Source organism: Fibrella aquatica (assembly GCF_041321135.1).
In the GTDB taxonomy this organism is placed as follows: Bacteria; Bacteroidota; Bacteroidia; order Cytophagales; family Spirosomataceae; genus Fibrella; species Fibrella aquatica.
The window spans coordinates 634,386-692,056 of record NZ_JBGGWF010000002.1 but is presented as its reverse complement, the minus strand read 5'-3'; the positions used below and the strand labels follow the sequence as shown (position 1 = coordinate 692,056).

At 51.7% G+C, this 57,671-nt stretch carries 45 protein-coding genes (1 of these 45 only partly in view); 26 read left to right on the top strand and 19 right to left on the bottom strand.

Features of this window, described 5'->3' with window-relative positions:
• Positions 1 to 1,073, top strand: partial view of an ABC transporter ATP-binding protein gene (locus ACAW87_RS06710; RefSeq protein ID WP_370722443.1) — the 3' portion only. The gene continues 781 nt to the left of window position 1, outside the view; only the last 1,073 of its 1,854 coding nucleotides appear in the window; the start codon falls outside the window, past its left edge; it ends in the stop codon at positions 1,071 to 1,073.
• Positions 1,074 to 1,164: 91 nt separating this feature from the next.
• On the opposite strand, the gene ACAW87_RS06705 is transcribed toward ACAW87_RS06710, so the two are convergent.
• Together ACAW87_RS06705 and ACAW87_RS06700 are read right to left on the bottom strand one after the other, a co-directional pair.
• Entirely contained in the window at positions 1,165 to 1,809 is a 645-nt protein-coding gene (locus tag ACAW87_RS06705) for a hypothetical protein (RefSeq protein ID WP_370722442.1), read from the bottom strand.
• A 167-nt stretch (positions 1,810 to 1,976) separates the two neighbouring features.
• Positions 1,977 to 4,682: a sodium-translocating pyrophosphatase gene (locus tag ACAW87_RS06700; RefSeq protein WP_370722440.1), complete on the bottom strand. Its 2,706-nt coding sequence runs from the start codon at positions 4,680 to 4,682 to the stop codon at positions 1,977 to 1,979.
• A gap of 192 nt (positions 4,683 to 4,874) precedes the next feature.
• On the opposite strand from ACAW87_RS06700, the gene ACAW87_RS06695 reads away from it, so the two are divergent.
• The gene (locus ACAW87_RS06695) at positions 4,875 to 6,149 is read left to right on the top strand and encodes an N-acetylmuramoyl-L-alanine amidase (protein ID WP_370722438.1); all 1,275 of its coding nucleotides are present in this window, start codon (positions 4,875 to 4,877) and stop codon (positions 6,147 to 6,149) included.
• Between the two features lie 117 nt (positions 6,150 to 6,266).
• Entirely contained in the window at positions 6,267 to 8,807 is a 2,541-nt protein-coding gene (locus ACAW87_RS06690; protein WP_370722436.1) for a PIG-L family deacetylase, read from the top strand.
• Positions 8,808 to 8,929: 122 nt separating this feature from the next.
• Here ACAW87_RS06690 and ACAW87_RS06685 read toward each other — a convergent pair whose 3' ends face one another.
• Together ACAW87_RS06685 and ACAW87_RS06680 are read right to left on the bottom strand one after the other, a co-directional pair.
• Entirely contained in the window at positions 8,930 to 9,382 is a 453-nt protein-coding gene (locus tag ACAW87_RS06685; RefSeq protein ID WP_370722435.1) for a RidA family protein, read from the bottom strand.
• Positions 9,379 to 10,092, bottom strand: coding sequence for a DUF2461 domain-containing protein (locus tag ACAW87_RS06680; RefSeq protein ID WP_370722433.1), 714 nt, complete (start codon positions 10,090 to 10,092; stop codon positions 9,379 to 9,381). The genes ACAW87_RS06685 and ACAW87_RS06680 overlap by 4 nt, the downstream gene beginning before the upstream one ends.
• A 169-nt stretch (positions 10,093 to 10,261) precedes the next feature.
• Between ACAW87_RS06680 and ACAW87_RS06675 the strand changes: the two genes are divergently transcribed.
• Entirely contained in the window at positions 10,262 to 12,445 is a 2,184-nt protein-coding gene (locus tag ACAW87_RS06675) for a TonB-dependent receptor plug domain-containing protein (protein ID WP_370722431.1), read from the top strand.
• Positions 12,446 to 12,522: 77 nt separating this feature from the next.
• Positions 12,523 to 12,729, top strand: coding sequence for a hypothetical protein (locus tag ACAW87_RS06670; RefSeq protein ID WP_370722430.1), 207 nt, complete (start codon positions 12,523 to 12,525; stop codon positions 12,727 to 12,729).
• A gap of 59 nt (positions 12,730 to 12,788) precedes the next feature.
• On the opposite strand, the gene recR is transcribed toward ACAW87_RS06670, so the two are convergent.
• Positions 12,789 to 13,406: a recombination mediator RecR gene (recR, locus tag ACAW87_RS06665; protein ID WP_370722429.1), complete on the bottom strand. Its 618-nt coding sequence runs from the start codon at positions 13,404 to 13,406 to the stop codon at positions 12,789 to 12,791.
• 110 nt (positions 13,407 to 13,516) lie between these two features.
• The gene (locus ACAW87_RS06660) at positions 13,517 to 13,795 is read right to left on the bottom strand and encodes an ATP-dependent Clp protease adaptor ClpS (protein WP_370722427.1); all 279 of its coding nucleotides are present in this window, start codon (positions 13,793 to 13,795) and stop codon (positions 13,517 to 13,519) included.
• Positions 13,796 to 13,899: 104 nt separating this feature from the next.
• Here ACAW87_RS06660 and ACAW87_RS06655 point away from each other — a divergent pair, with 104 nt between their 5' ends.
• The 5 genes from ACAW87_RS06655 to ACAW87_RS06635 all read left to right on the top strand — a co-directional run bounded on the left by ACAW87_RS06655 (position 13,900) and on the right by ACAW87_RS06635 (position 19,321).
• The gene (locus ACAW87_RS06655; RefSeq protein ID WP_370722425.1) at positions 13,900 to 15,402 is read left to right on the top strand and encodes a sodium:solute symporter; all 1,503 of its coding nucleotides are present in this window, start codon (positions 13,900 to 13,902) and stop codon (positions 15,400 to 15,402) included.
• Between the two features lie 72 nt (positions 15,403 to 15,474).
• Positions 15,475 to 16,275 (top strand): hypothetical protein, encoded by an 801-nt coding sequence (locus ACAW87_RS06650; RefSeq protein WP_370722424.1) that lies wholly within the window; start codon positions 15,475 to 15,477, stop codon positions 16,273 to 16,275.
• Positions 16,276 to 16,305: 30 nt separating this feature from the next.
• Complete coding sequence (locus tag ACAW87_RS06645; RefSeq protein WP_370722422.1) at positions 16,306 to 17,604, top strand: glycerophosphodiester phosphodiesterase; 1,299 nt, start codon at positions 16,306 to 16,308, stop codon at positions 17,602 to 17,604.
• Positions 17,605 to 17,824: 220 nt separating this feature from the next.
• Positions 17,825 to 18,367, top strand: coding sequence for a hypothetical protein (locus ACAW87_RS06640; protein WP_370722421.1), 543 nt, complete (start codon positions 17,825 to 17,827; stop codon positions 18,365 to 18,367).
• Positions 18,368 to 18,478: 111 nt separating this feature from the next.
• Positions 18,479 to 19,321 carry a metallophosphoesterase family protein gene (locus tag ACAW87_RS06635; protein ID WP_370722419.1) on the top strand — a complete coding sequence of 281 codons (843 nt, stop codon included), beginning with the start codon at positions 18,479 to 18,481 and terminating at the stop codon, positions 19,319 to 19,321.
• Between the two features lie 12 nt (positions 19,322 to 19,333).
• Here the strand turns inward: ACAW87_RS06635 and ACAW87_RS06630 are convergent, their stop codons facing one another.
• From ACAW87_RS06630 to ACAW87_RS06620, 3 genes are read right to left on the bottom strand one after another with little or no spacing between them, the layout of a single operon-like run.
• A complete protein-coding gene (locus tag ACAW87_RS06630) occupies positions 19,334 to 21,019 on the bottom strand; it encodes a glycoside hydrolase family 43 protein (RefSeq protein WP_370722417.1) in 1,686 nt (561 codons plus the stop codon).
• Between the two features lie 44 nt (positions 21,020 to 21,063).
• Entirely contained in the window at positions 21,064 to 22,062 is a 999-nt protein-coding gene (locus ACAW87_RS06625) for a pectinesterase family protein (protein ID WP_370722415.1), read from the bottom strand.
• A 17-nt stretch (positions 22,063 to 22,079) separates the two neighbouring features.
• Positions 22,080 to 23,729, bottom strand: coding sequence for a glycoside hydrolase family 28 protein (locus ACAW87_RS06620; protein WP_370722414.1), 1,650 nt, complete (start codon positions 23,727 to 23,729; stop codon positions 22,080 to 22,082).
• A gap of 200 nt (positions 23,730 to 23,929) precedes the next feature.
• Here ACAW87_RS06620 and ACAW87_RS06615 point away from each other — a divergent pair, with 200 nt between their 5' ends.
• Positions 23,930 to 25,405, top strand: coding sequence for an META domain-containing protein (locus ACAW87_RS06615; RefSeq protein ID WP_370722412.1), 1,476 nt, complete (start codon positions 23,930 to 23,932; stop codon positions 25,403 to 25,405).
• Positions 25,406 to 25,521: 116 nt separating this feature from the next.
• Here ACAW87_RS06615 and ACAW87_RS06610 read toward each other — a convergent pair whose 3' ends face one another.
• On the bottom strand, positions 25,522 to 28,206 hold the full coding sequence (locus tag ACAW87_RS06610; RefSeq protein WP_370722410.1) for an MGH1-like glycoside hydrolase domain-containing protein: 2,685 nt from the start codon (positions 28,204 to 28,206) through the stop codon (positions 25,522 to 25,524).
• 228 nt (positions 28,207 to 28,434) lie between these two features.
• Between ACAW87_RS06610 and ACAW87_RS06605 the strand changes: the two genes are divergently transcribed.
• Complete coding sequence (locus ACAW87_RS06605) at positions 28,435 to 29,886, top strand: sulfatase family protein (protein ID WP_502918388.1); 1,452 nt, start codon at positions 28,435 to 28,437, stop codon at positions 29,884 to 29,886.
• 60 nt (positions 29,887 to 29,946) lie between these two features.
• Here ACAW87_RS06605 and polA read toward each other — a convergent pair whose 3' ends face one another.
• From polA to ACAW87_RS06580, 5 genes are all read right to left on the bottom strand, one after another.
• A complete protein-coding gene (polA, locus tag ACAW87_RS06600; protein ID WP_370722409.1) occupies positions 29,947 to 32,982 on the bottom strand; it encodes a DNA polymerase I in 3,036 nt (1,011 codons plus the stop codon).
• Between the two features lie 236 nt (positions 32,983 to 33,218).
• Positions 33,219 to 34,175 (bottom strand): fasciclin domain-containing protein, encoded by a 957-nt coding sequence (locus ACAW87_RS06595; protein ID WP_370722407.1) that lies wholly within the window; start codon positions 34,173 to 34,175, stop codon positions 33,219 to 33,221.
• A gap of 290 nt (positions 34,176 to 34,465) precedes the next feature.
• A complete protein-coding gene (locus ACAW87_RS06590; RefSeq protein ID WP_370722405.1) occupies positions 34,466 to 34,984 on the bottom strand; it encodes a Rad52/Rad22 family DNA repair protein in 519 nt (172 codons plus the stop codon).
• Between the two features lie 153 nt (positions 34,985 to 35,137).
• On the bottom strand, positions 35,138 to 37,477 hold the full coding sequence (locus tag ACAW87_RS06585) for a glycoside hydrolase family 20 protein (protein ID WP_370722404.1): 2,340 nt from the start codon (positions 37,475 to 37,477) through the stop codon (positions 35,138 to 35,140).
• 54 nt (positions 37,478 to 37,531) lie between these two features.
• Entirely contained in the window at positions 37,532 to 38,779 is a 1,248-nt protein-coding gene (locus ACAW87_RS06580; protein ID WP_370722402.1) for an NAD(P)/FAD-dependent oxidoreductase, read from the bottom strand.
• A 282-nt stretch (positions 38,780 to 39,061) separates the two neighbouring features.
• On the opposite strand from ACAW87_RS06580, the gene ACAW87_RS06575 reads away from it, so the two are divergent.
• The 7 genes from ACAW87_RS06575 (at position 39,062) to ACAW87_RS06545 (ending at position 44,850) form a co-directional block, all read left to right on the top strand.
• On the top strand, positions 39,062 to 39,652 hold the full coding sequence (locus ACAW87_RS06575; RefSeq protein WP_370722400.1) for an anthranilate synthase component II: 591 nt from the start codon (positions 39,062 to 39,064) through the stop codon (positions 39,650 to 39,652).
• Positions 39,649 to 40,431, top strand: a complete 783-nt coding sequence (locus tag ACAW87_RS06570) for an alpha/beta fold hydrolase (RefSeq protein WP_370722398.1) — start codon at positions 39,649 to 39,651, stop codon at positions 40,429 to 40,431. The genes ACAW87_RS06575 and ACAW87_RS06570 overlap by 4 nt, the downstream gene beginning before the upstream one ends.
• Before the next feature lie 148 nt (positions 40,432 to 40,579).
• Entirely contained in the window at positions 40,580 to 41,221 is a 642-nt protein-coding gene (locus ACAW87_RS06565; RefSeq protein ID WP_370722396.1) for a CBS domain-containing protein, read from the top strand.
• A 51-nt stretch (positions 41,222 to 41,272) separates the two neighbouring features.
• Positions 41,273 to 42,148, top strand: coding sequence for an NAD kinase (locus tag ACAW87_RS06560; RefSeq protein WP_370722395.1), 876 nt, complete (start codon positions 41,273 to 41,275; stop codon positions 42,146 to 42,148).
• Positions 42,149 to 42,294: 146 nt separating this feature from the next.
• Positions 42,295 to 43,281, top strand: a complete 987-nt coding sequence (locus ACAW87_RS06555) for a DUF6089 family protein (RefSeq protein ID WP_370722393.1) — start codon at positions 42,295 to 42,297, stop codon at positions 43,279 to 43,281.
• A gap of 3 nt (positions 43,282 to 43,284) precedes the next feature.
• Positions 43,285 to 43,971, top strand: a complete 687-nt coding sequence (gene porG / locus ACAW87_RS06550; protein ID WP_370722391.1) for a type IX secretion system protein PorG — start codon at positions 43,285 to 43,287, stop codon at positions 43,969 to 43,971.
• Positions 43,972 to 44,037: 66 nt separating this feature from the next.
• Positions 44,038 to 44,850 carry a M23 family metallopeptidase gene (locus ACAW87_RS06545; RefSeq protein ID WP_370722825.1) on the top strand — a complete coding sequence of 271 codons (813 nt, stop codon included), beginning with the start codon at positions 44,038 to 44,040 and terminating at the stop codon, positions 44,848 to 44,850.
• A 250-nt stretch (positions 44,851 to 45,100) separates the two neighbouring features.
• Here the strand turns inward: ACAW87_RS06545 and ACAW87_RS06540 are convergent, their stop codons facing one another.
• From ACAW87_RS06540 to ACAW87_RS06525, 4 genes are all read right to left on the bottom strand, one after another.
• A complete protein-coding gene (locus tag ACAW87_RS06540; protein ID WP_370722389.1) occupies positions 45,101 to 45,304 on the bottom strand; it encodes a hypothetical protein in 204 nt (67 codons plus the stop codon).
• Positions 45,305 to 45,330: 26 nt separating this feature from the next.
• Positions 45,331 to 46,836: a CCA tRNA nucleotidyltransferase gene (locus ACAW87_RS06535; RefSeq protein WP_370722388.1), complete on the bottom strand. Its 1,506-nt coding sequence runs from the start codon at positions 46,834 to 46,836 to the stop codon at positions 45,331 to 45,333.
• Positions 46,837 to 46,919: 83 nt separating this feature from the next.
• Positions 46,920 to 47,444 (bottom strand): L-threonylcarbamoyladenylate synthase, encoded by a 525-nt coding sequence (locus ACAW87_RS06530; RefSeq protein WP_370722386.1) that lies wholly within the window; start codon positions 47,442 to 47,444, stop codon positions 46,920 to 46,922.
• A 61-nt stretch (positions 47,445 to 47,505) separates the two neighbouring features.
• Positions 47,506 to 49,152, bottom strand: coding sequence for a hypothetical protein (locus tag ACAW87_RS06525; RefSeq protein ID WP_370722384.1), 1,647 nt, complete (start codon positions 49,150 to 49,152; stop codon positions 47,506 to 47,508).
• A 141-nt stretch (positions 49,153 to 49,293) separates the two neighbouring features.
• On the opposite strand from ACAW87_RS06525, the gene argS reads away from it, so the two are divergent.
• The 7 genes from argS (at position 49,294) to ACAW87_RS06490 (ending at position 57,630) form a co-directional block, all read left to right on the top strand.
• Positions 49,294 to 51,096 carry an arginine--tRNA ligase gene (argS, locus tag ACAW87_RS06520; RefSeq protein WP_370722383.1) on the top strand — a complete coding sequence of 601 codons (1,803 nt, stop codon included), beginning with the start codon at positions 49,294 to 49,296 and terminating at the stop codon, positions 51,094 to 51,096.
• A 13-nt stretch (positions 51,097 to 51,109) separates the two neighbouring features.
• Complete coding sequence (locus ACAW87_RS06515) at positions 51,110 to 51,730, top strand: glutathione peroxidase (protein WP_370722382.1); 621 nt, start codon at positions 51,110 to 51,112, stop codon at positions 51,728 to 51,730.
• A gap of 108 nt (positions 51,731 to 51,838) precedes the next feature.
• Positions 51,839 to 52,732, top strand: coding sequence for a 1,4-dihydroxy-2-naphthoate polyprenyltransferase (locus ACAW87_RS06510; RefSeq protein ID WP_370722380.1), 894 nt, complete (start codon positions 51,839 to 51,841; stop codon positions 52,730 to 52,732).
• Between the two features lie 31 nt (positions 52,733 to 52,763).
• A complete protein-coding gene (locus ACAW87_RS06505; RefSeq protein ID WP_370722379.1) occupies positions 52,764 to 53,864 on the top strand; it encodes an efflux RND transporter periplasmic adaptor subunit in 1,101 nt (366 codons plus the stop codon).
• A gap of 39 nt (positions 53,865 to 53,903) precedes the next feature.
• Positions 53,904 to 57,026, top strand: a complete 3,123-nt coding sequence (locus tag ACAW87_RS06500) for an efflux RND transporter permease subunit (RefSeq protein WP_370722377.1) — start codon at positions 53,904 to 53,906, stop codon at positions 57,024 to 57,026.
• A gap of 75 nt (positions 57,027 to 57,101) precedes the next feature.
• Complete coding sequence (locus ACAW87_RS06495; protein ID WP_370722376.1) at positions 57,102 to 57,326, top strand: helix-turn-helix transcriptional regulator; 225 nt, start codon at positions 57,102 to 57,104, stop codon at positions 57,324 to 57,326.
• Positions 57,310 to 57,630, top strand: a complete 321-nt coding sequence (locus tag ACAW87_RS06490; protein WP_370722374.1) for a HipA N-terminal domain-containing protein — start codon at positions 57,310 to 57,312, stop codon at positions 57,628 to 57,630. Before ACAW87_RS06495 ends, ACAW87_RS06490 begins: the two co-directional genes overlap by 17 nt.
• The last annotated feature ends 41 nt before the right edge of the window (positions 57,631 to 57,671 follow it).

The window sequence follows — 57,671 nt, the reverse complement described above, 5'->3', positions numbered from 1 at the left end:
TGGTGATTACGGTTGGGTATGTACACCAGCAACATGTGTCGGGGACAGTCTTTCTGGTTGGTGGCCTGGTGACTCTGCTTGGGTACGTAAACCAGTTTACCAGCGTGTTTAGCGATGTAGCCTGGCAGTACACCCAAATTGTGCAGTATAATACCGATGTGCAAACGGCCCGAAGCATCGGCAACATGCACCGGCAACATGGAAGGCAGGTAGTCACCGAAGAAGCAACGCTACCAGCTGGCTGGCAACAACTTCAAATTAACCAATTGTCTTTTGTTCACGCTACAAGCCACATACCTGTCATCGAAAGCGTTACAGCGCCACAACCTGTACCTGCCTCCCTGAAAAATTTGTCGATCCTGATTCAACGGGGCAAACGCATTGCCCTGATTGGTGAAAGCGGATCGGGGAAAAGCACGTTGCTGACTTTACTCCGAGGTCTTTACGCGCCTGACGAAGAGGTGCAGTGGCGTGTTGATGGGCAGCAACAACGTACATGGTCGGCAATTGGTAACACCGTGACGCTGTTGCCGCAGGAGCCGGAAATTTTTGAAAATACGGTGGGCTACAACATCACGCTTGGGTTACCATTTCCCACTCAGGAGATCGATGAGGTCTGCCGGTTAGCGGTTTTCAAGGAAGTACTCGATCAGCTTCCCCGTGGCCTGGATACGACTATTCAGGAGAAAGGACTGAATTTGTCGGGCGGACAGAAACAACGGCTAGCGCTGGCCCGTGGCATTCTGGCTGCCCGTGACAGTGATATCGTGTTGATGGATGAGCCAACGAGTAGTGTAGACCCTAAAACGGAATACCAGGTTTACCATAACCTGTTGGGTGCTTTTGCCGGTAAAGCAGTGATCTCGTCACTACATCGGTTACACTTGCTACCGATGTTCGATTACGTCTACATCCTGCGCAACGGTGGCATTGTTGACGAAGGCACGTTCGTTGAGCTACGGCAACGGTCGGCTTTTTTTCTGGAGATGTGGAGTCATCAGGCCGATGTGATGAATCGGGTGCGGGATGAGTCGCCTGTAGTGAACCCGGATACGGTTGCAACAACCCTGTAACTTAATCCTAGTCGTATAACTGATCATGAGGGTACTCCGTAAAGAAAACCATCATGATCAGGCATAAAAAATTTTGTAGTGTTGTGTAGCGTTAGACCATGCTATAACCCATAGCTTTAAAAATATTGAGCTTGATAGAACTCAATTTTTTGTCGTCGGGGTTTAAAGCCGTCATCACATCAAGCAGGCGTTCGATACTGATTTGATTCAGGTAGTTATAGCCCATTTTGCCTGGCTTTTTATCTTTCGGCAGCGACTTCGTTATGTCTGAAGGAACGCTGAGATTGACCCGGTTTTCCAGAAAATGAATATGCTTTACCAGTGACTTGATATTCGTTTCTATATCTTCCGTAATAGACTCGATGGGCGATGGAATGCGCTCTTTTTTGAACGTAGGAAACGCATAAAAGCCTACGATATACGTATTGCCATCATGCCAGTCTTTTGCCTTTAGAATGACTATTTTGATCGTCCTGGATTTCTCAATATCCGGAGTTTTGGCGAACAGATGTGGTAAAAACCCCCGATAGTAGCCATTATCGTCTGCCGGAAATACGGTATGCCCAAAGTTCAGAGAAGCATTGATAATATCATTTTCTTTGACGAAAGTGAAATTAGCTTTTTCTAAATCTTCGGGAGTCGAGGGTCCCTGCCATTCGTTTGAATTCCAATCGATAGCTGCCAGGATACCGTAAGACGTTTCTTTAGTCATAATAAGTTCTTTTAAAAAAGACATATCTGAGCCGTTTTGAGTTCAAAACGCCGATTACGATATGGAGAGAGGAGTTACAAAGGTTAACCTCTTTGTTCGATGAAGCAATTATCAAGTCAACTTTACCGTAAAAAAACAGGCCTGTCTCTTTACAAAAAGACAGGCCTGTGGCAATTAGTCTATCTGTTTACTTACTTCTTCGTGACCCGAATGGAGATGCGGCGGTTTTGGGCGCGGCCTGCTTCTGTGTCATTTGAGGCAACAGGGTGCTCAATACCGTAACCTTCTGATTCAAGCCGATTAGCATCAACTCCCATCGCCATGAGTTCGTTTTTTACAGACAAAGCACGGTCGCCCGAGAGCTTCAGGTTAGCGTTCGCATTACCCGTATTATCTGTGTAACCGCCCAATTTGATCGATACGGAAGGGTACGCTTTCAAAATCTCGGCAATGTTTTTCAATTGCTCCTGCGATTCCGGTTTTAGGGTCGACTTGCCCGTTTCAAACGTCAGGCGGTCAAAATCGAACCAGGTAGTCTTATCAACAGGTACTTCCGATTTAATGAATGTAACCAGGTTCGCTTCAACCCCGTCTACGTCAACCCCAGTCAGCGATACATCGCCCAGGTTAATGTCGATTGGCGTAAAGGTGGTCGGTCCGCCGTCGCGGTTAGGTGTGCTCACCTGCCCATTATCGGCAGCCGTCGACTTTTCGAGGGGAATCTCTGTACCAGCGGCTGTTTTCCCTTCCCGGTTGAAGCCTTCTACTTCCGATGATTTGATGGCAATGTAAGGCGCAATAACCAACGACACAATCGACATCAGTTTAATCAAAATGTTCATCGAGGGGCCTGAGGTATCTTTGAATGGGTCGCCAACGGTATCGCCCGTTACTGAGGCTTTATGTGGCTCCGATTTCTTGTAGTACATCTCCCCATTGATCAATACACCTTTTTCAAACGATTTCTTGGCGTTATCCCAGGCACCACCGGCGTTGTTCATGAAAATTCCCATCAACACACCCGAAACGGTTACACCTGCCAACAGACCGCCCAATACTTCGGGACCGAAAATAAAGCCAACGATCAGTGGTGACGATAAGGCAATAACGCCTGGCAAAATCATTTCGCGAATAGAGGCCTGCGTTGAAATGGCTACACACTTCTCATACTCGGGTTTGCCCGTACCTTCCATAATGCCGGGAATATCACGAAACTGACGACGTACCTCTTCCACCATGGCCATGGCAGCCCGACCTACGGCGGCAATGGTAAGCGACGAAAAAATGTACGGAATCATGGCCCCGACAAACAGGCCCGATAAGACGTCGGCTTTGTAAATATCGATGGCCGAAATACCCGACAAGCCCACAAACGCGGCAAAAAGGGCTAAGGCTGTCAGCGCAGCTGACGCAATGGCGAAGCCTTTTCCGCTGGCAGCGGTTGTGTTACCTACCGCATCCAGAATATCGGTCCGGCCGCGTACTTCTTCGGGCAGGTAGCTCATTTCGGCAATACCACCGGCATTATCGGCAATGGGGCCAAAGGCATCAATGGCTAGCTGCATCGCCGTGGTTGCCATCATACCCGCCGCTGAAATAGCCACGCCATACAAACCGGCAAAGTGATACGAGGTGTAGATACCGGCGGCCAGCACCAGAATAGGCAACACCGTTGATTCCATACCCACGGCTAAACCACCAATAATGTTCGTGGCCGCTCCCGTGGCCGACTGCCGAATGATTGACATTACCGGACGGCGGCCCATAGCGGTGTAATATTCCGTAATGATCGACATCAGGGCACCTACGATCAGACCCGTCAGGATGGCAAAAAACACATCGATGCGGGTGAACTCTACACCACGAATTTTCATAATGCCTTCGGGCAGAACGGCGTTTACGAGGAAATAAGAGGCTACAACGGTCATAATGATCGAGCCCCAGTTGCCCAGGTTCAGTGCTGCCTGCACGTTGCCATTATCGTCTTTTACGCGAACCAGATAGCAGGCCAGAATAGAAAAGATCAGACCCATACCGGCAATCAGCACGGGAAGAACAATAGGCGCGTGACCAACAATGTTGCTGGCTTCGGGAATAATGATTTCGCGACCTAACACCATCGTTGCCAGAATAGTAGCCACATAAGAGCCAAATAAATCGGCGCCCATACCGGCTACGTCGCCCACGTTATCGCCCACGTTGTCGGCGATGGTGGCGGGGTTACGCGGGTCATCTTCGGGAATACCGGCTTCTACTTTACCAACCAGGTCAGCGCCCACGTCGGCCGCTTTGGTATAGATACCGCCACCTACCCGGGCAAACAGGGCAATAGATTCAGCTCCCAGCGAGAAACCAGCCAGTACTTCCAGCGCCCGCTCCATCGGTACACCGTTGACATCACCAAACGCACCGCCCGAGCTGGCCACGAAATAATTGTAGAGCAAAATGAAGAGTACGCTGAGGCCAAGTACAGCCAGACCAGCCACGCCGATACCCATAACCGAGCCCCCCGTAAATGATACGTCGAGGGCGCGGGTGAGACTGGTGCGGGCAGCGTGGGCCGTGCGCACGTTGGCTTTGGTCGCTACTTTCATGCCGATGTAGCCGGCAAAAGCGGAGGTGAATGCACCAATAGCGAAGGCGACGCCGATAAACCAATGTGAGTTTTCGACCTGTGAACCTGCAAACGCAAGTACAACGGCTACCACGGCACCGAAAATAATGAGCACCCGCCACTCGGCGCGCAGGAAGGCAATGGCCCCGTCGGCAATGTAACCGGCAATTTCCTGCATGCGGGCGTCACCGGCATCCTGCCGGTTCACCCAACTAAATTTGGCGATCATCACCACCAATCCCACTAAACCAAGCAGCGGTACGATGTAAAGACTATTATTCATATTTGATTAAGAAAAGGTTGTTAGAATGGTCGCAAAGATAGAATTTGCCGTAGCATAACCATGCCCGTCGATCGTCATTTTTGACTTTTTACAGGTTTATTTTGGTTATTTTTGATACAAAACGACTTGTTTTGGTGCCTTACAGGGCCTGTTTTTCGCTTCTTTGGCCATCTATTAGTCTAGTAATCAAGTATGAAAACAGGTTTAGTATACATTCTTTTGCTAATGGCTAGTTGGGCCTCGGCGCAGTCGCTCCGTCAGAGCGAGCGCCGCGAGCTGTTTGCCCACCCTGATCAGCGACTTTTGATCACGTATGATCAGCCCTATTCCAGCGCTTTGGTGTATGCCGCAGTTGGCCAGTCGTTGCACGGAACGTACCTGATTGCGGCGGGCGATACGGTGCGGCTTCAGACTGACCTACACGCCCCGGCTGGTCAGCTTATGTCGGCGTTGTGTGTGTTTCGCCATCCCGTATCGCAATTGGCGCTGATGACGGGTACGTTGGCAGGTGAGGTCACGATCCAAACACTGTATGCACCCCCGCTTCCCAACGGTTATATTCAGGATCAGATGCACTCGTCGGCCCGTTTGCGCGACGATTGTGGCAAGCCCGACGTGGTGCCGGCTGCTGTCTGGCGGCAGGGGCTGACTGCTCCCAAAAGCTTGCCTACTCAAACAAAAGTGCAGTTTGTCATTGTGCACCACTCGGCGGGGAGCAACGCCACCACAAACTTTACCGAAGAGGTGCGCAACATTTACCTTCAACACACGCAGCTGAACGGATGGAACGATGTGGGCTATAATTTCCTGATCGGGCGCGATGGGGTAATTTACGAAGGGCGGGACGGTCAGGGCGTTATGGACGGTGATAATGTGCTTGGCGCTCATTTTTGCGCACAGAACTCAGGGACAGTGGGTATTTGCCTGATGGGCAACTTCAACGACAGTCAACCAAGTGCAATTTCACTGGCTTCGCTGAATCAACTGATCGGCTGGAAACTGAAAAAGGAAAATCTGCAACCCATTGGGGTGGCATTCCATCCGGGGTCGGCCAAACAACTGAATCTGATTTCGGGACACCGCGACGGCGTTTGTGCTACCGAATGCCCCGGTAGTAACCTGTACGCCTCCTTACCAACAATCAGAGATGCCGTCAGCAAAACCTGCTCGTTTACCTCAACAGGAGCGCCGGTCATACTGGCCACCGAACCGACCGAAACAGACTGGATTGTGTACCCCAATCCAACGCGTGGGGCTTTTTTTGTGCAACACAAAACCCTGAATCCATCTCAGGTACGTTTCGAGCTGATTGATGTACAAGGTAAGATGTGGCCGGTTTCGGCTGCAATAGTGGGAGCCGATCGCTGGCGATTGACTACTGAAACGCCAATAACAGGTATGTTCTGGTTGCGATGCGCTGACGAATCAACTACAACCGTGAAGCCAATCTGGCGTAGTTTGGAATGAATCGGAGCAGGAATGCGGTCTAACGAACCGATAGTGAACGCCATTATTGTCAATTGGGTTGACGCTTTATCGAACAAACTGCTTTATTTGTTCCGAAACCGCATTGACATCCATCCTGTGAGACTTCTCCGTTTACTTTTTCTAACTGTACTGACCAGTTTGTTTTCGTTCAGTACCCACGCACAAGTTCCGTTCGGCAAACCCAAAACCGCTACGCCCGGCGATATTCAGCAGGGTATTCGTCGCCTTAATGTGTTGGGCAGCGTGCTCTACATTGCGGCCCACCCCGACGATGAAAACACCCTTTTTCTGACGTACCTGCACAACGAACGAAATCTGCGCACGGCCTACCTCTCACTCACCCGCGGCGATGGCGGACAAAACCTGATAGGGGCTGAACAGGGCGAATACGTGGGTGTGATACGTACCCAGGAATTGCTCGCAGCCCGTCGGGTCGATGGGCCTGAGCAACTGTTTAGCCGGGCCTACGACTTCGGTTTCTCAAAATCGACCGATGAGGCGGTCAAAATCTGGGGACGCGACCAGGTGTTGAGCGATATCGTTTATCTGATCCGCAAATTTCAGCCCGATGTGATTGTTACCCGCTTTCCGCCCGATAGCCGCGCGGGGCATGGGCACCATTCGGCGTCGGGTTATCTGGCTGAAGAAGCCTTTAAACTATCGAATGATCCGAAGGCGTACCCAGAGCAACTGAAATTGGTGAAACCCTGGCAAGCCCGGCGGCTGTTCTGGAATGCGTTCATTCCGAATCAGTTCGCCAGCAACAATCGTCCGAACGAAGCCGGTACAATCATCGGGGTTGAAACGGGATTGTATAATCCACTACTCGGTAAATCGTATGGTGAGCTCGCTGCTGAAAGCCGGAGTCAGCACAAAAGCCAGGGCTTCGGAGTGGCCGCTAACCGGGGGGCAAAAATTGATTATCTCTTGTTGAAAGAAGGCGATAAACCACAGCTCGATCTGGCAGAGGGTATCGACATGAGTTGGAACCGCATACCGAACAGCGAGCGAATCCAGGAGCAGGTGTATAAACTCAGCAGTCAATTCAATCCCCTGCAACCATCAGCCAGTGTACCCGCGTTGGTGACATTGCACCGCGAAATCAGCCAGCTTGACACTAGTCAGGTTTATGTGCGAACCAAGCAGACTGAAATACAGACGCTCATTCAGCAATGTCTGGGCCTGGTGTTCGAGGCCCTGCCTACCGATTATGCAGCCACGCCGGGTGGACAAATCGATGTGCGCCTCAACGCCATCAATCGTCTGAATTTCCCGGTTAAGCTGACAAAAATCAGGTTGCCGCAAATAGGGCGCGACACCACGATGAATGTGGTGATGAAAGCGAATGAGCAAACTTCGTTCGTTGTTCCTGCCAAACTGCCCGCCAGTGTACACTACACACAACCCTACTGGCTGGAAAAACCACAGCAGAAAGGCCTGTTCACCGTAACCGACCAACGCCTGATCGGGCTACCTGAAAGTCCCCCTCAGCTAACGGCTGAATTCACGATCGACATAGACGGCATGGCGTTTACCTACAGCCGCCCGTGGCTCTACAAATACACCGATCCCGTTGAGGGCGAGTTGTATCGTTCGTTTGAAATCCGCCCCGATGTTACGGTCAACCTCACTGAGCGCGTTTATGCCTTTGTAGATAACGTGGCCAAAACGGTTGATGTGGTGGTGAAAGCCAACCGGGCTAACGTGAAAGGATCGGTTAGTCTCGAAGTGCCGACAGGCTGGCGCGTAACTCCATCGTCGGAACCGTTCGAGTTGACCGAAAAACTTCAGGAACAACGGGTTACGTTTACGCTGACTCCCCTCAGTTCAAATGCAAGTGCGGGTAAGTTAAGGGCCGTTGCTCTGGCTGGTGGTGGACGATTCACAACGGGTATTCGTACGGTTAGTTATCCGCACATTCCACCGCAAACGCTATTTCCCGCCGCCGAGGCCACCGTTGAACGCCTGAACGTAGTGGTGAAGGCTAAAAACGTGGGTTACATTGCCGGTGCGGGCGATGAGGTGCCTGCCGCGCTTCGGCAGATGGGTTGCACGGTGTCGCTGCTCGACGAAGCAGAGTTGGGCAAAGATCTGTCGCGCTTCGATGCCATCGTAGTGGGTATTCGCGCCTACAACACGGAAGAATTCCTGAAAGGCGCCCAGCCTAAACTGATGGACTATGTGAAAAAGGGCGGAACCATGGTGGTTCAGTACGTCACGGCCGGTAACACTTTCCTGCAGTCGGGACTGAAAGTAAACCAGATTGGCCCCTTCCCGTTTGGCATTGGCCGCGACCGGGTAGCTGAAGAAGACGCGGTGATTACGGTATTGAACCCGAGTCAGTTTCTGCTGAACAAGCCGAACAAAATTACCGAAGCTGATTTCAAAGGCTGGGTGCAGGAACGCGGCATCTACTTCGCTCAGGACTATGGCCAGGAATACGAGTCGCTCTTCTCGATGAACGATACCGGCGAAGCGCCTAAACTGGGCAGCCTGATTTACGCTTCGTACGGTAAAGGGCATTACATCTACACCGGCCTGGCCTTTTTTCGCCAACTCCCCAATGGCGTACCAGGTGCCTACCGCCTCTTCGCCAACCTGATTTCCGCCGGTTCGTCGGTGAGTTCGTCAAAGTAAATCAACGAGTTAAGTTTTCAGTTGGGCTGGGTACGTTGCCGATCAATCAGCAACGTACCCAGCCCATTTGTTGTAAAAAAACTACCCGAAGCGTGGCAGCAAGACTGTATATGGTGGACTCCTTATTTCACCGCCACCACTTCTATTTCGAGCAACATACCCTCGCGTTGGAAGCTCGCTACGTTTTTATAATCAGCAATGCCGGGGTGAAACTCGGCAAAGGTTGAACTAGCGGCCGACAAAACTGCATTCGAACTGGGCGTATAGTCTTTCATTCGGTACGAGACCTGCTTGATGTGCTTAAGCGTCAACCCTCTCTTCTCCAGTTCGCTGCTGATATTCTTCATAATCTGCTCCGTTTGGGCGTTCAGATCATTTTTGCCAACCACATTACCGTTCTCGTCGATGGGGTGCTGGGCACAGACAAAAACGCGCTGACCGGCCAGCGCCGGTTTTACTTCATAGGTGTAGCCCGAACCTGATCTGCCGGTTGTAGGCGTTGTTTGTGCCAGCACGGCCGAGCCAGTAAGCAGGCAGAGGGCTGCGACAAGGGAAATGGGCAGAAAACGGGTCATAGTTGGATATCGAGGGGTTCCTGTTCAAAAAATAACTCATTCAGAAAATCGCAATAGGGTTTTATCACCTGGCAACCGCGAATGACTTCATCGGCGAAAGACGCTTTCAGGACTTCTTTGTCGGTGTAGCGGTGCATGAAAAATAACTGTTTTCGCTTCAATAAGTCAATCTCCGGGTGATCGGCTGTATAGCCTTTGGGGGCTGTTTTGGTACTCTCGCCCGATATTTCCGGGAAATAAGCCCGAAAAGCCGGGGCATCGATAATCGACTTCAGTGACTCGGCGTTGTAATCGATTTCCTGCCGAAAGGCGGCCAGTTGAGCGGGTGTAGCCTGCCACATACCTGCACCAAGAAACGTTTCGTTGCCGGGTTGAATGTGCAGGTAATAATCGATCTGACCGGAATGGCGACCACCCGGCCCCAGGGCAACGGCGAAATTAGATTTATACGGGGCTTTATCTTTAGAGAACCGTATGTCGCGGTTTATACGGAAGATGCAGTCTTTTGGGTTGGTGTTTGGTAACGGATGAAAGGCCGAAACACCCTCGATGAGCCGGGCTGTGAAAGCTTCAACCTCAGCCTTAGCGGCATCGTAGCGGGGGCGATGGAGATGAAACCACTCGCGGTGATTGTTCTGGACCAGATCGGTCAAAAATGTTAGGGTGGGTGCTGTCAGAACAGCGGAACGGATACTGGGTTGGCTTGCCATAATCTACCAAATATAAGGAATTGCGGAGCGACCTCATTCACCGGCGGCGTATATTGCCATCGAAGTAGTCGATGCTGGATGTTAGCTGCTGGATTCTGGATGTCGGCCTATGTCTAGTCCAGTATCCAGCGTCCAATATCCAGCAGCTAACATCCAATACCCAACGTCTATGCGCTTTCTCTACGTTCTTTTCTGTTTTATATCGGTGGGCAGTTTTGCTCAAACCGATACGATCCGACTCAACGAAGTAACAGTATCTGCTTCGCGGTTCGAGCAACCTGCCCGGCGGTCTCCGTTTCAGATTCAAACTATTTCGCGCGAGCAGATTGCCTTCCGCAATCAACAGAATACGGCTGATCTGCTGGCTCAGACGGGAAATGTGTTCGTCCAGAAAAGTCAGGGTGGGGGAGGAAGCCCGATTTTACGTGGTTTTGAAGCAAGTCGAGTATTGCTCGTCGTCGATGGGGTTCGAATGAACAATGCGATTTATCGGGCGGGTCACTTGCAGAATGTCCTGCGCATCGACCCCGCATTGATCGAGAGGGCCGAAGTGCTGTTTGGGTCAGGCTCTACGCTGTATGGGTCCGATGCCCTGGGCGGCGTACTCTATTTCCAGAGCCGAAATCCCGAACTATCGTCGGGCGACCAAACCCTGGTGCGGCCAGCAACGTACCTGCGCTACACCTCGGCAACAGGCGAACGCACGGCCCACGCCGACGTAAGTATCGGAACCCAGAAGTGGGGGTTTTTGAGTAGTGTTACCGCCGCCACATTTGGCGATGTGGTGCAGGGAAACAACCGCCTCGCCGCTTACCCCGAATTTGGCAAACGTACCCAGTACATCGCTACCGACCTTTCGACCGGCCTCGATCAGGTGGTGACCAATTCAGACCCGAACAAGCAGATTGGGTCTGGCTATAGTCAGCTCGATTTGTTTCAGAAAGTGCTATTCCAGCCCGTTGCTGGTGTTCGTCACAGCCTCAACGTGCAGTATTCAACCAGTACCGATGTACCCCGCTACGACCGGTTGAGTGAGGTGTCAAACGGTCGGCCAAGCTTTGCCGAGTGGTTCTACGGTCCCGAAAAACGACTGCTGACAGCGTACCGACTCGATATAAGCCGACCCATCGCTTTGTATGACCGGCTTCAGGTATCGGTGGCTTATCAACACCTCGAAGAAAGCCGGCAGAGTCGCCGATTGAATGCCGCTTTACTGAAAAGTCAGGTAGAGCGGCTGGATGTTTGGTCGGTCAATGCTGATTTGCAGAAACAGATTGGTGAGCATCGGTTGCAGTATGGGCTTGAACTAACCCATAACGACGTAAACAGCACCGCCACGTTTCGGAATGTACGTACCCAGGCTATTACGCCAGCCGATACGCGTTACCCCGATGGCGGTAGCTCGCTACAAACCGCTTCACTTTACCTGACCGACGCCTTGCCTTTATCATCGTTGGCCCAACTAACTGGTGGCCTTCGCTATAGCATCACCGATACCAGGGCTACGTTTGGTGATAAAACGTTTTTCCCGTTCCCCTTCAGTGAAGTTCAGCAATCGCCCAAGGGTTTTTCGGGGCATTTAGGGCTGGTTCTAACGCCCACCGATCGCTCGAAAATTAGTGTGCTGGGATCAACCGGTTTTCGGGCTCCCAATATCGATGATCTGGTGAAAGTGTTTGATTCAAGGGCGGGCACACTGGTAGTACCTAACCCGAACATCCGGCCCGAATACACCTACAACGCTGAAGTGACGGTAAATCAATGGCTGGGCGACCGGCTGCGACTCGACGGAACCGTATACCACACCTGGTTCGAGAACGCCATCGTGGTTGATGCCTTCACGCTAAACGGAGCCTCGACGGTTGACTATGCCGGGCAACCGAGCCGGGTGCTGGCAGCGCAGAACAAACGCCGGGCAACGGTGCAAGGCTATAGCCTGAGCGCACTGGTTCGGCTTACCAACCGGTTTACCTTCACGGGGTCTGTAAACGGTACGGCAGGCCAGATTAAGGATGACCAGCAAACGCCACTCGACCATGTTCCGCCTACTTTTGGCCGGGCCTCCCTCATGTATCGCACGGCCCGTTTCCAGATAGAAGCGTTTAGCCTGTTCAGCGGGTGGAAACGAATTGCCGACTACAATCCGGAAGGAGAAGACAATGCCCAATATGCCACAACCGACGGGATGCCCGGCTGGGTAACGGCCAATCTTCGGGGCAGCGTAAAAGTAACGCGGGTGGTAACCGCACAATTAGCTGTAGAGAATCTGTTCGATCGGAATTACCGGGCCTTTGCCAGTGGCATCAGTGCGCCGGGCCGCAACCTCATGGTTACGCTACGAGCGGCACTGTAAGTGAACATACTTTGGTTGATAGACTAAACAGTCTACTGGGTTACTTGGTTAAATGCGTGTATTTTCCAACTAACGTTATGGCAACCAAAAACGAAAAAGCACTCGAACAAGTCGAGAAAGAAAATCAGGAAGTACCCGCGGGCAATAAAGCTGATAACGGGGCGGGTCATGGAAGTAGCGGCAGTGGCCGTAATGCAACGAGCCACAAAAGCAGCAAAGGTGGTAAAGGAGGCAGTAGTGCTGGTAGCTCGTCAGGTGGCACCAAAGGCGGGCATAGCAACTAGATGATTTGGGTAGATGGTCTCACCGGATACAGCCCGGTGAGACCATCTACCTAAATGAGTTACTCGTAGGCGATCCGGCTAATGATGCTACGACCGAGGGTTACTTCGTCGGCGTATTCAAGGTCGCCTCCAATCGGAATGCCACGGGCGATGGTCGATATTTTAAGCTGGAACGGACGCAGTTTCTTCTGCAGGTAAAACGCAGTTGTATCGCCTTCCATAGTAGGGCTTAGAGCCAGAATAATCTCCTTCACCGGCTCATCATCATCATTCTGTTGCGTCAGTCGCTGAATGAGTGAATCGATATGCAGGTCGCTGGGGCCAATACCTTCAACGGGCGAAATGATCCCTCCCAGTACGTGATACAGCCCCCTGTATTGTGCTGTATTTTCTACGGCCAACACATCACGCGTGTCTTCGACCACACAAATGATTGAATTGTCGCGGCGGGGATTGGCGCAGATGCCGCAAAGGGCGTTATCGGATAGGTTATGGCATTTTTTGCAGTACTGTACCTTCAGCCGCATTTCGGTGAGTGAATGGGCTAATGCCTGCGTTTGTTCTTCGTCGCGTTTCAGCAGGTGTAGCACCAGCCGCAGGGCCGTTTTTTTGCCAATGCCCGGCAACTTAGCCACCTCCGTCACCGCGTCTTCAATAAGCTTTGAGGGGAACTCCAAAGGATGTTTGATTTACGAGTTACGAGTTACGACGTACGAATTAGCGTTGTTAGCTCACCACATCTTGTCGAAGCGGAGCTAATCGGAAGTCGTATATCGTACATCGTAATTCAGTTTAAGACTTCCGCGGAGATGCCACGGCGGCAGATCTCGTTGCGCAGGGGGACTAACTCCTCGAAACCACCATTCTTGACGGTACACTTGCCTTTGTAATGAATCAGCAACGTACACTGTTCGGCTTGCTCGGGAGCATGGTCACAAACTTCGATCAGTGTATCGATGACGTATTCGAAGGTGTTGACCTCATCGTTGTAAACAACCAGGTTATACACCTCAGTTTCTACGACTTCGTCCATCACGGTCACTTCGGGTTCAAAAAACGGCATCATAAGAACATCGATTGGTAGTTGATTCTTTGGCAAATTTACGGAAATTTGACCGGTTATTACCCGATAAAATAACCCCGCCAGCCTACTAAAAGTTGCTCTTTTGCATGAATTCAACCATCGCTCTCGTCATTCTGATTGCCTATTTTGCCATGCTCATCACGGTGTCGTACTACACCTCCCGCGGGGCAGATACCAACACTTTTTTTACGGCAAATCGCCAGTCGCCCTGGTACCTGGTGGCCTTCGCCATGATCGGGACTTCGTTGTCGGGCGTTACCTTTATTTCGGTTCCTGGTGCCGTAGGAGGCGTTTTTAAGGGGTTTGAGGGGTATAAAGGGTTCTTCTACTTTCAGGTTGTGCTGGGGTACATTATCGGCTATTACGTGATCGCCACGGTGCTCATGCCCATGTATTACCGGCTGAACCTGATCTCCATTTATGGCTACCTCGAAAAGCGGTTTGGCTTCTGGTCATACAAGACCGGCGCGGGCTTTTTCCTGTTGGCCCGTACGGTAGGTTCTGCCGTTCGCCTTTACATTGCGGCGGGGGTATTGCAGCTCGCTATCTTCAACGATTTGGGCATTCCCTTCTCGGTTTCGGTAGCCATCACCATTCTTTTGATTTGGCTGTATACATTTAAAGGCGGTGTGAAAACAATTATTATCACCGACACGCTTCAGACTACGTTTCTGGTCACCGCCGTGATGCTGACCATTGTGCTCATCTCCCGTGAGCTGAACATGAGCTTCAGCCAGGTTACCACCGCCATCAAAAGCAGTCCTTATTCGCAGATTTTTTACTTCGAGAATATCAATGATCCGCGCCACTTCCTGAAGCAATTCATCTCGGGTATTTTCATCGCCATTGTCATGACTGGCCTGGATCAGGATTTAATGCAGAAAAACCTGACCTGCAAAAACATTGGCGAGGCCCAGAAAAATATGTTCTGGTTTACCATTACACTCACGCTCGTCAATTTCATGTTCCTTTGCCTGGGAGCTCTTCTCTACATCTACGCCAATACCAAGGGCATCGCGCTGCCCGCCAAAACTGACGAACTGTATCCGTTGCTGGCCCTGAACCATTTCGGTCCGGTGGTGGGCATTACGTTTCTGTTAGGCATTACGGCCGCGACTTACGCTTCGTCTGACTCGGCGCTAACAGCCCTGACCACCTCGTTCTGCATTGATTTCATGGACGTAGAGAAGAAGCCCGAAGTGCAGCGGGCCCGCATTAAACACTGGGTACACATCGGTTTCTCGGTGCTTTTCTGGATCGTGATCGTCATTTTTAACCGATTGAATAGCGGTGATGTAATTACGGCGGTGTTCGATCTGGCGGGCTATACTTATGGGCCATTGCTGGGTCTGTATACCTTTGGGCTGTTCAATAAACGCCCTGTATACGATCGGTGGGTGCCGCTTGTCTGTGTGCTTTCGCCGCTGGTTACGTATTATGTCAATTCTCAATCGGCGGCCTGGTTTAATGGATATACATTTAGTTTTGAACGGCTATTGCTGAACGGACTCTTTACGTACCTGGGCATGTGGGTGTTATCGATCAATGCACCGGCGCGGGTGTCTGACACGGAAACTGCCCTACAATAGGGTAAGCCAACTTTTTCGGAGCGAAGCTGTTGTTAGGTTACTCTGCCTATCATATGTCTTCAATTCTCCATCATGGTGCGATTATGTAGTTTCCTTCTTGTCCTGACCGGGCTTAGCGTTCATTCAGTAACCGGGCAGGTAAGAACGCCCCGGCCGCACCGAAACCCTGATAACCCATACCGGCGAACCTATCAGAAAGGGCAATTTATTGCGCCTGTAGACACTACGTCGCCAAAGGTCCCTTTCGTGCATTTCCCCTTTCCGCTGCCAAAAGGAACCAACCGGGCCACGCTCGGAGTCACCTTCACTACCTCGCCACGCGATATTACCGAGGAAATCCAACTCAATGTACCGGCGGGGGACCTGATCGTGTTGCATGGACTGACCGATAATCTGGCACTGACCGGCCGCTTTACCTTTCAGTTTCTCCAAAATAACGCCTCGGTCGGGTTGCGGTATAGCGTGCCGGTCAAAGGCCGTTTCTACGCCTCGGCGGGTGCTGATGTGGGGGCCTGGTTTGGGTCGCTGCAACTGGCTCAGTTCGATAACCGGGGCTTTGGCGCACAGGGAATTCCAAACGTGGCTGTGGGTTTCCGCTCCTCACGCGATTTGCTGGTAACTCTGCGTGGTGAGGTTGATTTAGGTTTGTATTACCGATCGCGGGTGGGCCAAACGGTAAGTGAACGCGGACAGGCGGTACTTAATGGCTACGGCGGAACCGTGACGCTGGAGCAGGCCTTCTTTGGTCGTCGCCACATAGCCGTTGGTTTTAGAGCGCTGTATACCAACTTCAACTGGCAGTTCTGGACGCTCTACGACACATTCGATCGCAATATTTTCTATCCCGAAGTAATGGTCGGCTTCTTCCTGTAGTCTGTAGACAACACGCTCAACTCCTTCGATATGGTTTTTTTTCGACTTATTATTCTTTGCCTGATCGCCCTTTCAGGAAGCTACCTGGCAGGTTGCCGGGCCGGCCTGAACGACTCCGTGCCTATTCCGCCCGCCTACGGGGAGGGCCTGAATGTGGAGGGAGCAAAACTGCTTTTTGGACAGACCCGTAAAGCCTGCGAAGGGGTGTATACGGCTTCGGATGGGGCCGACGCCTTTGGTCAGGAAATTGCCGCAAAGTGGAGTCATCTGGTAAAAAGCCCCGGCGACACTACCTACTACCTGTCGCTTTTTTGCGAACCGCAGGCGGCCTTTTTCGTGCTGGAAGGCCGGCAAATCGGCGATTCACTAGTTTTTGAAGGGTTCTGGCGGCGGCTGGTTAATGCCGAAACTGGAACGGCCCGCTTTGTGGTGCTGAACGCGGAAGGAGGTAGTGTATTGCTTGCCCCTGACTGCTGCACGACTGTTGAACCCGGTCAGGTAATTTTTAGGGGGGGGTACGGCAATGGTCAAAATCCCCGATCGAATTCATTGGTGCTGACCTATAACCGGCCACTTAACCCCCGGCCTTTCCAGATTCTGGCGCACCGGGGTGGGGGACGTACCTCCGATTTGTTGCCATCATCGGAAAACAGCATTGAAATCATTCGACTGGCTGAACGGCTGGGTGCTACCGGCATTGAGATCGATATTCGGCAAACAAAAGACGGTACCCCCATCATCTACCACGACAATCAACTGAACCTGCGCCTTACTCAGAAAACAGGGCTGATTGGAGCCGTTGAAGCTTATACGTTTGATCAGTTGTCGGCTTTTGTCCGGCTCAGGAACGGCGAAAGAATACCAAAATTAACCGCCGCGCTCGATGAGGTGTTGAATAATACTGCACTGGAAACCGTTTGGCTCGATGCGAAAGATGTGCGGGATATGGATCTGATACGCACCATTCAACAAACATACCAGCAACGGGCCACTCAGCAAGGTCGTAAACTGACCATCTACATCGGGCTACCCAGCGCCGACGAGGTGGCGCAGTTTGAAGCGCTCCCTGACCACACACAACTAGCCTCGATCTGCGAACTCGACACGAGCGTAGTCCGCCGCATTAATGCCCGCGTATGGGCCCCCCGCTGGACGTTGGGCGAACAAGTACCTTCCACGCAAGCTATGCAGGAGCAGGGTCGAAAGGTGTTTATCTGGACGCTCGACGTACCTGAGTTTATTCAGCAGTTTGTGCAAAACGGGACATTTGACGGTATTCTCTCTAATTATGCGCCCATTGTAGCCTACTACCATTATGTACAGCAATAGAAAGAGATACTTCGGTAACTGGTTGTTAGTCTGGCTATTGTGCTTGTCTGTGTCTGCGCAGGTGTTGGCACAGCAGCCCGGCCAACGAAGAAAACCCGGAGTCAGTCAGGGGGATCGAGTCAACCGGCCGCGCCGTATTCAGCCGGTTCCTAATGCGAACAGACCCGCCTATACTCGGAAAGGAACAGCACGAAAACTCAGCCCCGACCAATTGTGGGATATGAAACCCGATTCGACTCACCCCAATCGTGGTCCGTTTCGGTTGTTGGTATACGCCGGGTTGGGCTCGTCATACTACCTGGCACCCGTCAGAACACCGGGCAGTTTGTCGGGCGAACAGCGCAACCGGTGGGGGGTACCACTTTCGCTGCGAATCATGTGGCAAACTGATCACCGACTGCGGATGGGCATTGAAACCGGCTATGTGGGAATGTACAATTACCAGGGTCTGGTACAGGACCGGCTGGCCAAAATTCGGGTCTCGGCAATTCCCATCATGCCCGTTTTTTCGATGTCGGTCGTCAAACGATTTTCGGTCTACGCAGGCACAGGCCCTTACCTGATCAATTCCCATTTAGACTATGACGGTATCACCAGAGGAACTACAGTTAGTTTGGGCTGGATGGTGGCCGGTACCTACACACAACCAATTACCAAAAACCTTGGCATCGCTGCCGAGGTTAAGTTATACGACGCCTCACAGACAAACGACGCCTGCTTCATTGCGCAGGGAACGCTGGTTTGGCGCGCATTGACATGGTAAAATTTAGTTTGTGGTTTGTGGTTTGAGGTTTGTGGTTGCGTTGCTAAGTCACGACTACCCTGCTCAAGCAGCGCAACCACAAACCTCAAACTACAAACCACAAACTACCTTTTGAATACGCCTATTCTCGCTTTTCTGGCCGATACGCAGGCTCCTATGTGGATCGAAGCCTTATTTCTGAAACAGCGCAACAACGTAAAAGCCACCCAGGCCATCTTTCGTGAAATCCTGAACCGTTGCCCCGAAACACTCTACTGGCTGGGCGATGTAGTGGTGCTGGGTTACAAAAATTCGGCGTGGCCCATGGTCGATACGTTTCTGGCCGACTGCGAAGAATCCGGTATTAACGTGAAGGCCATTATGGGTAACCACGACGTGATGGGCCGCCCGAAAAAAGGCCAGCGTAACTTCCAGAAACGGTTCCCTGACCACGTACCTACTGGCTACGCGCACGTGACCGATGGCGTAGGCGTTATTCTGCTAAACTCCAATTTCAGTACGCTTACGCTTGACCAGCAAAAACAACAGCAAACCTTCTACGAAACGACTTTACAGGAATACGATGACGATCCGGCCATACGGGCAGTGATCGTAACCACACACTACGCGCCTTTCTCAAATAGTCGCCTGGTGGGGTCGAGCAAGCCGGTTCAGCAACGCTTTGTGATGCCGTATCAGGCTTCGAAAAAAGCTAAATTGTTCATCACTGGCCACGCCCACGCGTTCGAGCGGTTCGAGGTAGGAGGGAAGATCTTTCTGGTCATCGGCGGCGGGGGCGGGTTAAAACAGCCGTTACACAACAACCCATTCAAGTACGAAGACCGGGCACTCGAGTACAAACCCATGTTTCATTACCTGACCGTATGGCGCGAGGACGATAATCTACACGTCTGTTCGCACAGCCTCACCGACGATCAGAAAGCATTCACTGACGGCTACGGCTTCGTGGTGTGAAACCTATCTAATTCACCTGGCAACCACTGGTTCAACCCGGAACCAGTCGAAATCGGCGTAGCCCGAGTCGTTGATTTGCGTACTTCGGGTGCAGTAAATACCCATCTTGGCGCCAATCCAACGGCCAACTGTTGCCTGGAACGGAGCGCCTGCTTTGGTAAATAACTGTCCGTCGAGGCTGTAGCTGAATTGGCAGTTAGCCCCTTCGCTTACTTCGACGCGTAAGTAAACAGCCGTAGCGGCATTGATCTGGGTAATTGTTGTCTCGTTTTCAGGTTTACCCTCGGCTGCTTTCTGACAAACGGTGTGTACCAGTGAAATACCTTCTTTACGGCTTTTCAGAACCAGACCGGCGTAGTTCATTCCCATGATAATCAGTCCGGCTTTCTCATCGACCAGCTTAGGGTTTGGTTTAAAAGTCAGTTTGGTGGTAGCCACAAACGTCTCGGCTGGAAATTTTTGCAGCAGCAGATTAGGTACGTCCCAGAGGTTTTTAGCCTCATCGGGAGTTTTAGCTGAATACAGCCGCAGGAAGCCCTGATTACTGGTAGTATGCCAAACTCCCTTCGGATTAGCCTGCCATTGCCATTGTAGCCCTAGCTTCTGGCTGTTAAACTCGTCGGATTCCGGTGGTGTGGCCACTGGGTACGTTCGACCCACGTTCGGCTTTTTGTAGGTTGAAACAGGTTCGCCTTTCCCATCTCCATCCTGATCCACGCCAATGACTGGCCAGTTATTTACCCATTTCAAGGGCTGAAGATGCACTACCCGGCCGTAGGCCTCTTTATCCTGAAAATGTAGAAACCAGTCTTCGGCTGGCTTCCCTTTCCCCGGATTCGTGGTGACCCACGCGCCCTGATGCGGTCCGTTAATGGTCGTTTTGCCCTGGTCCATCACCACTTTTCGCTCGTATGGGCCGTACACGTCTTTAGACCGCAGGGCAAGTTGCCAGCCCGTCGACACGCCGCCCGCCGGGGCAAAAATGTAGTAATAGCCGTTTCGCTTGTAAAATTTAGGCCCCTCTACCGTGGCATCGCTTTCATGCCCGTCATACACAATAACCCCTTCATCAAGCACTTTCTGGCCGTCGGGGCTGAGCTTTTTAATGGTCAGGATGCTCTTGATACCTGCCCGACTGCCCGCCCAGCCGTGAACCAGGTACACCTGACCATCATCGTCCCAAAGGGGGCAGGGGTCAATCAGTCCTTTACCACCTTCCACCAGCACCGGCTCTGACCATGGGCCCGCCGGGTTGGTGGCTTTGGTGAGGTAAATGCCAAAATCAGGGTCGGGGTAGTAGATGTAAAACTCGTTATTATGGTAGCGAATGGCCGGGGCCCAAACGCCGTTTCCGTGCTGGGTTTTCTCGAAATGGGCAATGGGCAGTTGCCGTTTCAATGCGTGGCCAATCAGCGTCCAGTTGACCAGATCGTTGGAATGCAGGATTGGCAAACCGGGAATGGCGTCGAAACTGGACGCCACGAGGTAATAGTCATTGCCCGCCCTGCACACATCCGGGTCAGAATAGTCGGCGTGAAGAACCGGGTTTTTATACGAACCATTACCCAGATCGGCCACCCACACGCGGGAAACAGCACCGGTGCCGGGCAAAGACGTACCTGACATTGGAGTACTGGGCTGAGCATCTGCGGTAAAACCGGTGGAAAGAATCGTCAGAAAGGTGAATAGGGCGGTCATTAGCTACGCAGAAAAAAGGTGATCATGAATCATGAAGTAACAGGTTAGGGTGTCCAGGCCGTGGTTCCCGAAAAAATAGAAGCCAGCGTATACCGTTTGGCCTCTTTAGCAGCTAGTTGCTTCGACCACGAAACCCGTTTTGAGGCGCTACCACCCGGCCCGGTGCTACCAAATTCAGCGTACATAACCGTTTGCTCGTTCGTGGCATTACGCCAGTTGTCCCAGCCTTCGGGGGCAATGTGGCGGCCCATGTTGGTGTTGATAAAGATGGTTTTGGCATTGGGTCGCCAGGGACGTCCGAGAAATACCTTCGTCGCCGACTCATCAGCCGTTAGTCTGCAATTGAAGAAGACGAAGCCGTAGGGTTGATAAACGGGCGTAGCCGCCGCAGTGATGTAGGAATTAGACAGGCTGTGGATGATACACGACTGGAAAACGGCCACTGACTTGCCGAAAATAAAGTCGGTGGTGCCTTCTATTCGGCAGTTTTCATAATACTGCCGGCTTCCTTCGGCGGCGGCAAACAGCGTATCCTGATTACCCAGGAGTGTGCAGTTCCGACAAGCAAACCGGTCGCCTTCCACGTGTAGCGCCACGGCCTGTCCAACGCGTCCGGCGGTGTTCTGTATAGTCAGGTTTTCGAGCAAAATATCGGGCGCATCGACCAACACCACATAGCTGGTGTACGTGCTGAATTTATCGGCACCCGTTCGGTCTTTCCCGCCGGGATAAGTCTTGCCCGAGTAATCGTTGCCAGTGATGATAACGCCTTCTCTGCTTTCGCCGATCAGGTGAATATTGGGCTTCCAGGATGGAATGACGAGTTTTTCGGTGTAAATCCCGTTCTTGATGTACAGCCTGACATGTACCTGCGAATGGTCGCGAAACGCATTCACGGCGGCCTGAATGGTGGTGAAATTACCGCTACCATCCTGGGCCACGGTAAACGAAGCCGGGTACGTTGCCGACACGGGCGCGGTGGTCTGTGAAAACGCGCTGATTGTTAGGGCGAAGCAGAAGAAAACGAGAAGTAATCGGATCATATTGAGCTGGTTTAACGCTACTTCGAGGAGGAAAGCGTGAGTTGATTTTCGCTGGCTCCATCGCTAAACTCCGCTCTTTTTTGTGCACTCGAGAGGTTGGTGTTCATCACCCGGATTGCCTGACTACGTTCGCCTTTGATGGCGAATAGCAAGCTCGTTGCGGCGTTATACTGAATGGTATTGAAAGTCAGATCGCGACTATTCTCGGCCAGAATCACCGGATTGGTGCTGGTGGTTGCCAGTTGCACATGATCGAGACTGATACCGCTGGCGTCGATCAATTCTACGCCTTTATCGGCCTGCAACACCAGGTTCGATAGGGCGATGTTGCTCACGGCCATTTCGGGCAAACCGCGAATAAATACGCCTTTTTTTGCTCCGTGGCAGACAATGTTCTCAAACTTCATATTCCTGAAAATCGGCGTGCCTTCGTTGAGTACAGGTCTGTCGTCTCGCTGGCCGTCGGTCGCGAATTTTACGAAGTAGTACATATCGAAGAAAATGGCTTCCTGTGCAATGTCTTTCATGAAGATGTCTTTGGCATAAATATGCTCGACAATCCCGCCCCGGCCCCGCACCGATTTAAAGCGTAAGCCTTTGTCGGTGCCCATGAAGGTGCAGTTAGAGACGAAAATGTACCGGGCCCCGCCGCTCATTTCGCTACCCACCACAAAGCCGCCGTGCCCGTTGTATACATTGTTGTTTCGGATAATGCCGTTCTCAGTTGGCATGCCGCGTTTACGGCCTTCTTCGTCTTTACCCGACTTGATACAGATGGCATCATCGCCCACGTCGAGCGTGCAGCCTTCGATCAGGAAATTTTTGCACGACTCAATGTCCATGCCGTCGCCGTTATGCGCATAATCCGGGTTTTTAACGGTCAGATTCCGTAACGTAAGGTCCTGACACATGAGCGGATGGAGGCACCAGGCCGCCGAATTCTGACAGGTGATTCCTTCCAGCAGCACCTTTTTGCAATTGGTCAGCACCAGCAAATTCGGCCGTAATACATCTTTCATATCGGCGAAATCCTGCGGTTTTTTGCCGTCGGTGAGCAGCATACTCCGGTTTTCGACGCTGGCTTTTTTGAACTGCTCGCTGGGGTACCAGGTTTTGCCATCATCTTTCAGCACGCCCCCCTTCGCAAGCTTGGCTTTCCACTCCCCTTCAGTCAGCTGACTTTTATGCACGGCACGCCAGGCATCCCCATTGCCATCCAGAATACCCTGCCCGGTGATGGCGATATTCTCCAGGTTGATGCCCGATATCGGCGACTGGTTGCGGGCGGCCTTTTTTCCTTCGTAATACCCCTCAACCAACGCATACTGGCTTTTGTCGGTGGTGAAGAGCAAGGTTGCGGCTTTTTTCAGGTGAAGATTGACGTTGCTTTTCAGCTCGATCGGCCCTGTCAGCCACAAACCGGCAGACACCAAAACCACGCCGCCACCACGCTGACTACAACTCAGAATGGCCTTGTTGATCGCGTTGGTATTCAGCGTAATCCCGTCAGATTTGGCTCCAAATGCCTGAATAGTGAGGGTATCGGCCCGAAACGTGGGCTGGACAATTCGGGGAAGATTTGTCCAGCTATACAGCGGTTGAGCGTGTGTTGAAAGGGCAGTAAGTGCCCAACTGGCAAGCCCGATGAGGAAGGGATATCTAGTCATGTTTACCCCTAAAGTCATCGGGGTACTGATACATAATACCGTGTCGGCGACTATTTCTGCGCAATCGTTACCGGGAACGTTGCCGGTGTGTACATGTAGAGCCATTGACACGAAAGACCGACAGGAGGCGAACATTAGCCTCATCGACGGGTTAAGCCTTTACCGTCAATTCATTACCTGATATCTCTGCCTTCACGAACATGACTTCCATGACAAAATCAGTAACGTACCTGGGTACGTTGCTGGGCATAGCGCTGCTAACAAATCTCGCGGCGGCCCAATCTTTACAACCGGGTTTCAACAAAGCCGAATACATCGAATTACTGAAGGTTTCGGCCCGGTTTGGAGATTCAAGCTATGTGGCCGCTTTCCCAAAACCGCAACGCTTTCAGCCCGTTTACCGATCGCCGGTTGTTGGCCTCGATAATCTCTGGGATCTATGGTCGGATAATCAGACCACGGCCGTTATCAGTCTACGCGGCACTACGGCCAATAGTGTAAGCTGGTTAAGTAACTTTTACGCGGCTATGGTACCCGCTAAAGGAGAACTGCAACTGTCAGAAAAGGACGTGTTCCCGTATCACCTAGCCAATAATCCGCGTGCGGCGGTGCATGTTGGCTGGTTGGTCAGTACCGCTTTTCTGTCGAAGGACATCCTGCCTAAAATCGATTCCAGCTATCAGAAGGGTGTTAGAAACATCCTGATCATGGGGCATAGTCAGGGTGGGGCCATTGCCTTTTTGTTGACGGCACATTTGTATGAGTTGCAACGGCAGGGAAAATTGCCCGCCGATATCCGCTTTAAAACCTACTGTAGTGCAGGGCCTAAACCAGGTAACCTATACTTTGCCTACGAGTATGAGGCCATGACCCAGGGCGGTTGGGCCTACAATGTGGTTAACTCGGCTGATTGGGTACCTGAAGTGCCGTTTTCGATTCAGACTGTAAACGATATGAATACGACCAACCCGTTTGCAGGGGCTAATCAGGTGATCAAAAAGCAACCTTTCCTGAAAAGACTGGTGCTGCGGCGCGTTTACAATGACCTCAGTAAACCGGCATTGAAAGCCCAGAAAAATTACCAGAAATACCTGGGAAAGGTGGCCTCGAACACGGTGAAGAAAAACCTGAACGGCTATGTTCCACCCGAATACTATAACAGCAACCACTACGTGCGAACTGGCGTGACTGTGGTGCTGTTGGCCGATTCTGCCTACTATAAACGTTTCCCCGACAGCCGGGAGAAGATCTTCGCTCACCATTTTCACCCGCCTTATCTGTACCTGACGGAGCAGACCTTGCCACAGTCCGGCGAAGCTGGAACAGCCCAGAATACGCCGCCGTTAACCGGAACCTGGGAGCTAACGTACCTGGCCGCACCCAATGCTGATCTGGCAACCTTGTATCCTGATCGGAAACCGACGCTCACCTTTGATGCCACAAATAACCGGATTGCCGGGTCAACCGGATGTAATTCGTATAGTGGACCGTTCTCAACTACAGGTAACAGCTTCACGTTTCCGGAAACGGCGGTGATGACCCGAATGGCGTGCCCCGGAAGCGGCGAGGGAACGTTTCTGACGACTATCAAAAAGGTGAATCGCTACGCATTGACAGGTGACACATTGACCTTGCTCACCGGCGATATGGCTGTTATGCGATTCAAACGTAAGTGATTGAGGGTACGGGTGCGGGCAGTAGCGTCGGTAGAGTAAGGTATCGACGAAAAAAAACAGCCCCAGCGGTGCGACACATGCGGCTGGGGCTGTTTTTATTAATGATTGTTCTTCACTTATTTCTCCAGAGCCACTGCTTCTTTCGGTACTGATTGGGAGACGTACTCGATTAGATCGGCTACGAGGCCTGTCCAGCCGGTTTGGTGACTGGCGCCGAGGCCGCTACCCGTGTCACCGTTGAAATATTCGTAGAACAGCATAAGGCCTTTGAAGTGCGGATCGTTGCTGAACTTGTTCAGATCGCCCATGGCAGGTACGTTACCCGCCGGGTCGGTTTTAAACAGACTGATGAGGCGCTCGGCTACCAGCAGGGCAGCATCTTTGATACTCATCACGTTACCCGAATGGGTTGGGTATTCCACTTCGTAATCGTCGCCGTAGTACTGGTAAAACTTCAGCAATGAGTCGACCAGCAGGAAATTGAGCGGGAACCAGATGGGGCCGCGCCAGTTGGAGTTTCCGCCGAAAATGCTCGTTTCCGATTCGGCCGGCACGTATTTCACGCGTAGCAGTTCCCCGTTCATGTGCAGTTCATACGGCTGCTTTTCATGGAATTTAGACAGGGCGCGAATGCCGTAATCCGACAGGAATTCCGCTTCGTCGAACATCCGGCGCATCAGCATCTTCATCCGGTGTCCCCGCAGTAAACTCAGCAGGTGGGTTGAGCCTTTACCCGGCTCGTGCCAGCGCGACACCAGCGAAGCCAGGTCGGGCCGGTTGGTGAGCACCCACTCCAGCCGGCGCCGGAAATCAGGCAATTTCGAGAGTAGCTCGTCGTCGATAATCTCAACCGCAAAAAGGGGAATCAACCCAACCATCGACCGGATTTTCAGCAAACGGGCCTGTTTATCGGGCGTATGCAGAATGTCGTAGTAGAACTGATCCTGCTCGTCCCAGAGGCTGATGTGTTGTTTGCCCAGGTTATTCATAGCCGAGGCAATGTGCAGGAAGTGCTCGAAAAACTTACTGGCCATGTCCTGGTACGAAGGGCGGACGAGTGAGATTTCGCAGGCAATACGCAGCATATTCAGCGTGTACATGGCCATCCAGCCCGTACCATCGGCCTGTTCAATGCGACCACCCATCGGCAACGGCTGACTCCGGTCGAATACTCCAATGTTATCGAGACCCAGGAAGCCACCGCCAAAGATGTTGTTTCCTTCTACGTCCTTACGGTTCACCCACCAGGTGAAATTCAGCAGCAGTTTATGGAAAATACGCTCCAGGAAGTTGACGTCGCCAACGCCGTTGATCTGTTTATCGATCTCATAAACCTTCCACGTTGCCCAGGCGTGAACAGGTGGATTTACATCGGAAAAATTCCACTCATAAGCCGGAATTTGTCCGTTGGGGTGCATGTAGTATTCGCGCAGAATAACGGCCAATTGTCTTTTGGCAAAATGCGGGTCGAGTCGGGCGAGCGTGAGCGTGTGGAAAGCCAGATCCCAGGCGGCAAACCACGGGTATTCCCACTTGTCGGGCATACTCAGGATATTGGCCGTATACATGTGCCGCCACGATTCGTTACGGGCATACACCCGGCCCTGAAATGGAACGGGCATTTTAGGGTCACCTTTCAGCCACTCGTTCACATTGTAATAGTAGAACTGTTTGCTCCAGAGCATGCCGGCGTAGGCCTGCCGCTGAATGTTCACCAGTTCGGCATTGGCATTCGGGCCGCTCACGGTGCTCGCCTGCAACTGTTCGTAGAAAACGTCGGCTTCGGTGTGCCGTTGCGCAAATAGCTGATCGAAATCGCCAAAAGGCTGAGTCAGGTGCGTTTGCTCACTGAAACGAAGCCGGATCTTGACACTACCACCCGCAGGTACGTTGCGCGTATACCGAGCCGATGCTTTAGTGCCGATCTTATTCGGGTTTACATGTTCAGGCTGCCCCGTTACGATATAATTGTTGATGCTGTCTTTCGGATACGACGTGGTGTTGGGGCGGCCGTAAAGTCGTTCGGTATTGGTTTCGTTTTCGCAAAAAATTAGCTCGTCGGCATTCTCGCAATACAGTTTGTATTTGCCCAACTGCTTGTGGTTTACCTCGATCTGACTGTTGGAAATGCCCATCAGCATGGGCCGGTTGTTGTATTGCTCATACCCCCACGACCACGTATTACGGAACCAGATGGTGGGCAACAAGGTCAGCGGTGCGTCGACAGCGCCCCGGTTGTGGGCGGTGACGGTGACGAGCCAGTCGTTCTGATCCGCTTTGGCGTACTCGATTTCAATATCGAAATACTCACTTTCGTCGAAAATACCAGTGTCAACCAGCTCATACTCCGGTTCCTGCCTCGACCGGCGCATGGTTTCGATAACCAGCTTGTTGTACGGAAACTCCTGCTGTGGGTACTTATACAGCATTTTCATGTACGAGTGGGTGGGGGTGCTGTCGAGGTAATAATACAGCTCCTTCACATCCTCGCCGTGGTTGCCTTCGGGGCCGGTCAGCCCAAAGAAACGCTCTTTAAGTATATTATCGCGGTGATTCCAAAACGCCAGTGCGAAGCAGACGTGCCCTTTATTGTCAGAAATGCCCCCAATTCCTTCCTCGCCCCAGCGGTATGCTTTCGAGCGGGCCATTTCATGACTGACATGATTCCAGGCATCACCATAGGGGCTATAATCCTCACGAACAGTACCCCAGGCACGGTCAGACAGATACGGTCCCCACTTTTTCCAGCCTTTATTATCGGCCCGGTCGTATATACGGAGTTTCTCGGCTTCGGTAGGCATAAATTCTAAGGGTGATCTGTCAGAGTGGTTCAGGATGACGGATCAGACCCTAAAAATACGCCTATCACTCCATACTGGCGCGTATTCCCGGAAAAGTCATAAAAAAGGGGCGTGATTTCCTCTTAAAGCGAGGTAATTCCCATGATTGTCATTCAGTTGCCAACTAGTTAATAGAACTCGCTGTAAGCTGAATGAGTAGATTCGGTTCGCCAATGGCACTTTCCCTATATGATACGGAGACGTGTATTGCATGTACTAGTGGTTGTCATTAGCCTATGTATAGGCGGCGCCGCGCTTACCGCCTGGATGAGTAAACCGGTAGCTGGAAGACCTAATATAGTGCTCTTTTTTATCGATGATTTGGGGTATGGCGATTTGTCCTGTACAGGGGCAATGGGCTACGAAACGCCTAATCTGGATAAGATGGCGGCTGAAGGTAGTCGCTTCACAAATTTTCTGGCGGCACAGGCTGTCTGTAGTGCCTCACGAGCTGCCTTGATGACCGGTTGTTACCCAAACCGGATTGGCATTGCTGGGGCGCTGGGACCGTCGTCGTTAGTTGGACTCAACCCCGACGAGGAAACGTTACCCGAACTGTTGAAAGAGCAGGGATACGCAACGGGCATTTTCGGAAAATGGCATTTGGGGAGCAAGGAAGCTTTTTTGCCGCTTCAGCATGGATTCGATACCTTCTACGGGGTGCCTTACTCGCACGATATGTGGCCTTTACATCCTGATCAGGCGCGAGCCAAGTATCCGCCCTTATTTCTGATCGATGGAAATAAATCCGCCAAAGAAGTAAAAACGCTCGCCGATGCCAGCGAGTTGACGCCTACGTTTACCGAGCGGGCTGTTTCATTTATCCGTGATCATAAACGCGCGCCTTTTTTTCTGTATATCCCTCATCCGTTACCGCACGTTCCGCTGGCAGCCTCGACCCGGTTCCGGGGCAAAAGCCAACGTGGTTTGTTTGGTGATGTGATGATGGAACTGGACTGGTCGGTTGGCCAGATTATGCAGGAACTTAAAAAGCAGGGGATCGATAAAAATACGCTGGTCATTTTCATTAGTGATAATGGCCCATGGCTCAACTACGGCGATCATGCCGGGTCGACCGGCGGGTTGCGCGAAGGAAAAGGTACCACGTTTGAAGGTGGCCATCGGGTGCCATGCCTGGTTCGGTGGCCGGGGGTAGTGCCAGCGGGGCGAGTGAGTAACAAACTGCTGTCAGCGATGGATATTCTTCCCACCGTAGTTAAACTAGCGGGAGCCAGGTTACCCAAACGGCGTATCGATGGCGTGAATTGGCTCGATCTGCTGACGGGCAATGATTCGGTTACGCCCCGTACTGACTTTCTATATTATTACCGAAAAAACAGCCTTGAAGCAGTTCGGAAAGGAGACTGGAAATTGGTGTTTGCCCACCCCGGACGTACCTATGAAGGATTTTTACCCGGAATGGGTGGTGCACCGGGCGAGCATTCTGAGAATCACGAGTTTCCGATGGCTCTCTACAATCTCCAGCGTGACCCCGGCGAGCGATATGATGTTCTAAACCAGCACCCTACGATTGTGCTTGAACTGGAGAAACTGGCCGACGAAGCAAGAACTGATCTTGGCGATGACCTGCGTCATCAATCAGGTAAGAACAACCGGCCACCCGGGCAGGAATCAAAATGATAGTTTTTTAATTCCTGCCCGGCATAAGCCGTAGCTTAACTTTCGAGTTTCGTTTGTAGACTAGTGGGCTACCAGCCAGTTTTCGCCGATGCCAACGCCGGTTTCCATGGCAACAGCCATTGGGATGGCCGTTTTCATGATTCGATCGACGTTTTCTTTCAGGTAGTCCAACTCTGATTTATGCGCGTCGAAGACCAGTTCATCATGCACGGTCAGAATCATTTTCGATTTTAACTGCTCACGGCCCATGAACTCATGAATACGAATCATGGCGATTTTCAGCATATCGGCGGCACTGCCTTGAATGGGCGCGTTCACGGCGTTGCGTTCGGCAAACATCCGGTCGGTCACGTTTCGCGAGTTGATGTCGCGCAGGTAACGGCGGCGACCCAGAATGGTTTCTGCGTACCCACATTGCCGGGCTTTTTCAATGCTTTCGTCCATGTACGCTTTTACCGCCGAGAATCCCTGGAAATACTCCTCGATAATCTGACCAGCCTCTTTACGCGGAATTTTCAACCGTTGCGACAAACCGAACGAGGAAATGCCGTAGATGATCCCGAAATTGATGGTCTTGGCTTTTCGCCGCATATCGCCCGTGACTTCTGAAATAGGTACGTGGAAAACTTTACTGGCCGTTTGGGTGTGAATATCGATGTTGTTGTTGAACGCATCGAGCATGGTCTGATCGCCACTGAACGCAGCCATGATCCTCAACTCGATCTGCGAATAGTCGGCCGACATGATCAGAAATTCATCGGAACGAGGCACAAACGCTTTCCGGATTTCCTGCCCGCGCGGAGTACGAATTGGAATGTTTTGCAGGTTTGGGTTGGTCGATGATAACCGGCCTGTCGACGCCACCGCCTGATTGAACGATGTGTGTACGCGGCCCGTTCGGGGCGAAATCAGCAACGGTAAGGCATCGACGTAGGTGTTTTTCAGCTTGATCAGTTCGCGGTAATCCAGGATTTTGCCGATGATCGGATTTTCGGCTTCCAACTTCGAGAGAATCTCTTCGCCGGTTGCGTACTGACCGGTTTTGGTCTTTTTGGCGTTCTTGTCCAGGTTCAGCTTATCGAACAGAATTTCGCCGAGTTGCTTGGGCGAACCGATATTGAATTCGCCGCCCGCGATCTCATATATTTCTCCCTGTACCTGCCGCATATCCGTTTCCAACGTACCTGACAATTCTTTCAGAGCGTTGGTATCAAGGGTAATTCCTTCTAGCTCAATATCCGCCAACACCTGAACGAGGGGCATTTCTACCTGATCGAACAGTTTATGCAGGCTATCTTTGTTGAGCATCGGCGCAAACGTGTTGCGCAGTTGCAGGGTTACGTCGGCATCTTCAGCGGCGTATTCCACCACGCGCTGTATGTCAACGTCGCGCATGGTTAGCTGCCCTTTCCCTTTTTTACCAATCAGCGACTCAATGGTTACGGGCTGGTAGTTCAGGTACACTTCGGCCATGACATCCATGTTGTGCCGTTGCTCAGGTTCAATCAGGTAGTGAGCCAGCATGGTATCGAACAGGGGACCACGTACCTGAACGCCGTATTTCTTCAGCATCAACAGGTCATATTTCAGGTTTTGCCCTACCTTTTCGATGCCCTCGTTTTCGAAAAACGGCTTGAACAGATCGATGACAGCCTGTGCTTCTTCCCGCTCGGGCGGAACAGGCACGTAGAACGCTTCGCCTTTGGCGTAGGCGAACGACAACCCCACCAAATCGGCCTCAACGGGGTCGATGGCCGTGGTTTCGGAGTCGAAACAAACGCTTGTTTGCTGGTTCAGGTACGTGACCAAACTGGCCCGCAGTTCGGGTGTGTCGACGAGACGGTAGTCATGAACCACCGAATGAATGGTCTTTCGGCGCTCGGTCGAGAATGATTCGTCTACTTCCGACTCGTGAGCGTCGTCGCCCCAGGTGGCGGAGTTGAGCTGTTCGACTCCCGGCTCATTCTCAGACCCGGCTCCCCCGGGCGTAGCTGATTCGCCGGAAGCGACAGGCACCGTAACAGGGGTAGTTTTGCTGGCTCGCGCTTTTTTGGCGGGTTCCGTTTTCGTGTCGTCAAACTGAAAGGGCAAATCATCGGCTCCACTGGGGTCTAACGCACCTGAGGGCATAGGCATCAGGGCAGGGGCAGGGTCGAACAGACCAAACTGACCGTTGGTAGGCTTCACAAATTCGCTTTTGAGCGGCGTTGGCCCGTCACCGAGCAAGCGCGTCTTCATCTGCCTGAATTCCAGCTCGTCGAGTAGCGCACCCAGACGCGGTTTATCGTATTCGTTGTGGATGAGCGCCGTTTCGTCGAATTCGATGGGCACTTCCATGTGAATGGTGGCCAGTTGTTTCGAGAGTAATCCCTGCTGCCCGTACTGCACCACGTTCTCTTTCAGCTTGCCTTTCAGCTGATCGGCATTGGCAATCAGGTTTTCAACGCTGCCAAACTCGGCAACGAGTTTCTGCGCCGTTTTTTCGCCAATGCCGGGAATACCGGGAATGTTATCAACGGCATCGCCTACCAGACCAAGCATATCAACGACCTGGCTGATATCGGAGATGCCCCATCGTTCGCAGATTTCTTTGACGCCTAATTTCTCGGCCGGTTTGCCCATGAAAGCGGGCTTGTAAATGAACACACAATCGTTGACCAACTGCCCGTAATCTTTGTCGGGCGTCATCATGTACGTGTCAAATTCACCGGTTGCGCAGGCCTTGTGCGACAGGGTGCCAATAATATCGTCGGCTTCGTAGCCCGGCATAATCAGCATCGGGATATTCATGGCCTCAATGATCTGCTTGATGTAGGGAATGGCTACCGAAATATCTTCGGGTTGCGACTGCCGGGTGGCCTTATACATCGGAAACTGCTCGTGCCTGAACGTCTTTTTGGAGTGATCGAAGGCGACGCCGATGTGGGTCGGCTTTTCTTTCTGGAGCACCTCCATCATCGAGTTCATAAACCCAAAAATGGCACTGGTATTGACGCCTTTACTCGAAATTCGCGGGTTTTTGTTGAAGGCAAAATGCGCCCGATAAATTAACGCCAGGGCGTCTAACAGGAATAGTTTCTTCTGTGGTTTTGCCATTATAAAAGAGGTGATTTGTGGTCATTTGTAATCATTGATGGTCACTCATCGTCGCTTGGGTGAATGACAATCAATGACTACAAATAACGCTCATTTTACAACAGGCGACACTTGTTATTGATTCCTGAAAGTAAGCTTCGGGACACGTAAAAAACCCCCGGTCCGGCCCGTACGCTACTAAAGGCAGCAATACAGACCGGACCGGGGGTTCCTTAAAAAGGATGGTTTACGCTATATCATGGAGGCGGTAGCAACACCCGATTAATGGTGTGAATTACCGCGTTGGTCGACAGGGTGTTGGCCCTTGTTACGGTCGATGCGTTGGTGCCATTTCCCTGTCCGGTAACGGTTACACCAGTGCCCGATACATTTACCCGCACTGTGGGGCCAAGCAACGTAGCTGGTGTTACGCCGTCGGTAAGCAGTGTAGAAAAAACGCGGCCCGGTACTACGTGGTAAGAGAGCACACGGGCCAGAACAGCTGGATCAGCAGCGCCAATGGCCGCGGATGTAAAACCAGCATCAATGAAAGCCTGGTTGGTTGGGGCAAATACCGTTGCGGCCGTTGTCGATTGTAAGGCGGTAATAACACCGGTACCGGCCCGTTGCACAGCTTGGGCCAACAGGCTGAAGTTTTGCGGGTCAGCTATTACCGCTGCCACAACATCGCCGGTGGGGGGCATCAACACGCCATCAATGACGTGTACCACCCCGTTGTCGGCTGCTACATCGGCAGTGGCAACTCTACGGCCATTGACCGAAACGGCATTGTTAATTTTCGATACGTATAACGTTCCGTTCGTAGTCAGTAATGACTGTACGGGAGTGTTCTGCGCGGCGGGTACGTTGGCTGCGGGAATACGACTTGGTACTACATGGTAGGTTAGAATCCTCGTCAGTTGTTCAACTGATAGCGCATTGACGGCTGCTACATCAGGAATGTTAGACGCGATGAAAGCTGCGTTGTTTGGCGCAAAAACGGTGAGGTTTGGACCTCTGAGGGCATCGGCCAAACCAGCGCGCTGCACAGCCGCCCGAAGGATCGTGAAATCGTTATTGGTCAACACGATATCGGTGATCGTGTTGGTTGTTGCGGCGGGCGTATCGTCATCGTTACATGATGAAAAGAGAGCAGAACCGAACACAAGGCAGGCACCAAGCATCAATCGCCACGGGTTTTTCAAAGCAAGCATGTCGAATTGGGTTGAGTGATTAAATAGGTTGATAACTATCTGATAAAGCTGTGTACCAGACTAAGTTAAAAACGGGAGAGTCTTTGTTTTGTTTAACGTTGTTCAAATAAGTCTCAACAAAATTGTAAATTTTAATCTCATTCCAATATTGCAATCTGCAACTCCTTACATACGAAAACCCGCTCAATTGCTCGTAAACGGGCAAAAGTGAGCGGGTTTGCTGTATAAATTAATAGAGTGTGGCGAAAGTGAACTCTGAAAAAAAGTCAGGCTTCCGTACACAACTCAGGCTATGCTTTTTGGTATGAGGCACGGAGGGTGACGATTTCGCCGCCCTTGTAACTGCCATCATTTATCTTCTTCACCAGCATCTCCAACTGTGGATGCGCCCAGTCGGGTATATACTTATCGGGTGTGTCAACGAACACACGCGGGTAGTTATAAAGGTCTCGTCCAAGCCCAAACTGCACGGCACAACGTTTCATGGCGTCGGAGATACCGCCTTTCACCGGCTCAATATCGGTACGGCTTGCTCCGTCGGTTTTAGACAGAATCTGCGCGGGCGATGTGTGTGTAGCGGGGATGGTCACCGTGATTTTGCAAAGGAAACCACCCTGAATTTCGGTGATCTCGTTTTGCCAGCCAAACCACCCAAACTGCTTATCAAAACGGTCCATGACACAGCGGTTTGTGATGTAGGGGACCACGATCAGTTTGCCGGTTTTGGTCTGCATCTGAACGCGCCACTCAATTTCATCGGGCTGAATGGGCTGGGTTAATTTGTCTAGTGTATTTGCTGTTTGTTCCATGATTTTAAAACAAAAAAACGAGTATTTTCATTCGTGAAAAGGAGGTAAAAAAGGAGCTATAACACAGAGTTTTACAGAGTTACACAGAGAAGAATAAATAGCTCCGTGTAACTCTGTAAAACTCTGCGTCAAAACCCCTTTGTTATCCCTCTTTTACTCCACAATGACCTCATCAACGGCCAGTGAAGCGGGTTTGCCAGACCGCTCGTTCTCGGCGCTGACAGGTACGTTGCCGTAGTTTTTGATCGTAACCCGAACGTACCTGGCGCGGGCGGTTTTAAAATCAGCGACCACCGGCACAATGCGCCATGGCCCTTCCAGCGGCTCGTTGATGGGCTGGGCAATGGCTTCTTTGTAGGAATCGCCTTCTTTCGAAAGGGCCACTTCCACCGACTTGGGTGGCATCACACCGAACATGACCTTCTTCAGGAACGAAGCGGTCACTTTGGTTACCGGTTTCACCTCGCCGAGGTCGATCGTTAGGGTAATATCGTTGCCACTGTAGACTTGCACCCAGGGGCGGTCGTCGCGGGGGCTGGCGGCTACTTGCCCGTCGGTAAGTCGCTTACGGTCTTTGTCGGCGGCTTCAGCTTTGGGCGTGGCATAGGTGTATGGTTTGCCCTTGGCGCGGTGAATATAAAACGTCTCGGCGTAGGGCTTGTCATTGGCCGGTACCGTTACGGCTTTCACGGTCGTGGTTTTGGTCAGGGTAATCGGGCCAATGTATTCCGTAGCTTCAGATGATGCGTCGCGGCCATTCACGGTATAATAGATTTTACTATCGGTGTCGAGCTTGCTCAAGCGAACCTGTAACTGACCTTCACCGGTAAACTGCGTTTCCGACCGTACGTCGAGTAACCGTTTGGCGTAGTTGACCTTTAGCCGATCGAAGCGGGGGAGGTGGTTTTTCAGCCGGGCGGCAAAATCTTCGAAGTTACGGGGACCGGCGGGCATCCAGCCAATTTCGGCCAGGGCTACGGCGCGCGGGAAAACCATGTACTCGACCTGTTCGGGCGTTTTAATGTACTCGGTCCAGAGATTACCCTGCACACCCAGTATGTATTTCTGTTGGTCGGTGGTCAACTCGGCGGGGGTAGGCTCGTAGCTGTACACTTTTTCGATGGGCAGATAGCCGCCAATGGCCAGCGGTTCGGTGGCCGGAGCAGCCTGGTAGGCGTCGAGGTAGCAGAAGGCACCGGGCGTCATCACTACGTTGTGTTTCTGTTTAGCGGCTTCGATGCCACCGGCAGTACCCCGCCAGCTCATCACGGTAGCGTTGGGAGCCAGTCCGCCCTCCAGAATTTCGTCCCAGCCAATGATAGCACGTCCCTTGCTGTTTACAAATTTCTCTACCCGGCGGATGAAGTAACTCTGTAATTCGTCTTCGTCCTTAAGCTTCAGTTTCTTCATCAGGCTTTGGCAAAAGTCACTTTCTTTCCAGGCATCTTTCGGGCATTCGTCGCCACCAATATGAATGTATTTGCCGGGAAAGAGAGCCATTACTTCGGTCAGTACATCCTGCACGAACGTGAATGTCTTTTCGCTGGGGCAGTACACATCGCGAATAACGCCCCAACGCGTGCCCACTTCATAACCCTTTGCCGGGTTGCAGCCCAGCTCGGGATAGGCTGCCAGCGCGGCAAGGCCGTGGCCCGGCATTTCAATTTCCGGAATGATGGTCACGTGCCGGGCGGCGGCGTAGCGAACAATGTCTTTGATCTGGGCCTGGGTGTAGAAACCTTCGTGGGGCGTGCCATCGTATTGTTGTGGGTAGTTTTGGGCGTAATGGCCCACGAGGGTTTGTTTACGGGTCGAGCCCACCTGCGTCAGCTTCGGGTATTTCCTGATCTCGATCCGCCAGCCCTGATCGTCGGTGAGGTGCCAGTGAAAGGTATTCATTTTGTGCATGGCCAGCAGGTCGATGAATTTTTTCACGAACTCGGCGGGCATAAAATGGCGGCTGACGTCGAGCATCAATCCCCGATAAGCATAGCGTGGCCGGTCGAGTATGTCGCAGGCGGGGGCCGACCAGTTGGCGGTTTCGGCACGGGTTGCCCCGTAAACGTCGGCCGGGAATAGCTGCATCAGCGTTTGAACGGCGTAGAAGTACCCTTTCGGCGTCTCAGCCCCAACCCGAATGCCCTCGGGCGTAACGCGCAGGGTGTAACCTTCAGGGCCGCATCGTCCGGCGGTGTGTTTCTCGAAACTGATGTGTTTGCCTTTTGCCAGCGCTGGTGTTGAGGGAACCACCGAAACAGGCAGACCACTGGCTATTTTCAGCTGACCGGCCAGCAACTGCGCGGCGGCAGTTTGGGCGGCATCTTTGCCAGTCGTAAGAATGCGCGTGGTGGGGGCAAGCGTAAAACGGCCTGGTAATCCTGTAAATCGGGCCGGAAATGGAATCAGATTGTACTCGTTGTCGGGCGTTTGACCCCAGGATAGCGTGTGAATAAGTAATAGGCAGGTAAGGAGGCGGATGAAAGTTGAGGGCATGAAGAGTGAAGAATTGATGAGTTTAACAGATGAAGGCGCAAGGTGTACCGAAGGTTAAAGCATTTCGGCGACCTGTCGGCCTGTTTGCATGGCGGCATTCAGTGAAGGATAAGCCGTTTGGTCACCGCACTGGTAGAGATGTTCGGTGAGGCGAAGGGGTTGATGCACTGAATCGGGGCCGTAGGCGGGCAGCGCTTCGGGCAGGTGGTCGGTTTGCAAATGCCGCCACTGTTGAACCGACTCACCAAACCAGCCGGTCAGTTCTGAACGTACCCGGTTTGCCAGGGTTGTGGCGTCTACCTGAACAAGGCCCTGCGTACTCACCGAAATCAGCAATTGGCCGTCGGGTGCGTAGGCGGGGGCCACATCACTGATAACGCACATATTGTGCACGGAAGAAGAACGTTTAGTGTTGAGAAGCAGCAATTTGTCTGCTTTCAGGCTATCGGGTCGGTCGGCGGCTGAGGCAGTAAAGTAGGTGCAGGTGGTGTGGTTGAACCGGGTAGGGTTGGGGGGCGTTTGGCCCTGCAACCGCGCCGCCGAACGGGCATCCACAGCCAGTACGATCGCGTCGGCGGTGATGGATTCGCCTGAGGTCAAATGTACCGTTCGGCCTACAACCCGATCAACCGGGGTGTTTAGTCGTAACGACCCGGCTGGCAACCGGTTGGCCAGTTGCTTCGGAATTTCGCCAATACCGAGGGCAGGAACGGCGGCATCGCCCAGGAAAAAGTTTTTAAAGCAAAACTCAAAGAAGTTGCTCGAGGTAGTCAGGTTATCTTCCAGAAAAACACCGCCGAAAAAAGGGCGGAAAAACCGTTCGATCATCTGCTCGGAAAAGTCGAGGTCGCGCAGGTACGTTGCCGTTGTGGTAGCTGGCTGATCGAACAGTTGAGTTGTCGACATGGCCTGTACGTGGCGAATCAGATCGGCAATGCGGATTTTGTCGGCCAGTGTACCGATCGGAGAAAGGAGCGTCTGGAATACGCTTAGCGGCTCGTTAAACGGATTCAGCAGTTTCATCCACTGTCCGCCCGACGCGTCTTCGTGGTGAATGGCGGCCCCGGAACGAAATCGTCTTAAGTCAAGGGCCGTGTAATTGAGCAGTCGCTGCGCCTCGGGGTAGGCGGTTAGCAGGATTTGAAAACCCCGATCAAGCCTGAAACCGTCGACGACGTCGGTCCGAACCCGTCCGCCGGGTACGTTCTGGCTGTCGAGCAGGAGTACATCGCGACCTTGCTGATGCAGGTAATTGGCACATGTCAGGCCGGCCATACCGGCACCGATGATTACAATGGGCATAAAAAACGTAGAGAAAATGGATAGCCGTTGACAAAGAAAAGCGTTCTGAGCCTTAGATGCACGGTGAAATACATCGCTTACACTAATACCAACGGAGCAAGTGTGTCTTTATGGTTTTGGTAGTCGGATGTGGGAATCAGGATAGAGTATAATTTTCAGAAGAACAATTGGATTTAATAGGGTTAATAAAAAAATAACATATTGATAAACAGGTTGTTATTATTTAAGATTTGGCAATTATTCTTAGAAGTGCCTATTTTGCCAGTACATGTCTCCTCGCGTATGCGGCTTTTACTGATAGATAACTTCGATTCCTTCACCTACACCCTGGTCGACTACCTGAAACAGGCCGGCGCTGATTGTGTGGTGCGTCGAAACAACCTGCCACTTCAGCAGTTGACTGAGGGTGAGTACGATGCCGTTGTTCTCTCGCCGGGACCTGGCACTCCTATCGAAGCGGGTAGACTGATGGATGTAATCCATTATTACCACAACCGACTCCCCCTGTTAGGGGTCTGTTTAGGTCAGCAGGCTATTGGTCAGTATTTTGGGGCTACCTTAGCCCGAAGCCCAAAACCAATGCATGGAAAAGTATCGACGATCCGTGTCGACACAACCGATTCACTGTTCCGGGCCATTCCCGAAGAGATTCGCGTAACCCGATACCATTCTCTGACTCTGACCGATTTGCCAGTCGAGCTTCGGGCAACAGCCGTCAGTATTTCAGGCGATAATCAGGAAGTGATGGCAATACGACATGAGAAGTGGCCGATTTGGGGGGTTCAGTTTCACCCCGAAGCAGTGCTCACTGAATACGGAGTACCGTTATTGCGCAATTTCATACAGACAACAAAACCAGTTTCCACCCTATGAATGTTACCGTACATCAGGAAGGCGAATTCCGCTACATCGACGAAGGGCAGGGCGAATGCCTGCTGTTGCTGCACGGGCTTTTTGGCGCGCTCAGCAACTGGGATGATGTAATCAATACCTTTTCGCCTACATACAGGGTGGTTATTCCGGTGCTTCCCATTTATGACATGCCTATGCGCGAAGCCAGTCTGGATGGCCTTGTTTCGTTCGTAGAGCGGTTCGTGGCGTTCAAAAGCCTGACTGATTTAACCCTGCTCGGCAATTCGCTTGGTGGGCACGTGGGACTGTTATACACGTTTAAACACCCGGACGAAGTGAAGCGGCTGGTATTGACCGGTAGTTCAGGCCTCTTCGAGAATGGTATGGGGGGCTCGTTTCCCAAGCGGGGTAGCTACGATTTTGTGGCCGAACGGGTAGCCTACACGTTTTACGACCCAACCGTAGCCACAAAAGAACTGATCGACGAGGTTTTTGATGTAACAAGCAGCATTCCCAAATGCCTGAACATTGTACAGATTGCCAAATCGGCACAGCGGACAAATATTGCCAAAGAGCTGTATAAAATTGAGGTGCCTACGTTGCTGGTTTGGGGATTGAACGATACGATCACGCCACCGCACGTAGCCCACGAATTCGACCGCCTGATCAGGGATACTGAACTGCATTTTATCGACAAATGCTGCCACGCTCCCATGATGGAAAACCCCGCGCGCTTCAACGCCTTGCTTAGTCAGTGGCTCGAAAAACACCCGATCGGGTCAGTGATCAGTTATCAGTAAACAGTTATCAGCGCTGCAAGCTTTAATTTGTAGGTTCCCAAGCGGAGCAACTGATAACTGTTCACTGAAACTATCGGAAATTCTTATTAGTTTTCATTCGACACTCATCTCTCCGTTACATATGCTCGCTGCTGAACTCATAGATCCAATGATTCCCGCCCTTAAACCGGGAGATTCCGTTGCCGAAGCATTAGAATGGATGCAGGAACATCACCTGATTCAGCTGGCTGTTGTTGACAGCAGTCAGTATTTAGGAGTCGTTAGTGAAGATTTACTGCTCAACATCCCGGACGACGATCGGCCGATTAGCGACGTAATGCGCTTGTCGGAAACAATATTCGCGACGGAAAATCAACATCTACTGGAGTTAATTGCCCTCACTACCGAGCATCGGCTCGACGTGTTGGCAATTGTCAACGAAGGAAAAGAGTTTATGGGCAGCGTGGGTACAACCGATCTATTACGTCAGTTTTCGCGGGAAATCGGCATTCAGGAGTCGGGAGCTATTCTGGTGATTGCCCTGGACGAGCATGATTACTCGATGTCGGAGATTAGTCGGCTGGTTGAGACCAACAACGTAAAAATTATCAGTAGCTATTACAGTAGCCCGGTATATGGCCTCACCGATCGGGCCCGGCTGACGCTGAAGCTAAACCGCCGCGATATTACGTCGGTGGTGTCTACCCTGGAACGGTTCGGCTACACCATCGATTCTGCCTTCGCCAGTGCACCTATTGATAACCTGGATCAAGATCGCCTTAACGCGCTTATGCGCTTTTTGAATACATAACAGCGTCTGGAAACAGCTTCCGAGTTGCTGACTGTTTCAGGCTTCTTTTTCATGAAAATCGCTATTCACGGACGTACTTTCCAGGAAGCAGCCCGGCCCTTTGTCCAGTCGATGTTCGATACGCTGGCGGCTCGCGGGGCTGAAGTTCAATTGTCGGATACGTACCGTCTGTTTCTGGATTCGGCGGGAGTTACCCACAACAGTCAACTCACTTATCATACAACACAGGATATTTTCGACGCTGACTTCGCCTTTAGTCTGGGTGGCGATGGTACCCTGCTCGATGTAGTGTCGCAGGTGGGGCCACGCCAGATTCCGATCGTAGGCATCAACATTGGCCGGTTGGGTTTTCTGGCAACCGTGTCGCCCGGTGGTATCCAGTTCATGCTCCATGCGTTGATTCATAAAAAGTACACCATCGATGAACGGTCGTTGGTCAGTGTACAGGCAGATATCGATATTTTCGACGGAATTCCCTTCGGGTTGAATGATTTTACCATCACACGTACCCAGAGTTCGTCGATGATCACCGTACATACATACCTGGACGGCGAGTTTCTGAATTCGTACTGGGCCGATGGAGTAATTGTTTCAACACCCAGTGGATCAACGGGTTATTCGCTTAGTTGCGGTGGGCCGGTGCTGTTGCCGCAGACCAACAATTTCATTATCACGCCAATCAGTCCGCACAACCTGAATGTTCGCCCTATGGTGATTATGGACTCGTGCAAGCTATCGTTTGAAGTAGAAAGCCGTAGCGGTAATTTTCTCGTATCGCTCGATTCCCGATCTAAAACGATCGATGCAGCCACCAAACTCCAGGTTCAGCGCGAACAATTTTCGGCCCGGCTGGTCAAGCTAAGTGACGATAATTTTCTGAACACCCTCCGTAGCAAACTGAACTGGGGCTTCGATGTACGCAATTGACAAAGCGTAGAAAAACGCGGCATCGCCCAATATTTTAAACAGCGGGCCGTTTTGAATGCATAATACCGAACGCCGGGAGTGAAGCCCCGTGTGTTGATTGGTAGTTTTGTGACAGGCTAACCGATTTCATTTCGTAATCAATTTCCATGACTTATAGGCCCATTTTTACGCTGGGAATTCTGTCGGCGCTGCTACTAGGCGGAAGCAGACACGAGGGGTACGCGCAGCGTCGATCGAATTCCCAATTTTTACCTTATTCTGAAGTAGGTTTCGGTGTGGGTACGTCTACTTATTTTGGTGATATGGCTGGTTACAGTCAACCTTTAAAGTCGCTAACTACGCTGCCCCGCTGGAATGCAGGCCTGATGTTTGCCCGCCATTTTACACCGCGAATTGGTGTAAGGGCCTCGTTTACCTGGGCCCGCATTACCGGCGATGACTACAAATATGCCCAGAACGACCCGGTAAAATTTGCCGCCCAGTACACGCGGAACCTGCATTTCCGAAACGACCTCAAAGAATTTGCGTTGATCGGGATGTATAATTTTGTTCCCGGTGGACGTACCCCACGCGATCGGGCCAAAATAACGCCGTACGCGCTGTTGGGTGTAGCATTACTAGCGCATAACCCGAAGGCACTAACACCACTGCCTGTGGCTGGTGAGCCTGAAACAGAGCAGCAGTGGGTGGCGCTTCAACCACTGGGAACAGAAGGGCAGGGGCAGCCCGGCTACGCTAAACCATATTCGCTTGTTACGATTTCTGTACCTATTGGCGTGGGCGTTCGCTACAAACTGAGTGAGTACTTGAGTCTGGCAGCCGAAATGCGGGTGACTCCTTCGTTTTCTGATTATCTGGATGACACAGGTGGTCCTTACCCTGCCAATCAAGCTGACTTGACTACTCCTCTGGCGCAACAGTTATCGAACAGAGGCGGCGAACTGTTGGCTGCCCGGAAAGGCGACAACCGGCAACCGGGCCTCGATCAAATTACGGCGGCGGGTGTGAGTCCCGATTTGCTGACCCAGCGCGGAGGAGGGAGTCGGATTCCGCTAAAAGATTCGTACTTGCTGACGAGTTTCCAGATTCACTACATCATTCCGGCCAAAATCAAGTGCCCTCCGATTCGCTAACCTGTGAGCATAATACCGAAAAATACAGTAGCCCGGCTTCTCATAGCCGGGCTTTTTCTGAGCCCAATACTCGGATATAGCCAAAAAATTGAGATTGGAGGTGCCTTAGGTGGTTTACTTTACACCGGCGATATAGCCCCTGTGCTTAATCCTAAGTTTATTCGCCCCGGCGGTGGGTTGTTTTTCAGGTATCATCTTAGCCAGTCTTTTGCCGCACGGGCACAGGTGTCACTGGGACGCATTATTGGGACAGACAGTATTACAACCGACCGCTACCAGATTGCCCGGGGAGCCGCTTTTCGGAACACGGTTCGGGAGGTTGCGCTGCTGGGTGAATATAAATTCAGAAATTATACGGCCCTTAATAGTGCCCAAAACTGGACACCTTACGTTTTCGGAGGTTTGGCCGTTTTTTCGCATGGTTTACGTCAGCCGGGAGATAAGCCCGTTGAGATTGCGTTTCCCCTGGGCGTTGGCGTGAAATATGAAATAGCCCGTCCGTGGAGCATTGGGCTGGAGTATACGACCCGCTTCACCACGACAGACAACCTGGATGGGCTGGGTGTGCCTGATGCCGGAGCCCCCAAACTGAACCAGAGTAACCCTGACCGAAAAGATCATTACACCATGGTTTTCCTGACGGTTAGCTACACATTTTATCGGGTGTTTTGCCCACCGGGTAGTAATTGATGAGTAGACAGGCTGTAGTGACGTACTAACTATTCCTTATTTTTGGCAAAAAGTTTCTCTGTTTTGCTGACAATACCTCCCTTCGCTTATCTCTTCAGGCGTTTTTTTGGCTTCGCAATCGCTTTGCTGGTGGGTGGCCTCAACATTGCCTCTTCGCAGGTGCCGTTGATCGATAATCCTGCGCCAACGCCTTACAGTTACTGTCAGCAATTCAATACCCTGTATATCAAGATTCGGGAAGAAAGTATTCTCCCTGATTCGGCCCGTGCCTCTTTTGGCCGTACCATGATAGGTCTTTACGAGCGCTACCGGTCCAACAACGACTATCCAACCGACACCGTTTCTGAGTCAGGCCGTCAACGCACGGCCATGTGGTTTCCTCTGAAAGGATACACTAGTACTGCTATTGGTGGTTCGCACGGGGAAGGCTACCGGGGCAAAGGATTTGATCTCTTCGATTACAATGTTCGGGGTAGTCACCCGGCGCAGGATATATTTATCCGCGATCGCAATCAGGACTCTGTTGACGACGAAACCGGAAAGCCCGTTGATGTGCTGTCTATGTCAGACGGATTGGTACTTGCCGTTGAAACCGGCTGGACCAGTGCGCAGGAATATCGGGGCGGCAACTGGATCTGGGTATATGACCCCGTCAGGAATGGTCTGTTCTATTACGCCCATAACAAAGTGGTAAACGTAACGATGGGTGACTGGGTACGTGCCGGTCAGAAGATTGCCGAGGTGGGCCGCACCGGATTCAACGCGTACAAACCCCGTTCTCCAACGCACCTGCACCTGATGTACCTGCAACTTCAGCCGAATGGACTGCCCATGCCGCAGAATACGTATCCGTGGCTACTAACGGCGCAGCGCGACTAGGCTTTGATAGCGCCATTGGGGGTTTTATCAGTACCTGTGCAATGTAAGTAAATGGGTAAATCTGTGATTAGGATGTCTATGGGCCTGCCACTCATCTAACCCCTTTGGGGTGGCCTGTCAATAGAACAGAATCGCTGGAAGCGATTAAAGCTCCAAGGGAGCGGCCTCAACTGAGCTAGTTAAGGTCGCTCCCATGGAGCTTTATTCGCTTCCAGCGACTCTGTTCTATTGACAGGCCACCCCAAAGGGGTTACGAATTATTGATCAGGTTAATGCCTGAGAGGAAGAAGATAAGGCCAACGGCGAAGGGGGCAGCCGCTTCACCCCGGCTTACTTCAAGGCCGAGCGTGGGCTTGCCATCAGAGAGAAAAGCCACACAGGCAAAGAGAATGACGGCAGCCCCCAGAATAGTCAGGCCTGCCCCGAAAGAGCGACGAAAGTTGTTTTTTTCCATAGTGATTGCAAGAAACAATAAAAAATTTACTCCTGGTCAGACGACGTGGCGACTGGTTCAGGTACGTGATGTAAGACGGTAAAACCCCGTTTCTCGCCTTCAGCAATCATGAACAGGTAGGCCACATCGTACTGGTTTGGAATAATACCTTCCAGGATGGCTTCGCGTACGGCAATCTTTAGTTCGCCCACTTCTTTAGAAGGCTTCAGGCCAAAGGTCTCCATAATCAGCTCGCCAGTGATGATAGGCTGAAAATTGCGGAGTTGATCTCGTTCTTCCAGATCATGAAGCTTTTGCTCTACCTGATCGAAGCGGCTCAGGTGCTTCTGTACTTTCTCGTGGTTTTTCGACGTAATATCGGCTCGGCACAGGGTAAGCAACAACTCAAGATCGGGACCCGCCTCGAATAGCAACCGGCGCAGGGCTGAGTCAGTAATGCTCTCTTTAACCAGCGGAATGGGGCGCATGTGCAGGCGAACTAGCTTCTGCACCTGCTTCATGTGCTCATTAAGCGGCAATTTTAACCGACGAAAAAGGGTTGGCACCAGTCGTGCGCCCACTTCTTCGTGGCCATGAAACGTCCAGCCCACGCGCTTATCGAACCGTTTGGTCTGGGTTTTAGCGATATCGTGCAGAATGGCCGACCAGCGTAACCATAGGTCATTGCTCATTCGCGCCACATTGTCGAGTACCTGAAGCGTATGAAAGAAGTTGTCTTTATGCCCTTTCCCATCTACCGTTTCTACGCCTTTCAGAGCCACGAGCTCAGGCAGAATCAGATCGAGTAGGCCGGCGTGATACAGCAGTTTGAAGCCGTAGGAGGGCGAGGGTGACAGAATGATCTTGTTCATTTCCTCAATCACACGCTCCATCGACACAATACCCAGGCGGTCTTTCATCCGAATGATGCCGTCGAAGGTTTCCGGGTCAATATCGAAATTAAGTTGGGTGGCGAATCGAATAGCCCGCATCATGCGTAACGGATCGTCGGAGAAGGTCAGATCGGGGGCCAATGGGGTACGGATAAGTCGCCGTTTCAGGTCAGTAAGTCCACCAAAGGGATCGATCAAATCGCCATAGTCAACCTCAGGTATGTTGCTGCCAGCCTCAGTGGACGATGTGGACTGGTTGAGGCTGATACTCATGGCATTGATGGTGAGGTCGCGCCGGTTCTGGTCGTCGGCGAGTGTGCCATCCTCAACGATCGGCTTGCGAGAATCGGACCGGTACGATTCTTTGCGGGCACCCACAAATTCAACGTCAACGTACCCATCCACGGGATCATCCATTCGCAGCATGGCTGTACCAAAATTTTGATACACGGCCACGTTGACGCCAGCTGCTTTGGCTACCGCCTCGGCCAGGGCAATTCCGCTGCCGAGGCACACAATGTCGATGTCTTTGGAAGGGCGTTTCAACACCAGATCGCGAACGTACCCCCCAACCACAAAAGCGGGTATGTTCAACGCTCCCGCCGCGTCGGCAATACGGGCGAAAACAGGTTTGGTAGCAAGGAAATCAGCGAAATTCATGTCTAGTTTGAGTAGCCGTTAAGCAGCTTACCGGGTGGGCTACAGACGCATTACCGTCTTCTGGCCGTTACTGCCCGGATCGCTTATTTCCGCAGAAACTCAATTTCTCCGCCCATGCCTAACCGTAGTATGCGGGGTTTGCGAAAATTACGCGATGCCTCGCCAAGGGTGAAACTTACGATTTTGCGGGCGGCATCGGGCAGCGCAAAGCTCTCAAAAGGTAGCGTAATGACGCCTTTTCCGAACCCACCAAGCAGAAACTGAACCTCTTCGTTAAGCGATTTACGAATGGCGATTTCTTCTTCGCCGACGCCAGCCACCACATTTTTGCCTTTTTGAAACAGCACGATCAGTGGAATATCCGTGAATTCGACCAAATCGAATGCTACGTCGGGCATCTTGTGCACGTACATTACCACCTGATCGGTATTCCTGGCAAGCACTGTGAGGTCGTATGGGTTTTTTGTCGCTCTTTTCAGCGCAATCAACTGTTGAACAGCGGCTTCGTTCTGAGGGTCGGCGGCAACAGACCAGCCGGTTTCGTCGGCAATAGCAAGGAGTTGACCCTGGCGCAGGGCATGAATCAGTTCGCGATTTGTGGGCATCATAAGTTATATGAACCCACAAACAGGGGGGCGGGTTCCGATACAAAATAACGGAATTAGCTTATTATCGTTCAGGACGGATGGGTTTGGGTACGTTCTTTTTTTGCTTCTCATTGGCTGACTCAGGTGTAGCAAAAGCATTGTAAATCAGCTTCTTCATGTAAAATAACTCGCGTGGTTGGCTCGAAAATCCCCGTTCAGGAATTAGTTTCTGGTACCCGGTAGCCAGAAAGTAGGGACCGTACCAGGCAATGAGCCCTTCGTCGGCCGCCTCCTGTACTTTTTCCTGTTCCGAGCCGGCCTTGATAGGAAAAGGTTCGTCGGTTAGTAAGACTGAGTCGCGTTCGATGACAGACGTATACACGTCGCTTTCCTGTTGATAGGCCATTACCATCCGGTTGCCCTGCGTAGACGTGTGTACTTTTTGCGTGGGCATTTCATCAGTAAGGTCTTGAATGGGTAAACAATTGTCCCAGCGCAAATTGCCCTCCTGGTCAAATTCACAGACAAAGGCATGCGTGTACCGATACCCATCCGAGTACGACTGACTGCTTGTTAGGGGAATACTGTTCGTCACCCCGGTCTGGAGAATCGGGCTGGCTGACGTTCGCCACGGGCGGGGCGAATAAGACGAGATAGACCCTCTGTACTGGGGGTAATAGACCTCGGCTACTAACCGTAGGCCGTCGGTGGTGGGGATCAGATCGTGAACCAGTAAACGGTACCTGAACTTGTACTCTTTACCCAGGCGTTTTTGCTCGGCCACCCGTTCCTGCATTTTTAGCTGTCGACGGGGTTTGAGATAATTGAAAAAGTGCTTGAGATTCGAAAAATCGACGTAGCGAATAGCCTCGCCCCGGTCTGTAGTGACGGTGAATTTCCCGGTTTCGTTATGGCGAATTCGGGTGATGTAGATCCCCTGCGAGTAGGGCGTACAGTCGGTGGAGTAATTACCCACGAGTAGTGATTCGGTGGCGCTGATGGGAAGAATTTTTCCTGAAATTAAACTGTAGGCGGTGCCTTCGTAGTCGATCACCCGGAGGGGCCTGCCATCGGGTGAGTAGGAGCGGAGCGTGAACGGACACTTTTTGTTCGCCGTATGGGTCACAATATGGACCTCCTGTCGGTAGTCATCAATCTCGATACTACTCAGTTCGGTGTGGTTAATGTACAGTCCCTGAAAAACCCGGATGGTGCCGTCGAAGAGTGAGTAGGCCATCACTACGGGCCGGGACCGGTAGTACCCCGCCATATAAGCCACATTACCCATTACCTTGAAATCGGACAGGGCCAGGCTCGATGGCAGTTTGCCAGCGTAGTTATCCAGCGTACCATCGACAAGGTTGAGGCGGATCATACTGAAATTGTCGGTGTCGGGCTCGTTGGCCAAATAGAACAGGTATCGGTCGTTGGCGAACGTCTGCGAAGGGGTGAAATTTTCGGGCAGGACATACTCGACTTTCCAACGGGTAGTTAGGAGTGTATCTACGCTGGTGAACGTATACGAGTGGGATTGCCGACGGTAGTCGTCGTGTTTATGGTAGGTTACCAGTGCTCCCCGCGTACCAAGTGGTAAGACCGTATATTCTTCATCGACCGATTCCTTGATCGGATAGTCGATCTGCTTCAATGCCTTTAGTTGAGCTTGGGCAAAAGAGGCGGTGAGCAGCAGGTATATAAACAGGAACAGGCGCATAATGAGGGAGTGCAATCCTAGCGGAGAGATTGCCCGATAGACCGAAAGCTACATCTTACAGTTGAATTGCCCAAATGCGTAGCCCTTTCGTACTTTTGCGATTCATTACACCCGCATCAGCGGAACGTTCGGGCCCATCACGAAGGCCATACAGCAATGGATTTACAGGCAGACTTAAAAGCGGCTATTCAGCAGGCCGTTCAGACCCTTTACAATACCTCAGCGGGCGATATTACCCTGCAATCGACCAGGAAAGAATTTGAGGGAACATACACATTCGTATTTTTCCCGCTGGTGAAAACACTCCGTAAGTCACCCGCCGAGATTGGGCAGGCGTTGGGCAACTGGCTGCTGACCAACTCACCCGTGGTGCGGGCGTTCAACGTGGTGCAGGGTTTTTTAAACATAAGCCTGTCAGACGCGGCGTACATCAAAGCCCTGAACGGCATCGTGGCCGAGCCTGATTTCGGCGTAGCCCCCGCCAACGGGCAGTCGGTGATGGTCGAATTTTCATCGCCAAACACCAACAAACCGCTTCATCTGGGCCATTTACGCAACAATTTCCTCGGCGATTCAATCAGTCGAATTCTGGCCGCCAACGGGTTTGCTGTGACTAAAGCCTGTCTGGTTAATGATCGGGGTATTCACATCTGCAAGTCGATGCTGGCCTATCAGCAATTTGGTCGGCAGGAAGACGGCACGTTCGAAACCCCCGAATCGGCCGGTCTGAAAGGTGATCACTTGATCGGGAAGTATTACGTACTGTTCGATAAGGCCTACAAAGCTGAAATCAGTCAACTGGTGGCGGATGGAATGGCGCAGGAGGTGGCGGAGAAAAAAGCCCCACTGATGCAGCAAGCGCAGGAAATGCTTCGCAAGTGGGAGCAGGGCGATGCCGAAACGGTGGCGCTCTGGCAACAGATGAATAGTTGGGTGTACGCCGGCTTTGCCGACACGTACCTGAATATTGGCGTCAGCTTCGACAAAACATACTACGAATCGAACACGTACCTGTTGGGTAAAGATGTGGTAGAGGAAGGTTTGGCGTCGGGCGTTTTTTACCAGAAAGAAGACAAATCAGTCTGGATCGATCTGACCGACGAAGGTCTGGATCATAAGCTGGTGCTGCGCGGCGACGGTACATCGGTCTATATCACGCAGGATCTGGGGACGACGGATCTCAAATTCAGTGATTTTCACTCCAATCGGTCAATTTGGGTGGTTGGCAACGAACAAGACTACCATTTCAAAGTGCTGTTCGCCATCATGAAACGTCTGGGCCGCCCGTATGCCGACGGTTGTTATCATCTCAGTTACGGCATGGTTGACCTGCCGAGTGGTAAAATGAAATCGCGCGAAGGAACCGTTGTCGATGCCGATGATCTGGTGAATGAGGTAACGCAGGTTGCCGCCGAAGCCGGCGAACAGGCAGCGAAAGGGAAGCTCGATGAATTTTCGGAGACCGAGAAGCAGGATCTTTTCAGAATGATTGGTCTGGGTGCGCTGAAATACTATCTGCTGAAGGTTGATCCACAGAAGCGAATGCTGTTCAACCCGGCCGAGTCGGTGGATGTACACGGGCATACCGGGCCGTTTATTCAGTATACCCACGCCCGCATTCGGTCGGTGTTGCGCAAGGCACAGGAAAGTGGTCTGCAAACCGACGTTACTGCTGACGAAATGACCCAACTCCATGAAACCGAGCAGGAAGTAATCGTGTTGCTGAGTCAGTATCCGCAGCGAGTGAAAGAGGCGGGCGACAATTTTGCGCCGTCGTTACTGTCGCAGTACGTATATGATCTGGCAAAGGCCTACAACCGGCTTTTCGCTGAAGTATCTATCCTGTCAGAGCCTGATCCTGTAAAAACAACGCTTCGATTAACTCTATCGACTCAGGTGGCTGAAACCATTCGGAAAGCCATGGGTTTGCTAGGCATTGACGTACCTGAAAAAATGTAAAAACCCTTCACCCATGCGTACTTCATCCAAAATTGGCCTTGCCCTTGTTGCGGGCGCTATCCTATTTACCACTATGTCATTCTCTCGCTTAGTCAAACACGTTTTCAGCGACAAAACGGCGGCCCACACGGCCCCGGCCACGTTAGAAACCGCGCCAACCAAATCGCTTTACGATTTTACCATGAACGGTATCGATGGTAAGTCGGTGTCGCTGAGTCAGTACAAAGGCAAAAAAGTCATTATTCTCAACACGGCTTCCGAGTGTGGCTACACACCACAATACGCCGACTGGGAAGCATTCTACAAGTTGCATAAAGACAAAATTATTGTACTGGGTTTTCCGGCCAACAACTTCGGCGGACAGGAGCCGGGCAGTGGCGAGCAGATTGCCACGTTTTGCCAGAAAAACTACGGTGTCACGTTTCCGTTATTCGAGAAAATAGATGTGGTTGGCGACAAGCAGGCACCCCTCTACAAATGGCTGACTACCAAAAGCCTGAACGGCTGGAATGAGCAGGCCCCCGGCTGGAATTTCTGCAAATACGTGGTCGATGAAAACGGCAAGCTCACCCACTTCTTCGCTTCCGGTGTTAAACCAGGTGATGCAACATTTAAAAAAGCAGTAGGCATCTAGTCAGTTAACAGTTGTCAGTAAACAGTTATCAGGCTTCGCAAAACAACGTACCTGTGGCGAAGCTGATAACTGATAACTGGTAACTGATAACTGTTAATTGATAATTGAATGAAGGCTTGGATTGCTGCGGCTCGACCGCGAACGTTGCCGCTGGCCCTTGCCAGTATCATTTTGGGTAGCTTTCTGGCTGCATCGGTGGGCCGGTTCAGTTGGTTGACATTCACGCTGGCCGTCTTGACAACCACCTTTCTGCAAATACTGTCCAACTTCGCCAATGATTACGGCGATGCCGTTTCTGGCAAAGACACGCCCGAACGGGTAGGGCCGCGCCGTGCCGTAGCCACGGGCGATCTTACTAAGGAGGCCATGTTCAGGGCTATGCTAATCACAGCTGGACTATCGCTGGTATCAGGTGTTTGGTTGTTGATTGAAGCCACTCGTGAATCTGGGTCGTGGTTATTTTGGGTATTCCTGTTACTCGGTCTGCTTTGTATTGCAGCGGCAGTGGCCTACACAAATGGTAAACGGCCATATGGCTATGCAGGCTATGGTGATATAGCGGTGTTACTGTTCTTTGGGTGGGTGGGGGTACTGGGTACATACTTTCTGCACACACAATCGCTGGGTACGTTGCTGCTATTACCCGCCAGTGCGGTTGGTTTTTTTGCCACCGGCGTATTGAATATTAATAATGTGCGTGATATTGAGACCGATGCCAAGACCGGAAAGTACTCTATTCCAGTTCGTTTGGGTTTGAAAAAAGCGATTCAGTACCACTGGGCTTTACTCATCACTGGAATGATTTGTGCCCTGGTTTATTCGTTATTAACAGCCATTGACTGGACGGCTTATTTGTACCTGTTATCGTTCCCGCTGTTTATTGTGAATGGACAGGCAGTAGCCAACCACACCAACCCTGCCGAACTAAATCCCCGGCTTGGTCAACTGGCATTGTCGACATTACTTTTTGTCTTGCTTTTTGGCGTGGGAATATTATTATAAGTGTCGAATACATTTAACCTGACTATAAATTTTGAAACGCTGGATTGCTCTTGTACTCGCTGTGTTGGTCCTCGGTGGCCTGATCTATTATAACAAAGTAATGAATCCGGCGCCAGGCGCAGGTGGTGGTGGCGGCGCTGCACCAGCCGCAGGTGGCGGTAAAGCGGGTGGCGGTGCAGCTGGTGCCGGTGGACCTACCTCTGTGAACGGCTTCATTGTGAAACCTACCGTCATTGCGAACTCTGTGGTGGCAACTGGATCGCTGGTGGCTAACGAGCAGGTTGATATCTTTCCAGAAATTAGCGGACGAATCGTTGAACTCAACATTCGCGAGGGCCAGCCGGTTGCCAAAGGGGCGCTGCTTGTTAAACTGTACGATGTGGATTTGCAGGCTCAGCTTCAGAAATTCAAGGTGCTGGAAGAGAACGCCCGCCGTACCGAAGAGCGAAACAAGCAACTCTTGGAGCGCGGCGGAATTAGCCAACAGGAATACGACATCATTGTGACTAATCTGAAAGGGGCACTTGCCGATATCGACCTCACCCGAGCTTCGCTCCGGCGTACCGAAATCAGAGCCCCTTTTGCAGGTACTGTCGGTATCAGGAATGTGAGCCCCGGTGCCGTAGTGACGCCACAAACACTGATTGCAACCCTTCAACAACTTAATCCGCTCAAGCTGGATTTTACCGTTCCTGAGCGTTATAGTTCGTCGGTGAAAACAGGTGAACGGGTCAATTTCACGCTAGACGGTGTGCGGAATGCTTTTTCTGGTCAGATTTACGCCATAGAGCCGAACGTAGACGTGGCTACGCGTAGTCTGCGCATTAGGGCAAGAGTACCCAACACCAGCCGTGATTTGCGGCCGGGGGCATTCGCCAAGATAAATCTGGTTTTCCGGGAAGATCAGGCACTGACTATTCCGTCGCAGGCGTTACTACCACAGACGCGCGGTAAGCAAGTGGTTGTGGTTCGTAATGGCAAAGCCACTTTTGTAGAGGTAGAAACTGGAATACGCGATAAAAGCAATATTCAGATCACCAAAGGCTTGGCTACCGGCGATACTGTTGTGATTACAGGACTGCTTTTTGTGAAGAAAGACGGACCCGTTAAAGTGGCAAAAATTCAAGGTTGATCACCGTTCAGTTCTCTGATTCATCAACGTTCCCCCCTTATGAGTCTTTCCTCTCTCTCCCTGAAACGGCCCGTATTCGCGATGGTAATGTCTATCGTGATTGTGCTGTTTGGTGTAATCGGATACACCTTTCTGGGCGTACGTGAATACCCGGCCATTGACCCGCCGGTGATTTCGGTACGAACCAATTATACCGGAGCTAACCCCGAAATCATTGAGTCGCAGATTACCGAGCCAATCGAAAAGTCGCTGAACAGCATCGAAGGTATTCGGACGATCTCGTCGAACTCAGCCCTAGGCGTCAGCAATATTACGGTCGAATTTAACCTGGATACTGACCTTGAACGGGCGGCCAACGATGTACGCGATAAAGTGTCGCAGGCACAGCGTCAACTTCCGCAGGATATCGACGCGCCACCGGTTGTGACCAAGGCTGATGCCAACTCGGATCCAATCATTTTTATGCCAGTTCAGAGTACGACGCGCAATCCGATGGAATTGTCTGACTACGCTGAAAACGTACTGCAGGAGCGGTTGCAAACCATTCCCGGTGTATCGCAGGTGAGCATCTACGGCTTGAAACGCTACGCTATGCGGATGTGGCTCGACCCCGCTAAACTGGCCGCTTACCGACTTACCGTGCAGGATATTCAAGCTGCCCTTGTTGCGCAAAATGTAGAGTTGCCCGGTGGTAAAATTTACGGTAACAACACAGAGTTAACCGTTAAGTCGGTGGGGCGACTGACTACTGAGGCCGATTTTAACAACCTAATCATTCGGCAAACAAACGGACAGATTCTCCGGCTGCGCGATGTAGGTTATGCCACCCTTGGACCTGAGAACGAAGAAACATCGTCGAAGCAGAATGGTATTCAGGGGGTGATTCTGGTGCTGGTTCCTCAGCCCGGTGCCAACTACGTTGATATTGCCGATGAGTTCTACGCACGGTTCGATGAGATAAAAAGTGAATTGCCTAAAGATCTGATTGTCAGTGTAGGTATTGATCGGAGTACGTTCATTCGTAAAGCCATTGAGGAAGTAGAAGAGACGCTATTAATCTCGTTTGTGCTGGTTGTTCTGGTCATTTATTTCTTCTTCCGTGACTGGCTCATCGCTTTCCGTCCACTTATCGATATTCCTGTTTCGCTGATTGGTGCCTTCTTTATTATGTACGTTGCTGACTTTAGTATCAATATTCTAACACTGTTAGGTATTGTGCTGGCAACAGGTCTGGTGGTTGATGATGGTATTGTAGTCACGGAAAACATATACAAAAAGGTAGAGAAGGGTATGGACCCCAAACGAGCGGCTGAGGAAGGTTCGGAAGAGATTTTCTTTGCCGTAATCGCAACCTCGATCACGCTGGCCATTGTGTTCCTGCCAATTATCTTCTTACAGGGTTTCGTAGGGCGGCTTTTCCGTGAGTTTGGTATCGTGGTTGCCGGAGCCGTATTGATTTCCGCTTTCGTGTCGCTTTCGCTCACCCCGGTGCTTAGTGTGAAAATGACCTCGAAAAACCCAGACAAGCGGTCGTGGTTTTACCTGAAAACCGAGCCTTTCTTCGTTTGGCTCGATACGTCGTATCGGTCTTCTCTAGGCAACTTTTTAGGGAAACGTCGCTGGGCATGGGTTATGATGGTGGCCTGTCTGGCACTGGTATTCGGGCTGGGCGCAACGCTTAAATCAGAGTTGGCCCCGCTGGAAGATCGGGGTCGAATTCGGGTGCCAATTACCGCACCAGAAGGAACGAGTTACGAAGCCATGAGTGGTATTGCCGACCGGGTAACCAGGCTGGTGCTTGATTCAATACCTGAAACGAAACTGACCTTTAGTGTAGTAGCGCCCGGTAACTCAGGGGCGGGTGCCGTGAACTCGGGCTTCGTGTTTATCAACATGGTAGATCCGCAGGATCGGGAACGTACCCAGCAAGATGTAGTTGATTACCTGACTAAAAGCTTTAAAGGCTTTACCGATGCCCGAATGTTCCCGGCTCAGGAGCAGACCATCTCTACCGGAGGCCGGTCGGGTTCGTCGCTGCCCGTTCAGTTTGTGGTACAGAACCTTAGCTTTGAGAAACTGCGCGAGAAATTACCGTTGTTTCTGGAAGAAGCGCGTAAAGATCCGACTTTCCAGAATTTGGATGTCGACTTGAAATTCAATAAACCCGAATTGAACATCAGCGTCGACCGCGAAAAGGCGACTGACCTTGGTGTGTCGGTACTCGATGTGTCGAACACGCTGCAACTGGCGCTCAGTAACCGTCGATTGGCCTACTTCCTGATGAACGGAAAGCAGTATCAGGTAATTGGGCAGGTTGACCGGGAAAATCGCGACGAACCAACCGATTTGCGGACATTCTACGTGCGGAACAATCGCGAAGAACTGATTCCGCTCGACAATGTGGTGAAGTTTGAAGAGGTCAGCAGTCCGCCACAAGTATATCATTACAATCGCTTCAAGTCGGCTACCGTATCGGCAGGTTTGGCTCCGGGCAAAACCGTTGGCGATGGGGTAGAAGCGATGAACGCTATTGCTGCCCGCGTGCTCGATAATACATTCCAGACGTCGCTGTCCGGTTCTTCGCGTGACTTTGCCGAGAGTTCGTCTAACACGCTGTTTGCCTTCGCCCTGGCGCTGATTCTGGTTTATCTGATTCTGGCCGCTCAGTTCGACTCGTTTGTTGATCCGTTTATCATCATGCTTACCGTGCCGTTGGCACTGGCAGGAGCCGTTTTCTCGCTCTGGCTGTTCAATCAGACACTGAACATTTTCAGCCAGATCGGTATCATTGTGTTGGTGGGACTGGTAACGAAAAACGGGATTCTGATCGTTGAATTCGCCAATGAACAGATGGCCGAGGGAAAAGACAAAATTGCGGCGGCTCTCGAATCGGCCGCTATGCGTCTTCGCCCTATTCTGATGACAACCCTCGTAGCCGCGTTTGGTGCGCTACCATTAGCTCTGGCGTTGGGGTCTGCTTCTAAAAGCCGCGTACCGCTGGGTGTTGTTATCGTGGGTGGACTGATGTTCTCGCTCGTGTTGACGTTGTTCGTTATTCCGGCCATGTACATCTTCATGACACGCCGCAAACCGGGACAACCCGTTGCCGAGTCGCCTGATCAGAAAAAGCTGGAAGAGCAATCGGCGGAAGCTGTTGCCTAACCGTATTTTGAACTATACCAGAAAGGGTATAAATTGACGATCATATCGTTAGTTTATACCCTTTCTGGTATAGTTATGCCTACAGAACTAAGCCAATTCGTGAAGCACCGTCGTAAGGTAAATGACCTGACTCAGGAAGACCTGGCGTATAAAGCGGGTGTGGGTCTACGCTTCATCCGCGATCTGGAGCAAGGAAAAGCAACGCTCCGCCTCGATAAAGTGAATCAAGTCCTCGGCCTGTTCGGCCACGAAGCAGGTCCGGTGCGTATCAAAAGACAGATAGATGAACAGGCAGGCTGATGTGTGGGTAGATCAGCACAAAGCGGGTCAACTAGCTGAGACAGAATCAGGCTATCAGTTTAGCTATGATGTCGCTTATCTGTCTAACCTCCACGCTGTGCCTGTTAGTCTGACGCTCCCGCTTCGAGCACAACCCTACGTCGACACCAGGCTTTTTCCATTCTTCGACGGGCTGATACCGGAAGGATGGTTATTGGAGATTGTAGAAAAAAACTGGAAGTTAAGATCGTCTGACCGGTTTGGACTTTTGCTGGCCTGTTGCCGGGATTGCATTGGTAATGTGTCGATTATTGCATCTGTATGACAAGCCGTTGTTTATATTGTTACCAGCCCTTGGGGAAGGAG

Excerpts from the sequence above, each read along its gene's own strand:
- ACAW87_RS06580 (WP_370722402.1), bottom strand. The coding sequence starts at position 38,779 with ATGCCCATTGTAATCATCGGTGCCGGTATGGCCGGCCTGACATGTGCC.
- ACAW87_RS06655 (WP_370722425.1), top strand. The coding sequence starts at position 13,900 with ATGAATTCAACCATCGCTCTCGTCATTCTGATTGCCTATTTTGCCATG.
- ACAW87_RS06605 (WP_502918388.1), top strand. The coding sequence starts at position 28,435 with ATGATACGGAGACGTGTATTGCATGTACTAGTGGTTGTCATTAGCCTA.
- ACAW87_RS06595 (WP_370722407.1), bottom strand. The coding sequence starts at position 34,175 with ATGCTTGCTTTGAAAAACCCGTGGCGATTGATGCTTGGTGCCTGCCTT.
- ACAW87_RS06510 (WP_370722380.1), top strand. The coding sequence starts at position 51,839 with ATGAAGGCTTGGATTGCTGCGGCTCGACCGCGAACGTTGCCGCTGGCC.
- ACAW87_RS06645 (WP_370722422.1), top strand. The coding sequence starts at position 16,306 with ATGGTTTTTTTTCGACTTATTATTCTTTGCCTGATCGCCCTTTCAGGA.
- argS (WP_370722383.1), top strand. The coding sequence starts at position 49,294 with ATGGATTTACAGGCAGACTTAAAAGCGGCTATTCAGCAGGCCGTTCAG.
- ACAW87_RS06695 (WP_370722438.1), top strand. The coding sequence starts at position 4,875 with ATGAAAACAGGTTTAGTATACATTCTTTTGCTAATGGCTAGTTGGGCC.
- ACAW87_RS06565 (WP_370722396.1), top strand. The coding sequence starts at position 40,580 with ATGATTCCCGCCCTTAAACCGGGAGATTCCGTTGCCGAAGCATTAGAA.
- ACAW87_RS06540 (WP_370722389.1), bottom strand. The coding sequence starts at position 45,304 with ATGGAAAAAAACAACTTTCGTCGCTCTTTCGGGGCAGGCCTGACTATT.
- ACAW87_RS06530 (WP_370722386.1), bottom strand. The coding sequence starts at position 47,444 with ATGATGCCCACAAATCGCGAACTGATTCATGCCCTGCGCCAGGGTCAA.
- ACAW87_RS06555 (WP_370722393.1), top strand. The coding sequence starts at position 42,295 with ATGACTTATAGGCCCATTTTTACGCTGGGAATTCTGTCGGCGCTGCTA.
- ACAW87_RS06500 (WP_370722377.1), top strand. The coding sequence starts at position 53,904 with ATGAGTCTTTCCTCTCTCTCCCTGAAACGGCCCGTATTCGCGATGGTA.
- ACAW87_RS06675 (WP_370722431.1), top strand. The coding sequence starts at position 10,262 with ATGCGCTTTCTCTACGTTCTTTTCTGTTTTATATCGGTGGGCAGTTTT.
- ACAW87_RS06610 (WP_370722410.1), bottom strand. The coding sequence starts at position 28,206 with ATGCCTACCGAAGCCGAGAAACTCCGTATATACGACCGGGCCGATAAT.
- ACAW87_RS06535 (WP_370722388.1), bottom strand. The coding sequence starts at position 46,836 with ATGAATTTCGCTGATTTCCTTGCTACCAAACCTGTTTTCGCCCGTATT.
- polA (WP_370722409.1), bottom strand. The coding sequence starts at position 32,982 with ATGGCAAAACCACAGAAGAAACTATTCCTGTTAGACGCCCTGGCGTTA.
- ACAW87_RS06625 (WP_370722415.1), bottom strand. The coding sequence starts at position 22,062 with ATGATCCGATTACTTCTCGTTTTCTTCTGCTTCGCCCTAACAATCAGC.
- ACAW87_RS06585 (WP_370722404.1), bottom strand. The coding sequence starts at position 37,477 with ATGCCCTCAACTTTCATCCGCCTCCTTACCTGCCTATTACTTATTCAC.
- ACAW87_RS06660 (WP_370722427.1), bottom strand. The coding sequence starts at position 13,795 with ATGATGCCGTTTTTTGAACCCGAAGTGACCGTGATGGACGAAGTCGTA.
- ACAW87_RS06620 (WP_370722414.1), bottom strand. The coding sequence starts at position 23,729 with ATGACTAGATATCCCTTCCTCATCGGGCTTGCCAGTTGGGCACTTACT.
- ACAW87_RS06515 (WP_370722382.1), top strand. The coding sequence starts at position 51,110 with ATGCGTACTTCATCCAAAATTGGCCTTGCCCTTGTTGCGGGCGCTATC.
- ACAW87_RS06670 (WP_370722430.1), top strand. The coding sequence starts at position 12,523 with ATGGCAACCAAAAACGAAAAAGCACTCGAACAAGTCGAGAAAGAAAAT.
- ACAW87_RS06700 (WP_370722440.1), bottom strand. The coding sequence starts at position 4,682 with ATGAATAATAGTCTTTACATCGTACCGCTGCTTGGTTTAGTGGGATTG.
- ACAW87_RS06575 (WP_370722400.1), top strand. The coding sequence starts at position 39,062 with ATGCGGCTTTTACTGATAGATAACTTCGATTCCTTCACCTACACCCTG.
- ACAW87_RS06650 (WP_370722424.1), top strand. The coding sequence starts at position 15,475 with ATGGTGCGATTATGTAGTTTCCTTCTTGTCCTGACCGGGCTTAGCGTT.
- ACAW87_RS06630 (WP_370722417.1), bottom strand. The coding sequence starts at position 21,019 with ATGACCGCCCTATTCACCTTTCTGACGATTCTTTCCACCGGTTTTACC.
- ACAW87_RS06490 (WP_370722374.1), top strand. The coding sequence starts at position 57,310 with ATGAACAGGCAGGCTGATGTGTGGGTAGATCAGCACAAAGCGGGTCAA.
- ACAW87_RS06685 (WP_370722435.1), bottom strand. The coding sequence starts at position 9,382 with ATGACCCGTTTTCTGCCCATTTCCCTTGTCGCAGCCCTCTGCCTGCTT.
- ACAW87_RS06705 (WP_370722442.1), bottom strand. The coding sequence starts at position 1,809 with ATGTCTTTTTTAAAAGAACTTATTATGACTAAAGAAACGTCTTACGGT.
- ACAW87_RS06570 (WP_370722398.1), top strand. The coding sequence starts at position 39,649 with ATGAATGTTACCGTACATCAGGAAGGCGAATTCCGCTACATCGACGAA.
- ACAW87_RS06640 (WP_370722421.1), top strand. The coding sequence starts at position 17,825 with ATGAAACCCGATTCGACTCACCCCAATCGTGGTCCGTTTCGGTTGTTG.
- ACAW87_RS06615 (WP_370722412.1), top strand. The coding sequence starts at position 23,930 with ATGACTTCCATGACAAAATCAGTAACGTACCTGGGTACGTTGCTGGGC.
- ACAW87_RS06590 (WP_370722405.1), bottom strand. The coding sequence starts at position 34,984 with ATGGAACAAACAGCAAATACACTAGACAAATTAACCCAGCCCATTCAG.
- ACAW87_RS06560 (WP_370722395.1), top strand. The coding sequence starts at position 41,273 with ATGAAAATCGCTATTCACGGACGTACTTTCCAGGAAGCAGCCCGGCCC.
- ACAW87_RS06495 (WP_370722376.1), top strand. The coding sequence starts at position 57,102 with ATGCCTACAGAACTAAGCCAATTCGTGAAGCACCGTCGTAAGGTAAAT.
- ACAW87_RS06680 (WP_370722433.1), bottom strand. The coding sequence starts at position 10,092 with ATGGCAAGCCAACCCAGTATCCGTTCCGCTGTTCTGACAGCACCCACC.